The following is a 56,856-nucleotide window of genomic DNA, read 5'->3' as shown; positions in this document are numbered from 1 at the left end:
TGTCCGGAACTGTCCGGATAATGCGACCTTAATCACATCTGGGACAGGATTTCGGCGCGCGGCAGGCCGGATGTTTGTGCAGGTCACGAGGTGGTTCGACGGCGCTGCGGTGCCGCACGGCGCCGGATTGGCCAGTCCAGTCCCGGTTTGCAGGCCGTATAACGAGTTAGTAACGTTGCTGACTGGCCACAGGGCCTGGCCCGAAAATCGGGCACCGGACGCCCGATCGTTGGGGCCGGATGCGACGGGCAGCACGAGGCTGCTCGGGTCCCCTCGGGGGGACTGAACCAATCTTCAGGCATGCGTCAGCACCTCGATGTGTCTGCCGCGTGCGCCTGTCTACGCCCCGGAGGGGTTTTGTTGTTCAACAAGAAACTAGCCGCAGTACTTACCGTTGGCGCGCTGTCCCTGACCGGATGCAGCCTTGCCCCCACAGGGGTCGGCGCGTCGGCCCCTGACACCGCGGACAAGGGCCTGTCCGCCCAGGCTGCACCGGCCGCCACGGGCACGGCAGATGCCCCCGCACCCAAGGCCGCCACACCGGCCGCGCCGGCACCGAAGGCAACCACGAAGGCTGCCGCCGCCAAGGCAACCACCAAGCCTGCCGTGAAGCCCGAACTGTCGGCAGCAAGCGCGCCGAAGCCGGCAGTTGCCCCGGCCGCTGCACCCCAGCAGCCCGCACCCCAGCCCGCACCGGCAAAGGCACCTGTGGCCCCGCAGGCCAAGGCCGTGCCTGCTGCCAACATCGCGGCCGCGCCCACTCCCGACAGCGGCAAGCAAGCGGCGACCACGCTCGGCTGGGGCTCCGTCGTTGCCGGTGACGAGTTCTCCAACACCGGTGCTCCCGACTCCACCAAGTGGGGCGTCTACAGCGGACCGGGCCACGCCGGCAAGGGCAAACGCAGCCCCGACGCCTGGTCTGTGGCCAACGGCGTAGCCACAGTAAAGGGTGATGCGGCCGGCACCACCGGCGGCATGTCCGCAAAGTTCGCACGGCAGAAGTACGGACGCTGGGAAACCCGCATGAAGACCAATGCGCGGGACCCGAAGTACCACCCGGTGCTGATCCTCTGGCCCACCAAGCCGTCCGCCACCTGCGATGAAATCGACTATGCCGAAGGTTCCGGGAAGACCTCCAAGATCAAGTTCTTCCTGCACTACGAGTGCAGCGGCTCAAGCTTCCAGACGCAGTCCAGCTACGCCGTTGACACCACTCAGTGGCACAACTATGCGGTCGAATGGACTCCCGCCGGCATCACCGGCTACGTCGACGGCGTGAAGACCTTCAGCGACACGAACCCGGCGCACCAGCCCTCCGGCGCCATGCAGCAGACGCTGCAGCTGGACTGGTTCCCCAACGGCACTGCAACTGCCCCCTCGCAGATGCAGGTCGACTGGGTACGCGTTTACAAGTAGGCCTGCCCGGACAGTAAAGCCAGCACCGAACGTAAAAAGGATGCCGGCGCCCGTGAGGGCGCCGGCATCCTTTTGTTGTCGGGACGCTAAAGAAATACGACGTCGGCCGTCAGTGGGTCGCAGCCTGCTCCCGCGTATTTGCTTGAGTGCCTGCTTCCGTATCTGCTTCCGTATCTGCCGCCAGGGAAACTCCCTTCGTTTCCTTCACCAAGGTGACTCCGACGAATGAGACCACGCAGAGCCCCATGATGTAGAGGCCAATGGAACCTGACCAGCCGGTCTCCTTGAAGAGTGCTTCGGCGAGGAGCGGGGCGAAGGCACCGCCGAGAATGGAGCCGAGCGCATAGCCGATTCCGATTCCCGAGTAGCGGACGCTGGCAGGAAACATCTCCGCGTACATGGCGGACATCGGCCCGTAGGAGAGGCCCAGTCCGATGGTGAGGACAAAGATCGCCGCGCCGTAGGCCCAGATGTTGCGGGTGTCGATCAGCAGGAACATCGGGATCATCCAGGCGAATATGAGCGCGTAGCCGATCTGGAAGGTCCTGACCCTGCCGATCCTGTCCGAGAGGGCGCCGCCGTAGAGGGTGAATACGAGCCACCCGAAGGAGGCGAGCAGCGTGGCCAGCAGCACCGGGGATGCGTCCATCTTCAGGGTCTTCTGGGCGTAGGAGGACAGGAAGGCGATCACGAGGTATCCGGCAGCGTTGTTGCCGATGAAGATGACCGCGGCGAGGATCACCTGCAGCTTATTCGTCCGGAGCAGCTGGGTTAGCGGCGTGGCCGACTCGCGCTTGCGCTCCACCATCTCCTTAAAGACCGGGCTTTCCGACACGGCGGCCCGGATGAAGTAGCCCAGCACAATGAGGGCGACGGACAGCAGGAACGGTATCCGCCAGCCCCATTCCAGGAATTGCTCCGGGGACATGGAGAGCCGGAGCAGGAACAGCACCAGCGTCGCCAGGATCATCCCCACCGGGACGCCGATCTGCGGATAGGCGCCCCAGAATCCGCGTTTGTTTACCGGCGCATGTTCCACTGCCATCAGGGCGGCGCCACCCCATTCACCACCTGCGGAGAAACCCTGCAGGATACGCAGGACCATAAGCAGGATCGGCGCCCAGATTCCGATCTGGGCGTAGGTGGGCAGCAACCCGATCAGGGCCGTTGACGCCCCCATCATCACCAGGGTGAAAACGAGCATGGCCTTCCGGCCGACCCGGTCGCCCAAGCGCCCGGCGATCACCGCGCCCAAGGGCCGGAAGAAGAAGCTGACACCGATGGTGGCCCAGGAGACGAGCTGGGCAAGTCCGGGGCTGTCGGTGTCCAGCGGTTTGAAGTAGAGGTTGGCGAAGACGATTCCCGCGGCTTGCGCGAAGATGAAGAAGTCGTACCACTCAATCGTGGTGCCGACCATGGTGCCGGCAACGACGCGGCGGTCATCCTGGCTCATGCGCTGGCGGTGCGGGGGCGCACCTGTGGTGTGGGACTGTGTCATTAAAACTCCTTTGTTTTAGCGCTGCCGCTTAGGCGGTCCGCAGCCGGTCCGGGAGGAGGGGCGCAAAGAATGCGGCGAGCTCGGCCGTCGCCGTCAGGGGCAGCACGTTCGCGACGTACTGGTCCGGGCGCACGACGACGACGGCACCGCCGCGGTCGATGCCCCGCAGTTCGAAGATGTCCGCCGCCGGATCGGTGCCGTAGACGTTCTCCAGGTAGGTGAGCTTGAACGGGCCGACTTCCGGTTTGAACACTGCCGGGACTGTGCCGATGTCGATGCCCGTGTGGTCCTGCTGGTAAATGACCTTCACGTCGAACCAGGCGTCGCGGTCGGCGGCCGACGGCGTGGCGGCCAGCGGCGAATCCGGCGCGTTCGCCAGCCACTCGGCGAAGTCAGTGGTCGGCGATGGGGCGCTATTCTGTCCCACGGCGGGCGCTGCCGCGTCCGCGAACACGTAGATACGCCACCGGCCGTCCGCCTTCGCCTGGTGCCCCAGGTGCAGAGGATTGGTGTCGCAGACCCGCACGACGGGCGCGGACTTGAAGCGCTTGCCGATGGTGAACCCGGTGGCCAGGTCCTGATGCGCCGGCTCGCCGATGAGCATGGACGTGGCGTACTGGGTCATGAAGCCTGCCGGGAATTCGGCCGTGCTGACGTAGAAGTCCTCGAGTTCCGAGGGGCTGTCGAATTCCTCGGGCTTCTTCGCCATGAGCGTGGACCACTCCTTGTCGAAGTCGATGAGGTTCTTCGCGACGACCTGGCGCTCGGCCGAGTAGGTGGAGAGCAGGCTCTCCGGGCTGCGGCCCTCGAGCACGTGGCCAAGCTTCCAGCCCAGGTTGAAGCCGTCCTGCATGGAAACGTTCATGCCCTGCCCGGCCTTGGCGCTGTGCGTGTGGCAGGCGTCGCCGGTGATAAACACGCGGGGCGTGCGCGTGCCGAGCTCGTCCGGGAGGACGTCGTCGAACCGGTCGGTGAGCCGGTGGCCCACCTCGTACACGCTGTGCCAGGCGACGTTGCGCACGTCGAGCGTGTAGGGATGGAGGATCGCGTTGGCCTTGGCAATGATCTGTTCGATGGTGGTCTTGCGGACGGCCCCGTGGTCGTCCGCGGCGACCTCACCGAGGTCGACGTACATGCGGAAGAGGTGGCCGCCTTCGCGCGGAATCAGCAGGATGCTGCCGCCCTGGCCGGACTGGATCGCGCATTTCAGGCGGATGTCCGGGAAGTCGGTGGAGGCAAGGACATCCATGACGCCCCAGGCATGGTTGGCCTGGTCGCCGGCGAGCGTGCAGCCGATGGCATCGCGCACCTTGCTCCGGGCGCCGTCCGCACCGACGACGTACTTGGCCCGGACGGTGCGTTCCCGGCCCTCGTCGGGACCCGCCGTGTGGAGCAGCGTCACGGTGACGGGGTACTCCCCCTCCCCGGTGACCTCGAGGCTGCGGAATTCAAAGCCATAGTCCGGTGACATCCGGGCGGGTGAGTTCGCCATGAACTCGGCGAAGTAATCCAGCACGCGGGCCTGGTTGACGATGAGGTGCGGGAACTCGCTGATGCCGGCGGGGTCGTCGACGGCGCGGGCGGCGCGGACGATGCGGGAGTGGTCCGCAGGGTCCGGCTTCCAGAATGCCATCTCGGTGATGCGGTAGGCCTCCGCGATGATCCGCTCGGCGAAGCCGAAGGCCTGGAACGTCTCGACACTCCGGGCCTGGATGCCGTCGGCCTGGCCGATGGCGAGCCGTCCGGGGCGGCGCTCCACGATCCGGGTGGTGACGCCGGGGAACTGGGACAGCTGCGCTGCCGTCAGCATGCCGGCCGGCCCGGTGCCCACAATGAGGACATCCACTTCGTCGGGAAGCTGCGCGGGCCGGTCGATGCCGACGCCGGCGGCCGGCTGGACTCGCGGGTCACCGGATACGTAACCGTGGTGGTGGAACTGCACGGGCTTTCCTCACTTCGCTGTGTGGCTTTTGTCGCCTGAATGGTGATCGATATTAGAACTTTGAGTTCGATAATAGAAATCTGGGATGTGAATCACAACTGTACGGCAGATGTGACCGGGGCGACAAGTGCCGGTTCCGCGCCCGCGCCTTGGGCCTAATCAAGGTGTTGACGGATCCGCGATCCGGGTCCATAGTATTTCGTATACGATTTCGTACTCGATGAGGAGTAACTCTTGGAACAGGTCACCGACCACCTCCTGGCCGCGGCCCGCAAGGTCATCGCGGTGCACATCAACTACCCCAGCCGGGCGGCCCAGCGCGGCCGGACGCCGGAGCAGCCCTCCTACTTCCTGAAGCCGTCGTCATCCTTGGCGCTCGGTTCGGCAGAGGCCCCGTCAACCGTGGAGCGCCCGGCCGGCTGCGAACTGCTCGGCTACGAAGGCGAGATCGCCCTGATCATCGGCAAGCCTGCCCGGCGCGTCGGCCTCGAGGACGCCTGGAGCCACGTCGAATGGGTTACGGCCAGCAACGACCTCGGCGTTTACGACCTCCGTTACGCGGACAAGGGCTCCAATCTCCGGTCCAAGGGCGGCGACGGCTTCACCCCCGTCGGCCCCGGACTGATCCCGGCCGACACGGTGGACCCCGCAACGCTTCGCATCCGCACCTGGCACAACGGCGAAGTGGTCCAGGACGACACCACCGAAGACCTGCTGTTCCCGTTCGCCCGGCTCGTCGCCGACCTGTCCCAGCTGCTCACCCTCGAAGAAGGCGACATCATCCTGACCGGCACACCGGCCGGCGCCTCCGTCGCCAAGCCCGGCGACGTCGTCGAGGTTGAGGTCACCGCCGGTGACTTCAGCACCGGACGCCTCGCCACCAGGGTGACGGAAGGTACGACGCCGTTCGCGGACTTTGGTGCCCGGCCAAGGACTGATGACACACAGCGGGAAGAGGCGTACGGGTCGCGCGAAGCGGCGGGGCTCGCCGCCGTGGAGGCCGCCGCCGTCGGGCCCGTCCTGACCCGCGAGCTGAAGGCGAAGCTGGAAAGTGTCTGCACCGCCACCCTGTCCTCCCAGCTGCGCAAGCGCGGACTGAACAACGTCAGCATCGACGGCCTCAGCTCCACCCGGCCGGAGAAGCGGGTCGTGGGCCTGGCCCGGACGCTGCGCTACGTGCCTAACCGCGAGGACCTCTTCAAGGCCCACGGCGGCGGTTTCAACGCCCAGAAGAGGGCCATCGATTCCGTCAACGAGGGCGAGATCCTGGTGATGGAGGCCCGCGGCGAAAAGGGCACCGGCACCATCGGCGACATCCTGGCCCTGCGTGCCCAGGTCCGCGGCGCCGCAGCCATCATCACCGACGGCGGGGTCCGCGACTTCGCGGCCGTGGCCGCCATGGACATGCCCACCTACTACTCCAACCCACACCCCGCGGTGTTGGGGCGCCGGCACATCCCGTGGGACACGGACATCACCATCGCCTGCGGCGGCACCACCGTCCAGCCGGGGGACATCATCGTGGCGGACTCGGACGGCATCCTGGTGATCCCGCCGGCACTGGCCGAGGAACTTGCCGAGGATTCGATCGCCCAGGAACGCGAGGAAGTCTTCATCGCCGAAATGGTGCAGCAAGGCCACAGCGTGGACGGGCTCTATCCGCTGAACGCTGAATGGCGGGCCAGGTATGAGGAATGGGAAGCAGGCAAGGCCAATGACTGAGACCGCCACAGCCGCGGGTACCGGCACCGGCAGCAAATCCGAGCAGGCCTACACAGCCGTAAAGGGCCGGATCGTCGACGGGACGTACTCCCCCGGCTACCGGCTGGTGCTGGCCAAGATCGCCGAGGACCTGGGCGTCAGCGTGGTCCCGGTCCGCGAAGCAATCCGCAGGCTCGAGGCAGAGGGCCTGGTGAAGTTCGAGCGGAACGTCGGCGCCACGGTGTCCGGCATCGACCCCACAGAGTACCTGTACACGATGCAGACCCTGAGCATCGTCGAGGGCGCAGCCACCGCGCTGTCCGCACCGCTGATCGGCGAAGCGGACATCGCCCGCGCCCGTGCGGTGAACGAGGACATGCGCGAGTGCCTGCAGCACTTCGATCCTGTCCGCTTCACCCGGCTGAACCAGGACTTCCACAGCGTCCTGTTCGAGCACTGCCCCAACCCGCACATCCTGGACCTGGTCCACCGGGGCTGGAACCGGCTGGCGTCCCTGCGCTCTTCCACGTTCCGCTTCGTCCCCGGCCGGGCGCACCAATCCGTGGACGAACACGAAGCCCTCCTCAGGCTCATTGAAACCGGAGCCGACGCCGACACCATCGAAAAGGCAGCACGGCTCCACCGCAGCGCCACCCTCGACGCCTACCTGGCCGCCGCAACCGACCACCAGACCCCACAGCACTAAGGAAGAAAACGATGACGTTCACTGCCGAAGCAACCAAGACGCACTACATCCCCGAGAACCTGCCCTCCCACATCCAGCACTACATCAACGGCGAATTCGTCGACTCCGTGGGCGGCAAGACGTTCGACGTCCTGGACCCGGTCTCCAACACCAACTACGCCACCGCGGCCGCCGGGCAGAAAGAGGACATCGACCTCGCCGTCGCCGCCGCCCGCGAAGCGTTCACTAACGGCCCGTGGCCGAAGATGAAGCCGCGCGAACGCGCCCGCATCCTGAACAAAATCGCGGACGCCGTCGAAGCCCAGGAAGAGCGCCTCGCCGAACTGGAAACCTTCGACACCGGCCTGCCGATCACCCAGGCGAAGGGCCAGGCCCTGCGCGCGGCGGAGAACTTCCGCTTCTTCGCGGACCTGATCGTGGCGCAGTTCGACGACGCCATGAAAGTCCCTGGCTCCCAGATCAACTACGTGAACCGCAAGCCGATCGGCGTCGCCGGGCTCATCACCCCATGGAATACCCCGTTCATGCTGGAGTCCTGGAAGCTCGCTCCGGCCCTGGCCACCGGCAACACCGTAGTCCTCAAGCCCGCCGAATTCACCCCGCTCTCCGCCTCGCTGTGGGCGCAGATCTTCAAGGACGCCGGCCTGCCCGACGGCGTGTTCAACCTGGTCAACGGCCTGGGTGAGGAGGCAGGCGACGCCCTGGTCAAGCATCCGGACGTCCCGCTGATTTCCTTCACCGGCGAGACCACCACCGGCCAGACGATCTTCCGCAACGCCGCCGCCAACCTCAAGGGCCTGTCCATGGAGCTCGGCGGCAAGTCGCCGTGCGTCGTGTTCGCGGACGCCGACCTCGACGCCGCGATCGACTCCGCCCTGTTCGGCGTCTTCTCGCTCAACGGCGAGCGCTGCACAGCCGGCTCCCGGATCCTCGTCGAACGCGCCATCTACGACGAATTCTGTGAGAAGTACGCGGCCCGCGCGAAGAACATCGTGGTCGGTGATCCGCACGACCCCAAGACTCAGGTCGGCGCCCTGGTCCACCCGGAGCACTACGAAAAGGTGGCCTCCTACGTGGAGATCGGCAAGTCCGAGGGCCGGCTGCTGGCCGGCGGCGGCCGGCCGGAGCACCTCCCGGAGGGCAACTACATCGCCCCCACCGTCTTCGCCGACGTCGCGCCCGACGCCCGGATCTTCCAGGAGGAGATCTTCGGCCCGGTCGTCGCGATCACCCCGTTCGAGACCGACGACGAAGCCCTCGCCTTGGCGAACAACACCAAGTATGGCCTGGCGGCCTACATCTGGACCCAGAACCTGACCCGGGCCCACAACTTCTCGCAGAACGTCGAGGCCGGCATGGTGTGGCTGAACAGCCACAACGTCCGCGACCTCCGCACCCCGTTCGGCGGCGTCAAGGCCTCAGGCCTGGGCCACGAAGGCGGCTACCGCTCCATCGATTTCTACACCGACCAGCAGGCCGTGCACATCACGCTCGGCTCCGTCCACACCCCCAAATTCGGCGCCTAGGCTTCCAGGCCAGCGCCAGCCCGAACCCCTTTCAACGAAGAGAGAACATCATGACTAACTTTGTACCCACCCCCTCCGTCCCGGCCCCGGACATCGTCCGCTGCGCCTACCTCGAACTGGTGGTCACTGACCTGGCCAAGTCCCGCGCGTTCTACGTGGACCTGCTGGGCCTGCACGTCACCGAGGAAGACGAGAACGCGATCTACCTCCGCTCCTTCGAGGAGTTCATCCACCACAACCTGGTGCTCCGCAAGGGACCCGTGGCCGCAGCCGCGGCCTTCGCCTACCGCGTGAAGTCACCCGCCGAAGTGGATGCTGCCGAGGCCTACTACAAGGAACTGGGCTGCCGGACTGAGCGCCGCAAGGAAGGCTTCACCAAGGGCGTCGGCGACTCCGTCCGCGTCGAGGACCCGCTGGGCTTCCCCTACGAGTTCTTCTACGACGTGGAGCACGTGGAGCGCCTCACCCAGCGTTACGACCTTTACTCGGCCGGTGAACTGGTCCGGCTGGACCACTTCAACCAGGTCACCCCGGACGTCCCCCGCGGCCGCAAGTACCTCGAGGACCTCGGCTTCCGCGTCTCCGAGGACATCAAGGACTCCGACGGCGTCACGTACGCCGCGTGGATGCACCGCAAGCAGACCGTGCACGACACCGCCCTGACCGGCGGCAACGGCCCGCGCCTGCACCACATCGCGTTCTCCACGCACGAGAAGCACAACATCATCCAGATCTGCGACAAGATGGGTGCCCTGCGCATCTCGGACCGGATCGAGCGCGGCCCCGGCCGGCACGGCGTGTCCAACGCCTTCTACCTCTACATCCTGGACCCGGACGGCCACCGCGTGGAGATCTACACCCAGGACTACTACACGGGCGACCCGGACAACCCCACCGTCACCTGGGACGTGCACGACAACCAGCGCCGCGACTGGTGGGGCAACCCGGTGGTCCCGTCCTGGTACACGGAGGCCTCACTCGTCCTCGACCTCGACGGCAACCCGCAGCCCGTCATCGAGCGCACCGACGCATCCGAGATGGCCGTGACGGTGGGCGCCGATGGATTCTCCTACACCCGCAAGGAAGAGGACGGCTCCGCCAAAGAGACCGGCTTCAAGCTCGGGGCACAGGTCTAAACCATGCTGGACGCGAAGACGATTGAGGCCATTGCCGATGAGCTGGTGGAGGCCGGCCGCAGCCGCACTCCCGTCCCCCGTCTGACTGCCCGCTACCCGGACATGACGGTGGAGGACTCCTATGCGGTGCAGCAGTTGTGGCGGCGCCGCAACGAGGACGCCGGCCGGACCCTGGTGGGGCGCAAGATCGGCCTCACGTCGAAGGCCATGCAGGCAGCCACCGGCATCACGGAACCGGACTACGGCGCCATCTTCGATGACATGGTCCTCGAAACCGGCTGCTCGGTGGAATGGGACCAGTACACCCACCCGCGGGTGGAGGTGGAGCTCGCGTTCGTCCTCAAGGACAGCCTCAAGGGCCCCGGCTGCACCATCTTCGACGTCCTGAACGCCACCGACTATGTGGTTCCGGCGCTCGAGATCCTGGATTCGAGGATCGAGATGGAGGGCCGGACCATCGTGGACACCATCTCCGACAACGCGGCCATGGGCGCCATGGTGGTGGGCGGCCGCCCGGTGAAGCCGGACGCCGTTGACCTCCGCTGGGTCTCCGCCATCCTCTACAAGAACCAGACCGTGGAGGAAACCGGAGTCGCCGCAGGCGTCCTGGACCACCCCGCCAACGGCGTGCACTGGCTGGCCAACAAGATCGCCGCGCACGGGGACAGCATGAAAGCCGGCGACATCATCCTGGCCGGCTCCTTCACCCGGCCCCTCTGGGTGTACAAGGGCGACACCGTGCACGCCGACTACGGACCGCTGGGAGCCGTGACATGCCGCTTCGTCTAGAACCTGACGCCACCTTCCGCGATGCCCTCCGCAATCAAAAAGGTAAAGCAGGCCGGCCGCTGGCCGGGATGTGGGTATGCTCCGGGAGCCCGCTCGTGGCTGAAATTTGTGCGGGGGCGGGCCTGGACTGGCTGCTGATCGACGCCGAACACAGCCCCAACGGGCTCGAATCCATCCTCGCCCAGCTGCAGGCCGTCAACGGCTACCCCGTCCACACCCTGGTCCGTCCGCCCGTTAACGACACGGTGGTGATCAAGCAGTTCCTGGACCTGGGCGTGCAGAACCTGCTAATCCCCATGGTCAACTCGGTGGCCGAGGCCGAGGCTGCAGTGGCCGCCACCCGCTACCCGCCCCACGGTGTGCGTGGGGTGGGCTCGGCCTTGGCCCGGGCCGCCCGCTGGAACCGGGTCCCGGACTACCTCGCCCGGGCTTCTGAAACGATCAGCGTCACCGTGCAGGTTGAATCGACGGCGGCCGTGGACGCGGTGGAGGACATCCTCAAGGTCGACGGCGTGGACGCCATCTTCCTGGGGCCCTCCGACCTTGCCGCCTCCATGGGCCTGCTGGGACAGCAGGAGCACTCCGAGGTACGCGCCGCCGTCGAACACTGCCTCACCGCGGCCAAGGCGGCCGGCAAACCCGCCGGCGTCAACGCCTTCCATGAGGGCACCGCACGGGCGTACGTTGCCCGCGGCGCCTCGTTTGTGCTCGTGGGCGCCGACGTGGCGATCCTCGCCCGGGCCTCGGAAGCCCTCGCGTCCACATACATCGCCAATGACCCGGTGGTTGAGCCCGGCGAAACCCCCGACAGCTACTGACCCGCCCCGGTGGTTGAGCCTGTCGAAACCGAGCACTGCCCGGTGGTTGAGCCTGTCGAAACCAGGATCTCGACAGGCTCGATCACCGGACTGCCCGGTGGTTGAGCCTGTCGAAACCCCGGACTGCCCCCCGCCACATACTTTCCTGAGGAGCCCCCCGCATGACCACGTCCCCCGTAATCTCCCCTGCCGTCACCGCTGAGCGCGAGGCCGCGCTGCTCGCGTCCGTCCCCACCGGCCTGCTCATTGGCGGGCAGTGGCGGGACGCGTCCGACGGCGGCACGTTCGACGTCCACGACCCCGCCACCGGGGAGGTGCTCGCCACGCTCGCCTCGGCCACCAGCGAGGACGCCCTCGCCGCACTGGACGCCGCCGACAGCGTCCAGGCCTCCTGGGCGCGCACCGCACCCCGGGAACGGGCAGAAATCCTGCGCCGGGCTTTCGACCTGGTCACCGAACGGGCCGAGGACTTCGCGCTGCTGATGACCCTGGAGATGGGCAAGCCCCTGGCCGAAGCCCGCGGCGAAGTCACCTACGGCGCCGAGTTCCTGCGCTGGTTCTCCGAGGAAACCGTCCGCGACTACGGCCGCTACCTCACCACCCCCGAGGGCAAGAACAAGATCCTGGTCCAGCACAAACCCGTCGGACCCTGCCTGCTCATCACCCCCTGGAACTTCCCCCTCGCCATGGCCACGCGCAAAGTCGCCCCCGCCATCGCCGCCGGCTACACCATGGTGCTCAAGCCCGCCAGACTCACCCCGCTGACGGCCCAGCTGTTCGCGCAGACCATGCTCGACGCCGGATTGCCCGCGGGCGTGCTCAACGTCGTCTCGTCCTCCAGCGCCTCCGGGATCTCCGGGCCGCTGCTGGCGGACCCGCGGCTGCGCAAGGTCTCCTTCACCGGCTCCACCCCGGTGGGCAAGCGCCTCATGGCCGACGCCGCACAGAACGTGCTGCGGACCTCCATGGAACTGGGCGGGAACGCACCCTTCATCGTCTTCGAGGACGCCGATCTGGATGCCGCCGTCGAAGGCGCGATGGCCGCCAAGATGCGGAACATGGGCGAGGCCTGCACCGCCGCGAACCGCTTCCTGGTGCAGGAGTCCGTCGCGGCCGAGTTCACCGAAAAGTTCGCCGCCGCGATGGGCGCCCTGTCCACCGGACGCGGCACGGACCCCGGCACCCAGGTGGGCCCCCTGATCGACGCCGGCGCCCGCGACGACGTGCACGCGCTGGTGAGCGCCGCCGTCGACGCCGGGGCTACCGCCGTCACCGGCGGTTCACCGGTAGAAGGCGCCGGCTACTTCTACCACCCCACCGTGCTCGCCAACGTCCCGAACGGCGCTGAGATCCTCCGCCAGGAAATCTTCGGACCCGTCGCCCCGGTGACCACCTTCACCACCGAGGACGAGGCCATCCGACTGGCCAACGCCAGCGAGTACGGCCTGGCCTCCTACCTCTACAGCCGGGACTTCAACCGGCTCCTGCGCGTGGCAGAGCAGATCGAATTCGGCATGGTGGGCTTCAACGCCGGCGTCATCTCCAACGCAGCAGCACCCTTCGGAGGCGTCAAACAGTCCGGCCTCGGCCGCGAAGGCGGCTCCGAAGGCATCGCCGAATACACCACCACCCAATACATCGGCATCGCCGACCCCTGGGCCGCCCGGAAATAGGCGACGGCACGGGCCATGACTCACGGTGCAGCGCTGGCTATTCGGTTCAACGAATGCATCAGTGCTCGAGACGTGGAGGGGCTCGCCCATCTCATGTCAGAAGACCACACGTTCGTCGATACTGCCGGCACGGCTGTCACCGGACGGAAAGCATGCCTGGATGCCTGGCGCGGTTTCTTCGACGCTTTCCCGGAATACCGGAACGTCTTCGAAGTCGTTACGACGAAGGGTCATGTGGTCGCTATCGCCGGGCAATCCCTGTGTCCCGGTCATCCCGAACTGGAGGGGCCTGCACTTTGGACAGCTGTCATCCAGGGCGACCAGCTGTCCGAATGGCGCGTCAATGAAGACAGCCCGGAAGTACGTCGCCGTCTGGGCCTGAAAGGCGACTGACGATCGGCCAACTGCGCCAAGCCGCAGAAGAACTAGCCATGGCTCTGGCCTAACTGCGAGTCTGTTGACCACGGTGGTCCGGTGGCAAGGCAGCCGGTCCGCCAGCTCCGACCCGGTCTGCGCCCTGACTGCGTACCTTCGACGTCCCTGTCGGCGGGAGTGCCCGCGCCGCCGCGGCCCCTTGGAAAATCCTCGGCTGCACCGGGCAATAGACTGAAGCCATGGCCCAGACAGGACTCTCCGCAAGCAGACGGTTCCTGCGCGGAAGGATCCGCACAGGCATAGTGCGGAGCCGCAATTCATTGATCCCGGCCATCCAGATGACGGTCTGTGCGGTGGGCGCCTACGCGTTCGCGGAGTACGTCCTGGGGCACTCCGGTCCCCTGTTCGCCGCGACCTCATCCCTGATTGCACTGGGGTTCTCGCGTGATCCGCGGCTGCGGCGCGTGATCGAAGTGGGGCTCGGCTGCACCATCGGCATTGCCGTTGGTGACCTGCTGCTCCACTGGCTGGGCGCCGGAATCTGGCAGGCCGCCGTCGTGCTTCTGTTTTCCATCCTGCTGGCCCGGTTCCTGGACAGCGGCACCATCTTCACCACACAGCTGGGGCTGCAGTCACTCCTCGTGGTGCTGCTGCCGGCACCGCCCGGCGGTCCGTTCACCCGCAGCATCGATGCGGTGGTCGGCGGGATTTTCGCCCTGCTGGTCACCATCCTGATGCCCAAGGACCCGCGGCGGGAACCGCGCAAGGACGTCCGGAATCTGCTCCACGAACTGGCCGAAGTGCTCCGCGAATGCGCCTCGGCGCTGGTGGAGAGCGATTCCACGCAGGCATGGCATGCGCTTGTCCGCGGCCGGAACTGCCAGCCACTCGTGGACGCGATGCGGCAGTCGCTGCGGGCATCCGGCGAGGTGGCCACGCTGGCGCCGGCCTACCGCAGGCACCGCGACGAGCTGGACAGGCTGGAGCAGTCGCTGGACTTCATCGACCTCGCACTGCGCAACAGCCGGGTCTTCGCGCGCCGGCTGACCAGTGCCATCAACCATGCGGCGCTCTCCGATGAAGCCATCGACAACATCGCCGAGGTCCTGCAGGAGACGGCGGCCGCCATCGATGAGCTCTCGCTCGGGCTGGCAGAAGTCCACGACGGCGTCCGCCGCACCCACCTGCGCACGGCCCGGGCGGACCTGAGCGTGATCGCCGCCCGGCTGCATCCGCGGCTGCTGAAGGTGGAGCGGTTGGAGGGAGAAACCGTGGTGATGCTGTTCCGGCCGCTGATGGTGGACCTGCTGGAAGCCACCGGCATCGATTCCCGCGAAGCCCGCGACATCCTTCCGCCGCTGTAGCCTCCCACCGGTTGAGCACGTCGAAACCGGGGAACGCGAATGTCATACCCGGCGGATAGTGTGGAGCAATGGCTACAAAGACGTCCCGGGCCGCCAAGGCGCCGGGCTATAAGTGTGCGGAATGCGGCTGGACCACGGTCAAATGGGTGGGGCGCTGCGGCGAGTGCCAGGCATGGGGCACCGTTGAGGAAACCGGCACCGCTGTAGCACGTACGACGGCGGCCACTTCAGTTCTGGAGCCCGCCCGCCCCATCGCCGAGGTGGACGCCACCACGGCGGCTTTCCTTCCCACGGGTGTGGACGAGCTGGACCGCGTCCTGGGCGGCGGGGTGGTGCCCGGCGCCGTCATCCTGCTGGCAGGGGAACCCGGCGTCGGAAAGTCCACCCTGCTGCTGGACGTTGCCGCGAAATTCGCCCGCACGGGCCAGAGCGTCCTGTACGTCACCGGGGAGGAATCCGCCGCCCAGGTCAAGCTGCGCGCCGAGCGCATCGACGCCATCGCAGACACCCTCTACCTGTCCGCCGAGACGGACCTCGGCCAGGCCCTGGGCCAGGTGGAGAAGGTGGAGCCGAAGCTTCTCGTGGTGGACTCGGTCCAGACGCTGAGCAGCGCGGACGTGGAGGGGAGCTCCGGCGGCGTGTCCCAGGTGCGCGAAGTGGCAGCCTCCATCATCGCCGCCGCCAAGCGCCGCAACATGACCACGCTGCTGGTGGGACACGTGACCAAGGACGGCTCCATTGCCGGCCCGCGGCTGCTCGAGCACCTCGTGGATGTGGTGTGCCAGTTCGAAGGCGAGCGCCATTCCCGGCTCAGGCTGCTCCGGGCGGTGAAGAACCGGTACGGGCCCACTGACGACGTGGGCTGCTTCGACCTCAACGAGGACGGCATCGTGGGCCTGGCCGACCCGAGCGGGCTCTTCGTCACCCGCACCAAGGACCCTGTGTCCGGCACCTGCATCACCGTCACCATGGAGGGCCGGCGGCCGCTGCTCGCCGAGGTGCAGTCCCTGCTGGCCGAAAGCCCCAATTCGCAGCCACGGCGGGCAACCAGCGGCTTGGACAGCTCCCGCGTGGCCATGCTGCTGGCAGTGCTGCAGCAGCGCGCCGGCTGCCTGCTGCACAAGGACGACTCCTACGTGGCCACCGTGGGAGGTGTGAAGCTGAGCGAGCCTGCGACGGACTTGGCGGTTGCCCTTGCCGTCGCGTCCGCCAAGGCCAAGAAGCCGCTGCCGCAGCGGCTGATCGCCTTTGGTGAAGTGGGGCTGGCCGGCGAAGTGCGGCCTGTTCCGGGCATTAACCAGCGCATCCAGGAGGCGCACCGGCTGGGCTTCACGCACGCCGTGGTTCCGTCCAGCCACAACGGCCCGGGCCCCATTCCGCCGGGATTCTCGGTGCGGGAGGTCGGTCACCTTGCCGAGGCGCTGAGCCTGCTGATCAGCTAGTAATTACCAGCGCCACGCTGTGCCCGCCGAAACCGAAGGCGTTGACCATCCCCGCCGCCGCCGTGCTGCCGTGCACGGTCCTGGTGAGAACGTTGAGGTCCACTTCCGGGTCGAGGCCGCCGATGTTGCGGGTTCCGGGCAGGTCACCGGTCCTGAGGGCCCGCAGCGTGGCGATGGCGCCGAGCGCCCCGGCCCCGCCGAGCAGGTGGCCGGTGAGTGACTTGGTGGACGTCACCGGCACGGTGTTGCCGATCACGGCCTTGATGGCCTGCGCTTCCAGTCGGTCGCCCACCGGAGTGGAGGTCGCGTGGGCATGAACGAAGCCGATGTCCGCGCCGCTCAGGCCGGCCGAGGCGAGCGCCTTCTCCATGACGCGGCGCTGCATGTCCGGGTCCGCGGCCACGATGTCGCTGGCGTCCGAGGTCACGGCGCCCCCCGCTATCGCGCCGAGGACCTCCGCCCCGCGGGCCCGCGCGTGTTCCTCGCTTTCGAGCACCAGGATTGCGGCACCCTCCGCGATGACGAAGCCGTCGCGTTCCCGGTCGAAGGGACGGGAGGCCCCCTGCGGATCGTCGTTGCGCGTCGATAGTGCGCGGATCTGCGCGAATCCGCTGATGATGAGGTCGTTCACGCACGCATCAACGCCGCCGGCGATGACGACGTCGGCCGCTCCGGACCGGATCATTTCGGCACCTTGGGCAATGGCTTCCGCGCCGGACGCGCAGGCGCTGACGGGGGTGCGTGCCCCGCCGCGGGCGCCCAGGTCGATGGAAACCCAGGCCGACGGGCCGTTGACCATGATGCGGGTCAGCGTGTGCGGGGAAACCTTGCGCGGGCCGCTGTTGTCCAGTTCCCGGGTCTGGGCAAGCGTGGTGTCCAGTCCCCCGTAGCCGGAGCCGATGACGACGGCGAGCCGGTCGGGGTCGACGTCGGGGGTTCCGGCCTGCACCCAGGCCTCGCGGGCGGCAACGAGCGCGAGTTGCCCGCAGCGGTCCATCCGCTTGAACTCGCGGGTGGTCAGCAGCGCAGCCAGGTCAGCCGTGACCCGGCCCGCGATCCGCACCGGAAGCTGCTGCGCCCAGTCCTCGTCGAGCACGGAGATGCCCGACGTCCCGGCCAGCATGGCATTCCACGTTGCGGCAGCGGTGGAACCGAGCGGGTTCAGCGTGCCCGTTCCGGTAACGACCGCTTTGGGATAAACCGCCCGGGGAACTGCAGACATGACACACCTTGCTTCCTGGAACTGGAGCTGAAGTCCCGTGGGTATTCGGATCAGAACGGCATGCGGATTGCGGGCCGCTACTTGGCGGGGTTGTGCGTCCCGATCGGCACGAGCGTGAGGTCAGGGTGGTTCTTCTCAATGCGGCGCAGCGCCCACACGTCGTTGAAAAGAGCGAGGTACTCGCCGTCGGACCGCAACAGCACCTCGGCGCCGATCACGTTGGCCAGCGCCGGCATGGCGTCCGCCGTCGAAATCCTGGCCATGGAATACGGCAGGCGCTCGAGGCGCATCGGCGCGCTGAAGTCGTGCGCCATGCGATCCTCCACCACCTCGAACTGCATGGGGCCGACGGCGGCAAGCACCGGCGCCTGGTCCCCGCGGACGTCGGAGCGGAGCACCTGGATAACGCCCTCGTGCTCGAGCTGCTCGATGCCGCGGCGGAACTGCTTGAAGCGGCTGGGGTCCTTGGACCTTGCCACCTGGAAGTGCTCCGGCGCAAACAGCGGAATGGCAGGGAACTCCACAGGCTCCTCAAGGAAGAGGCTGTCCCCCACGCGCAGCGAGGAGGCGTTGACCAGGCCCACTACGTCGCCCGGGAAGGCCTCGTCGATGACCTCGCGTTCGCGTCCGAACACCTGCTGGGCGTACTTGGTGGCGAAGGACTTGCCGGTGCGCGTCTGCGTGACCACCATGCCGCGCTCGAAAACCCCCGAGCAGACGCGGATGAAGGCCACGTGGTCCCGGTGGGCCTTGTTCATGCCCGCCTGGACCTTGAAAACGAACCCTGCGAAGGGCGATTCCACCGGACGCGGCTGGCCGTCCACGTCCGGACGCGGCGCAGCGGGCGGGGCGAAGTCCACGAGGGCGTCCAGGATCTCCTTGACGCCGAAGTTCAGCGCGGCGGAGCTGAACAGGATGGGCGTGGCCTTGCCGGCGTGGAAACTCTCCACGTTGAATTCAAGGTTGGATTCAATGACGAGTCCGGCTTCGTCGACAGCGTTGGACCAGTCATCGCCCTGGCTCTCGGCCGCTTCCTCCGGGGTGAAGTACTCGGTCAGCGCGATGTTGGCGCCGGCGTTGTTCCGCTGGAAACGCGCGAACCGGTCGTTGCGCAGGTCCCACACCCCGCGGAAGTCCCCGGAGATACCGACGGCCCAGGTCAGCGGCATGGGCTGCAGGCCGGTGCGTTCGGTGATTTCGTCCATCAGCGCCAGCGCGTCCAGGCCGGGACGGTCCCACTTGTTGATGACCGTGATGATGGGCAGGTTCCGCTGCTTGCACACCTCGAACAGCTTCATGGTCTGGGTTTCCAGGCCCTTGGCGGCATCCACCAGCATCACGGCGCAGTCGACGGCTGCCAGCACGCGGTAGGTGTCTTCGGAGAAGTCGGCGTGGCCGGGGGTGTCCAGCAGGTTGATCACAGTGTCCCGGTAGGAGAACTGGAGCGCGGCGGAGCTGATGGAGATGCCGCGGTCCTTCTCCATCTGCATCCAGTCCGAGACCGTTTCCTTGCGGTTGGATTTGCCGCTGGACGCGCCGGCGGTCCCGATCACCTTGGCATGCAGCGCCAGGGCTTCGGTCAGCGTGGACTTGCCGGCGTCCGGGTGGGAGATGACAGCGAAGGTCCGGCGCCGGGACGCCTGCTTGTGAATCTCGTGGACCCGGGCGGGGCTGAGGACTTCTTGGGACACGGTGCTACTTTCGCTGGGATCCGCGGAGGACCCTGGGTGTGGAAATGGAAAACTTTGGACCGGATTCCTGGAAACAGGGTTCTGGAGTCTGGAAGGCGGGCGGCAGCAGGGCACGCAAGCCAAGGCTTCAAGTTTATCGCAGGGGCGGAAGCCTGACGGAAAGCGGGACAAAATGGCGACTTGCCGGCCGCCGTCGGACGCACTCCGGAAGCCCTCCCCGCGGGCCCCAAACGGGCCACTTTGAGGCTTGCCCCTGCGGTTCTTGGGGTAATGTACGTCTAGGATGGTGCATGCGGGAAACCGAGTACTTTTGATCCTGCCGGCGGACTCGTGAAAACCGGCAAACCTGCAGGCCACGCCTGCACCTTTGAAGGGAATGTCTATGGCTCGCAGCCCTGAAGAATCGCTGAAAGCGACTTTGGGGAGGGTGGCCCCGGGAACCCCGCTGCGGGACGGGCTGGAACGCATTCTCCGCGGCCGCACCGGCGCACTGATCGTCCTGGGTTCGGACCGGACCATCGACTCGATCTGTTCGGGCGGCTTCGACATCGGCATCGACTTTTCCCCCACGAGACTGCGGGAGCTGGCCAAAATGGACGGTGCCATCATCTGCGACAGGGACGCCGGCAACATCCTCCGCGCGGCCGTCCAGCTGGTGCCGGACCCGAGCATCGAAACCCAGGAATCCGGCACCCGCCACCGTACCGCCGAGCGCGTGGCCATCCAGACCGGCGTCCCGGTGATCTCGGTGAGCCAGTCCATGCAGATCATCGCGCTCTACGTGAACGGGCTGCGGCACGTGCTCGAGGGCTCCGAGAAGGTCCTGGCCCGGGCCAACCAGGCCCTTGCAACGCTTGAACGCTACCGCTCCCGGCTCGACCAGGTCACCAGCTCACTGTCTGCACTGGAAATCGAGGCCATGGTCACCGTCAGGGACGTGGCCGTCACCCTGCAGCGGCAGGAGATGGTGCGCCGCATTTCCGAGGAAATCTCCCAGTACGTGCTGGAGCTGGGCGAGGACGGCAGGCTCCTGTCCCTCCAGCTGGACGAGCTCACGGTGGGCCGGGGCCCCGGCAGCGACATCATCATCCGCGACTATGCAGGGCCCAACGCCTCTCCCGAGGACATTGACGGCGCCGTCAATGCCCTCCTCAGCCTGGGCCCGACCGAACTCATCGACCTCAGCAAGATCGCGGGCATCATCGGCTTCGCTGGCGGGGTGGAAACCCTGGACGCTGTCGTACAGCCGCGCGGCTACCGTCTGCTGTCCGGGCTCAAGGCTGTGCCCAAGGCTGTGGCGGACCGCCTCGTGGACCACTTCGGCGGGCTGCAGCACCTGATGGCCGCCACCATCGACGACCTCATGACCGTGGACGGCATCGGCGACCAGCGCGCCCGCACGGTCCGCGAAGGCCTCAGCCGCATGGCCGAAGCCAGCCTGCTAGACCGCTTCCTCTAACCCAGCTGGAAGACCGCCGGCGGGCTCACCTTGGGGCCAAGCTTGGCGATGAACACGTAGTAGCCGGCACCTACGCCGTCCGGGATCTCCCCACAGCCCTGCAGCGAGCGGTTGCGGGGCCAGGGAAAGTTCGCCGTTTCGCTCTTGCCGGGTTCGATCGTCCTGACGAGGTCGTCGCTCTCAGCCTGGCAGTCCTTCGACGAGAAGACGCGGTCAGAGCCACTGGTGACCAGGAACTCCATCTGCGACGTTCCGATGTTCACCTTGCACGGGAGCTTCCCGCCATTGGCCACCTTGAGCGTGAGCACCGGCTTCTCATCGGGACCGTAGGCGGCCTTGTTCGTGCCCGCCGTGACAGTCACGAGTTTCTGGTCGCATGTGGGTGAGGCCGACGGCGTGGCGGAAGGAGTGGCCGACGGTGAGGGCTGGCCACTCGGGCCCGGCGAGCCGTCTGCGCCGGTAGAGGACGTTTGCTCGCTGGAGGGGTTCAGCGCGCCGGACACCGTGGCAATGCCGCCGGCCGTCAGGCCCACCACGAGCAGCAGCGCTCCGCCGGCAAACTGCCGACGGCGGCGGTAGACGGCGGCGCTCGGCTTGCGGACGGCGCCCTGCGGGCGGGCCACCGCCTTCTTCCCTGGCTGCGGTTTGCCCTGCGGCGTTTTGCCTGACGGCGTTTTGCCTGACGGCGTTTTGCCCTGCGGCGGCTTGCCCTGCTGTGTCTTCACTGCTCCGTCGTCCCCATTGTGTTTGCGTTGCTGGCGCGGCCTTTCGATGCGCCGGAGGCCGGGCCCGGCTGGTGCCGGGCTCCCTGCCTGCCTGTCTTTATAGGCTAGGGAATGGCGGGGATTCCCCTGCACCACCACGCCGTGGCCAGGGGTTAACCATGTCCAATTCGTTGTCTGATTTCCCGTGACAACTGTCAGCAAGGCTTACTAAAATTGAATCCCGGTTACCACTTATCGGGGTCGAGTAGGAGAGGACCACTGATGGTAGATCATGTGTCTGGCGGTCACCTTGAACGCGTCGTACTGCCCCTGACGTTTGGAAAGCACCAGAGCCAGGGAGCGGAGTTCACGGTGCTGGCAGTGGAAATCTGGAATACCGGCGTCGTGGTGAACCTGCATTTGGCGTCAACCAACGGAACCGAACCGCAAACCCCGGACATCGTCGTCCAGGACCATTTCGGTACCGAGTACAAGCTGGACGAAGTTGCCACGGTAGGGTCCCGGCAACTGCAGTTCTTCTCGCCGTCGATCCCCGAAGGAACGCGGAGCCTGACCATCCGGTCCGTGGATCCGGACGGGGCCAGCTTCGTGGTTACCCTCGCCGTGCCGGCTCCGAACGGCCGCGGCGGCGAAACCGTCCACGGACATGTGAAACGCCTCCGCCCAAGGGTGGAAACCGGGCCGGACCTGCATCAAGAGGCCAGCTGACCGCAGCCGGCCGGCCCGGCCCGCCGGGATTTCAACTAGAGTATTGGCATCAAAACCACAACCGATGACCTAGCCGCGCCCGCGTGCGCCAGCCCGGAGCTGACCGCAATCCACCAGTCCCTGCTGGACTGGTTCGCGGACGAAGCCCGTGACCTGCCGTGGCGCCTGCCTGACTGCTCGCCGTGGGGCGTCCTCGTCAGCGAAATCATGCTCCAGCAGACCCCCGTGGTGCGTGTTCTTCCCGTCTGGGAGGAATGGCTCCGGCGCTGGCCTGAACCCGCCGATCTTGCCAGCGAACCAGCCGGGCAAGCCGTACGCGCCTGGGGCCGCCTGGGTTATCCCCGGCGCGCCCTCCGGCTCCACGCCGCAGCGGTTGCCATCGGGCAGGACCACAGCGGAAAGGTACCGGCCGACTACACCGAGCTGCTCGCTCTTCCCGGCGTGGGTAGCTACACGGCCGCCGCCGTCGCCGCCTTCGCCTTTGGCCGGCGCGAGACGGTGGTGGACACCAACATCAGGCGCGTCCACGCGCGCCTCTTTTCAGGAGCGGCGCTGCCGTCGCCGGCGCTGACGGCGGCCGAGATGCGCCTTGCTGCGCAGCTGTTGCCGGACGACGCGGGAACGTCGGTCCGGTGGAACGCTGCGGTCATGGAGCTGGGCGCCCTGGTCTGCACGGCGCGCGCGCCGAAATGTTCCGCATGCCCTGTGCGTGAAAGGTGCTCGTGGCGGGCGGCCGGCGAGCCACCGCCGTCGTATGTGCCAAAGGGGCAGGCCTGGCACGGCACGGACCGGCAGGTACGCGGAGCCGTGATGGCCGTTTTGCGGCTGGCGGATTCCCCCGTACCCGCCGAAATGTTGCAGCAGGCTCCCGCCGACCTCGGCTTCGAGCCATCCGGGACGGGGGTACCGCTCGCCGCCCTGCATAGGCTGAACTCGGCGCCGGAACAGCTCGAACGGGCGCTGGCCGGACTTCTGGAAGACGGCCTTGCAGAGCTGCACCAGGGCGGGTACCGGCTGCCGGGATAGTGGACCGAACCCGCGTTCCGCTGAGCCGGGTTTTGATCTCAAATTGGCAGTCGTTGCGGTGCCAGGGGTAACGATGTCTGCACCACTTTCCTCCTACACCTCCGCACACCATTGGGCCGGATCTACCCTGAAGTCATGGGCAGGACAAAGGTACTTTTGGCCACAATTGCGACGACTGTGCTTGTCTCCGGATGCCACGTGTTCGAGGTGGCCTGCCCGGCGATTGCCCAGGCGTCAGGGGTGTCGGTGACGGTGGCGGCCAGCTACGCGCCGGCAGTGAAGGCCCTCCACCTCAAGGCATGCCAGGACGGCGTTTGCCGGGAGGGTTACCTGGAACTGGTGCCGGGCAGCATTTCCGTGGACCAGGGCTGTGAGCCCTACGTTCCGGAGCCGGGCCTTCCGAAGCCCGGCGCTCCAGGGCAAGTCGATCCTGGGCAGGGCGTTCCCGGGTCCACAGGGCAGGGCGTACCCGAGCCGGCCGTCCCGAAGCCTGCAGTTCCAGAGACCGCCGTTCCGGAGTCCGGCGGCGGCGGACCCGACCGCGTGTGCTCGGCCACGGCATCGCCGGACGGGACCAAGCGGGGGATGCTCATGCTGGATGTCCTGACAGAGTCGCCGATGGTCGTCACGACGTCGGGAACCTCCATCGACGGAAGCCCCCTGCCCGTGCGCACGCTGCGCTTCAGTCCACGGGGCGACTACCCGTTCGGCGAGCCGTGCGGGCGGTTTGTCTCCGCTTCCGTAGTGCTGGATGAAGCCAGCCTCCGCCAGGACCGCCCTGCCGGCTAGCTTCCGCCCTGCTGCATCGTGCCGTCAGGGCTCCCCGAACCCCGTCCGGACAAGTCCCCCCACGTACTCGACGGCACGCTCCGCGTCCGGGCCGGATGCCTCGACGTGCAACACCGAGCCCTTGCCTGCACCAAGGGTCATGAGCCCTGTCATCGAGGCTCCGTCCACCCCGTTCACGGTCACCACCACATCCATTCCGGACAGGCCTCCGGCGATCTTGGCCGCCGGCCTGGCGTGCATGCCCGCGAGGTTGATGAGCTCGAAGTCACCGGTTGCGTCCGGTACCAGCTGGCCCTCGGCAGCAGCCGTGCCTGCGTGTTCATCCTTCGGGCCGCCGTGGGCAGCCTCGGCCGCGCGCCGCACATCGTGCACGGTGGCGCCGCCCTGGGCCGCTACGGCCGCCGCCACCAGGCCCTCCACCACCGGCGCGTCCGCCAGTAGGACGGTGGCGGGACCGTCAGCGAACTCCAGGGCCGATTCCGCCGTCATCACAGCCGACCCCAGATCGGTAAGCACCACCACGCCGTCGTCTCCGGATGCCTCTTCGAGCGCGGCCATCACCTTTTCCAGGCTGGTGCCGATGCGTCCGTCCGAGGTGCCGCCGGCCGGCACCATCAGTACGTCCGGCGCCATCTGGGCAGCAAGTTCCACGGCTCCCTGTGCGATCTTGTCGCTGTGGGACACCACAACGATCCGCACCGTCACGCCGCGGCCCCGGCCGCTGCCCGGAGAATGAGTGCGCTGGACGCAGCGCCGGGATCACGGTGCCCGGCGCTCCGCTCGCCGAGGTAGCTTGCGCGTCCCTTGCGGGCCACAAGCGGATCGGTAGCCACAGCGCCCGCCTCGGCAGCCTCTGCCGCCGCGATCAGCACGGACAGTGTATCCCCGCCAGCCGCCGCCGCCAGGGCCGCATCGACGGCCGGAGTCCACGCATCCACCATGGTCTTGTCACCGGACTCGGCCTTCCCCCGGGCGACGATGCCGTCGCGCGCGGCGCCCAGTGCCGCTGCCAGGGTCGGGGCATCGATGTAGGCGGCATCGCCGAGAGCCGTCGCCGCCCGCAGGAACGCGGTGCCGTAGAGGGGGCCGGCGGCGCCGCCCACCTTGGACATCAGGGCCATGGCTGTCAGCTTGAGCGCGGCACCGGGGGTGTCGGGCGGGGTTTCGGCCAGCTTGTCCAGTACAGCCTGGAAGCCGCGGTCCATGTTCTCCCCGTGGTCGGAGTCGCCGATGGCCCGGTCAAGTTCAATGAGCCACACGCGGTGCTCGGCCATTGCCTGTGCGGACAGCGTCAGCCATTTGACGGCCCATGTGACGTCGAGCCCCACGTCATACCCCCCAGCGCAGGGCAGCAGTGTGCACGGGTGCGTCCCACAGGGCAGTCAGTTCGTCGTCAAGCCGCAGCACCGAGATGGAGCAGCCCTGCATTTCGAGCGAGGTGATGTAGTCGCCCACGAGCGAACGCTCCACCGTGGCGCCCCTTTCGCCCAGGACCTGGGCTGCCCGGCGGTACACGATGTAGAGCTCGCTCAGCGGCGTGCCGCCCATGCCGTTGACGAACAGGAGCACCTTGTCCCCGGTGGCGATGCCGAGGTCCCCCAGAATAGGTTCCAGCAGGCGGTCGGTGATGGCATCCGCGGCTTCCATGGCAATCCGGTGCCGGCCGGGCTCGCCATGGATCCCGATGCCGATTTCCATTTCATTGTCCTCGAGGTCGAAACTGGGCGATCCGGCGTGCGGCACCGTGCACGCCGAGAGGGCGACGCCCATGGTCCGGACGTTCTGGTTCACCCGGTTCCCGATGGCCGCAACAGCGTCAAGGTCATCGCCACGCTCGGCAGCGGCGCCGGCAATCTTCTCGACCAGCACCGTGCCGCCCACTCCCCTGCGGCCGGCCGTATAGAGGGAGTCCTCGACGGCGACGTCGTCATTAACGAGCACCGTGCGGATCTCCACGCCTTCCGCCTGGGCCATCTCGGCTGCAGTCTCGAAGTTCAGCACGTCACCGGTGTAGTTCTTGACGATATGGACCACACCCGCGCCCGAGTTGACCGCGAGCGTGGCGGGGATGATCTGATCGGGCGTCGGCGAGGTGAACACGGCGCCGGGCACGGCGGCGTCGAGCATTCCCAGGCCGACAAAGCCTGCGTGGAGCGGTTCATGACCGCTGCCCCCGCCGGAGACCAGGCCTACTTTGCCTGCCACGGGAGCATCCCGGCGCGTCACATACTTTGGTTCCGGATGGACTGTCACGAGGTCGGCGTGGGCAAGCCCAAACCCCTCCACTGATTCGTCCACCACAGCACGCGGGTCATTGATGAGCTTTTTCACGGCCGGGCTCCTGGGGGCTCTCGGTGATTCGTCTTGGACATCCGTCAGGATGTGCTTTGACCCTACTACCGGCACCCGCCCGGCGGTAGTTCCGGCTGCAGGCGGCCGGTGAACCTCCGGGATACCGTGGGGATACCGCCGGGATACCGCCTGGATACCGCCGGGAACAGCGGAAGGGACAGCCCCCAATGACTGTCCCTTCCGTTCCTCGGATAGTTTATCCAGCAACTGTACAAAATGGAAGGCGTGCGTTGCCTCGGCGAAGATGGACTCCTGGCTAGGCCAGGACGAGCAGTCCGGTGGCGAACATCATGGCGATGCCGAGGATGACGCCTGTGGCCGTAAGCGGTGTGAGGGTGCGGCCCGCGCCGTCCTTGAGCATGGGCAAGAGTTTGACGGCGACCTGGCCGACGGCTCCGGCGCCCAGGCCGAGGAGGAACGCGGCGAGGGTGGGCTGGTAGACGGTGGCGCCGATCAGGGTTCCGAGCACAGCCGGCGCCCCGGCGATGAGGCCCAGGACTGCCAGACGGCCCATGCCGGGCCGTTCGCGGGCCAGGGGCGTGACGATGGCCAGGCCTTCGGTGGTGTTGTGGATGGCGAAGCCCACGATTAGTGACGCGCCGAGTGCGAGCGATCCGACGGCGTAGGCCGATCCGATGGCCAGCCCCTCTCCGAGGTTGTGCAGGCCGATGCCGATCGCGATCAGCAGCGCCAGCCGACCCGGAGACAGGGAAGCCTTTGGGCGGACGATGGAGGCGTCCTGGCGGCGGCGCATCCATGCGTCGGTAGCTTCCAGCACCAGGTACGAGATGAGGGCCCCCAGGATGACGACGAGCGGGCCACCGAAGGAGCTGTTGCCCGTGACGAGTTCGAACGCCTCAAGTGTGGCGTCGAAGGTCAGGAAGGCCAGCAGGCCGACGGTGAAGCCGAGCATGGCCCGGATCCAGCCGGCGGAGGAGTGCCGCACGAACGGCATCCAGAGCATTCCCATGGCCACCGGGATAACACCCACATAGATGCCGAGCAGGGCCATGAGTCCGAAGAAGGAGCTGCTGCGCTCCGGGCTGGGGGCCGCGGCGTCGATGGTGGCATTGATTTTTCCCCCGGCCGAGGTGACCAGGGCAATGTCATAGGGATCCCCGTCGACCCACTGGTAGCTGACGGTGATGGTGCTGGCCTCCATCGGTTCGAGCACGTCATCGGTCTGGGTGAAGGCTGCGTAGTAGTCCGAGACGTTCACCTGGGCAATGGCGACCGGATCGGGCCCCTGGTTGCGGACGGTGAGGACGATCTGGCCCGGGGTCAGCCGGATGTCTTCGACCGCCACGTCTTCCTTGGGCGGCACTCCCTCGCCGAGGCGCGACAGTCCGGGCCCGCTCAGGAGCGAAAACAGGCCCAGCAGGACGGCGATCAGCACCAGCGGCCCGAGACCGAGCAGCCAGCGCGGCTTCTGGCGCCGCGGCGCCGCGCCCTCTGCCTGTCCCGCCGTCGTCGGGATGTCTGTGCGGGTCATGATGAGCTCACTTCGAAGAAGCCCATCCAGCCCAGTTCGGCGAATTCTGTCTTGTGGGCGTGGAACATGTACTTGCCCGGGTACGGGAAGCGCAACTCCAGAATGCCTCGCTGGCCCTGCACCTGGGAGATGGTGTCCGTGTATTCGCTGGGCGTCAGCATCGTGCCAGTCGGGTAGTAGTGGAAGAAGTTCCCGTGGATGTGGAAGGAGTTGACCGGGTCATATTCCAGGACGTTGATCAGGTGGATCCGCACGAGCTCGTTCTGCCTGACCTGGACGGGGTAGTCCATGAAATGGAAGGGCAGGCCGTTGACGGAGTAGAACTCGTTGTCGTCCCCGCCGTCGGTGTTGTAGCCGTTCATCACCATGACCATTTCGTTGTCCGCCTTGGACCGGCCCTTTTTGGGTTCGATGATGAAGCCGCCGTAGAGGCCCTTGGCGATGTGCGGGGCCAGCGGTGACTGGTGGCAGTGGTAGAGGTGGGTGCCGAACGGGGTGGCATCGAATTCGTAGCTGAAGCTCTGCCCCGGGGCGATGGATCCGGCGCCGATTCCCGGGGTTCCGTCCATGGTTGCCCGGTGGATGCCGTGGAAGTGGATCGTGTGCGGATGCGCTCCGGCGTTGGTGAAGTGGATCCGCAGCACATCTCCCTCCCTGGCCCAGAGGGTCGGTCCGGGGATCCTGCCGTTGTAGCTCCAGCCCGGGAACGTCACTCCCGGGGCGATCTCGAACTCCCTGTCCACCGCGACGATGTCCCACTCCCGCAGCGTCCGGCCGTCAGGCAACTTGCTGGTCCTGCCGCGGTCGAAGTCGTGCAGGATGGCGGTTGGGTCAATGCCCGCCCGCTCCGGCGGGACGGAACCGCCGGCGAAGCCCGCGTGCCCGGCATGGCTGATCGATGCCTGACCCCCCGCCCCGGGATGCGAGCCGTGCCCGTGGGCGTCCTTTGCCTCTTGCGGCGTCCAGCCGACAAGTGCAGGAACTGCGGCGAATGCTGCCGCCCCGGAGAGCATGCTGCGCCGGCTCGGCAGCACGTCAACGACTGGTTTCGGCAACCCGTGCATCAGATCTCCAATGATCGAACACTCCCGTTAGGCCAGTCTAACATTCATGTTTTGTTGGTAACATCGAAGCATGACAGTCTCCGACCTGACCGCCCCTGCCCAGGACTACCTGAAGATGATCTGGTCGGCCACGGAGTGGTCGGAATCCCCCATTACCGTCGGTGCGATGGCTGAGCGGATGGGGGTGAAGCCCTCTACCGTGTCGGACGGGATCAGGCGGCTCGCCAAACAGGGGCTGGTCACCCATGCCCCGTACGGCAGCATCGAACTGACCGATGCGGGCAGGACGCACGCGGTCGAAATGGTGCGCCGGCACCGCCTTCTGGAGACGTTCCTGGTCCAGATCCTCGGATACGGCTGGGACGAAGTCCACGAGGAAGCCGAAGTCCTCGAACACGCCGTGTCTGCCACCATGATCCGGCGCATCGATGAATTGCTCGAACACCCGACACGTGATCCCCACGGAGACCCCATACCTTCCCCCGAAGGTCTCCCAAACCCTCCTGAAGGAGTCCGCCTTGCCGCGGCCGACCCGGACCGGCCGGTCACGATCACCAGGATTTCCGACGCCGATCCGGACATGCTGCGCTATTTTGCCGAACTCGGGCTAGCACCGGACACCCAGCTCACGGTCCGGGCACACCGGCCCTACGCCGACATCACCACCATTCATCTGGACGGCCGTGAAGTGGACATCGACCTCGGGTCCTCGGCCGCCGAAGCCATCTGGGTGGTCGGGAACTGAACCGCTAAAGGGTCTTGATCATCCGCGTGTTGCCGAGGGTGTTCGGCTTCACCCGGGCGAGGTCGAGGAACTCCGCCACGCCCTCGTCATGGGACCGCAGCAGTTCCGAGTACACCTGCGGATCCAGTGCCGACTGATCGGCCATCACCTCGAAGCCGTGCCGCTTGAAGAAGTCCACTTCGAACGTCAGGCAGAACACGCGCGAGACGCCGAGGGCCGCGGCTTCCGCCAGAAGGCTTTCCACCAGGGCATGGCCCACCCCCCTGCCGCGCCAGGCGTTGGAGGCCGCAAGCGTGCGGACCTCCGCCAGGTCCTCCCACATGACGTGAAGGGCGCCGCAGCCGATCACCTCGCCGTCGTCCGACTCTGCAATCCGGAACTCCTGGAGACTTTCGTAGTACGCCACCGTCTCCTTGGCCATGAGGATCCGCTCCTCGGCGAGCGGCGCCACCAGTCTCTTGATGGCGGCCACATCGCTGGTACGGGCGGGGCGGATGGTGAAGGAGTCAGTCACAGCCCCCATCTTACGGCGGCGGCTCCGGGACCCGCGGCAAGCACCGCCACCGAACCGGGACACGCAGAAGCCCCGCCGGCTCCCTTGCGGGTGCAGGCGGGGCTTCGTTGGCGCTGGAGTGCGACTGTCGGCTTGCTGCCGCTATGCGCTCGGAGCGATCTCCGGGATGCGGGGCTTGGCGTTGCCGGCGAACGTGAACTTGGCGTCGTCTCCTTCGCCGTCCACATCCACCACCACGATGTCGCCCGCGTGGATCTCGCCGAAGAGGATCTTCTCGGAGAGCTGGTCCTCGATCTCGCGCTGGATGGTGCGGCGGAGCGGCCGTGCACCCATGGCGGGATCGTAGCCGCGAGTGGCCAGCAGCACCTTGGCCGCCTTGGTCAGCTCGATGCCCATGTCCTTGTCCTTGAGGCGCTTCTCGAGGCGGCCCACGAACAGGTCCACGATCTCGATGATCTCGTCCTGCGTCAGCTGCGGGAACACCACGACGTCGTCGACACGGTTCAGGAACTCGGGGCGGAAGTGCTGCTTGAGCTCCTCCGTGACCCGGGCACGCATCCGGTTGTAGCCGGTCTGGGTGTCCGTGCCGGACTGGAAGCCGGTGGCGACGCTCTTGGAGATGTCCCGGGTACCCAGGTTGGTGGTCATGATGATCACGGTGTTCTTGAAGTCCACCACCCGGCCCTGGGAGTCGGTCAGGCGGCCGTCTTCCAGGATCTGCAGCAGCGAGTTGAAGAGGTCCGCGTGGGCCTTCTCCACTTCGTCGAACAGGACCACGGAGAACGGACGGCGGCGGACCTTCTCGGTCAGCTGCCCGCCTTCTTCGTACCCGACGTAGCCGGGAGGGGCGCCGAAGAGCCGCGATACCGTGTGCTTCTCGGAGTATTCGGACATGTCCAGCGTGATGAGGGCATCCTCTTCACCGAACAGGAATTCGGCCAGGGCCTTGGCCAGCTCGGTCTTGCCGACGCCGGTGGGGCCGGCGAAGATGAACGAACCGCCGGGGCGCTTCGGGTCCTTCAGCCCCGCACGGGTGCGGCGGATGGCCTGGGACAGCGCCTTGATGGCCTCGTCCTGGCCGACGACCCGCTTGTGCAGCTCGTCTTCCATCTTCAGCAGGCGCGAGGACTCTTCCTCGGTCAGCTTGAACACCGGGATGCCCGTGGAGTTCGCGAGGACTTCAGCAATCAGGTCCTCGTCAACTTCGGAGATGTCATCCATCCCGCCGGTCTTCCAGTGGCGTTCCTTCTCCGAGCGCTCCGTGATGAGCTTCTGCTCCTTGTCACGCAGCGCTGCGGCGCCTTCGAAGTCCTGCGCGTCAATCGCGGACTCCTTCTCCATCTTCAGCTCGGAGATCCGCTCGTCCATTTCCTTGAGCTCCGGCGGAGCGGTCATGCGGCGGATGCGGAGGCGGGCTCCGGCTTCATCGATGAGGTCGATCGCCTTGTCCGGCAGGAAGCGGTCCGAAATGTAGCGTTCGGAGAGGTTCGCTGCCGAGGCGAGGGCGCCGTCGGTAATGGTGACGCGGTGGTGCGCCTCGTAGCGGTCACGCAGGCCCTTGAGGATCTCGATTGCGTGGGCAACCGACGGCTCCTTGACCTGGATCGGCTGGAAGCGGCGCTCAAGCGCGGCGTCCTTCTCAATGTGCTTGCGGTACTCATCCAGCGTGGTGGCACCGATGGTCTGCAGTTCGCCGCGGGCCAGCATCGGCTTCAGGATCGAGGCCGCATCGATGGCGCCTTCGGCGGCACCGGCACCCACGAGCGTGTGGATCTCGTCGATGAAGAGGATGATGTCGCCGCGGGTGCGGATCTCCTTGAGGACCTTCTTCAGGCGCTCTTCGAAGTCACCGCGGTAGCGGGAGCCGGCCACGAGGGACCCGAGGTCCAGCGTGTACAGCTGCTTGTCCTTGATGGTTTCGGGGACATCGCCGCGCACGATCGCCTGGGCGAGGCCTTCGACGACGGCCGTCTTGCCGACGCCGGGCTCACCGATCAGCACGGGGTTGTTCTTGGTACGGCGGGAAAGGACCTGCATGACGCGTTCCATTTCCTGCTCGCGGCCGATGACCGGGTCCAGCTTGTTCTCGCGGGCGGCCTGCGTCAGGTTCCGGCCGAACTGGTCCAGGACCACTGAGCCTGCGGGAGTCCCCTCGGCCTGACCCTGGCCAACGCCGGCGCCGGTGGCCTCTTTGCCCTGGTACCCGGACAGCAGCTGGATCACCTGCTGGCGGACCCGGTTGAGGTCGGCGCCGAGCTTTACCAGCACCTGGGCCGCAACACCCTCACCCTCGCGGATGAGTCCCAGCAGGATGTGCTCCGTGCCGATGTAGTTGTGGCCAAGCTGCAGGGCCTCGCGCAGCGAAAGCTCCAGCACCTTCTTTGCACGCGGGGTGAAGGGGATGTGGCCCGAGGGAGCCTGCTGTCCCTGGCCAATGATCTCCTGCACCTGCTCGCGGACGCCGTCGAGCGAAATGCTCAAGGACTCAAGAGCTTTGGCGGCAACGCCCTCACCCTCGTGGATCAGACCCAAGAGGATGTGTTCGGTACCAATGTAATTGTGGTTCAGCATGCGTGCCTCTTCTTGGGCAAGCACAACTACGCGACGGGCACGGTCCGTAAATCGCTCAAACATTTCGCCACACTCCTAGCTACGACGTACTTTGATGCTACGTGGGCGAGGTGCGACTTGGGGAGCTTGTTCGCCACAGGGGAAACCGCACCGAGTTCGCAGCTTCGCAACCTGCCCGCTGGAAGCGGGCTGAAACCGCCGGTTCCGCGCGCCCGCCACATACGGTGCGACGGATTTATACCGGGCCATTCCGCCGGAAACTTTGACCGCCCGCCCCGATTCCTGCTTCTCAAGAGAATCAAGGGGTCAATGGGATTCGTGGGGGTTACGAGATCTTTTTTGCGCGGGAAGAATCCGCCCCACAAAGCGGGCCACGGAATACGGCTCCCGCGGCAAGATTGCGTGATTAAAGGGCGGCGCCCCCGGTGTAGACCGGGGGCGCCGCCCTTTAATGCTCAGAGCCACAGCAATCTAGGCATTTGCCTTTTGGTACGCTTCCTGGATTTCCGCCTGGATACGGCCGCGGCTATTAACCGTGTAGCCGTGATCCCTGGCCCATTGGCGTATCTGCGCAGAGTCCTGATTGCGTCCGCCGGTTGCCCTGGTACGGGCAGGGCGGCCGCCGGACGTCTTGCGTCCGGCGGAAACAAAGCGTTCCAGTGCCGAGCGCAGTTCTGAAGCATTGGCCGTTGACAAGTCAATTTCATAACTGACGCCATCGAGCCCAAAGCGGACGGTTTCGTCCGCCGATCCCCCATCCAGATCGTCAACGAGGACGATATTTACTTTCTGTGCCATCAAAATTCTCTCTTTTGGAAAGGGACGTGTGATCAGATAAGCAGGATGTTTCCACCTAAAGTATCTCCCCGATTAAGGCAACGCGTCAAAACACGCATTGGTTCCTTGGCGTAGCCGGAGAAGAAATGGCCGCCGCTATTTGTCAGATTCGTCCGGAGATCCCGAAGTGCCTGCCGGCGGAAATGCCTGCGGGCGGTCCTGCGGCGATTTCGGCGGCGTTCCGGGCTGCGACTTATTCTGCTGGGCGGCCTGCGCGGAGCGCGCATCAGCTTCGGCCTGCGCTTTGGCCTCGGCCTGGCGTTCGGCCTTGTCAGCATTGAAGATCGCCTTCATGGCAAACCAGAACAGCAGGCCCACCACTAGTGAGGGCAGCAGGACTGCGACATACTCCACGGTCAGTGGCCTTCTGGCTTCAGGAGCGGGAACAGGATGGTCTCCCGGATTCCGGCGCCGGTGAAGAGCATGACGAGGCGGTCAATACCGAGGCCGATGCCGCCCATGGGAGGCGCACCGTACTCAAGGGCGCGCAGGAAGTCCTCGTCCAGCTGCATGGCTTCAACGTCGCCTGCCGCCGCATGCCGTGACTGTTCGGTGAGGCGTTCGCGCTGGATGACGGGGTCGATGAGCTCGGAGAAGGCGGTGCCGCGCTCCATGCCGCCGATGATGAGGTCCCAGGCCTCGATCAGCCGGCCGTCCTCGCGGTGCGGGCGGGCCAGCGGCTGGGCCGACGGCGGGTAGTTGTAGACGAAGGTCGGGTTCAGCAGGGTGGGCTCAACGATCTCGCCGAAGAGTTCCACGGCGAGCTTCTCGGCGTCCCACTTGGGGTCCACCTTGACCTCGTGCTTTTCCGCGACTGCGCGCAGTTCCTCCAGGGTGGTGTCCGGGGTGATCTCCACTCCGACTGCCTCCGACAGGCCGGGGTACACGGCCAGCCAGGCCCAGTCGCCGTCGAGGTTGATTTCGCCGGCGTCGGTCTGCAGGGTGCGGCCGGCGCCCACGGCGTCCGCGGCGTCGAGGATGATCTCCTTGATCCGGTCCGCCATGACGAACTGGTCCGCCCAGGCCTCGTAGCACTCGAGGGTGGTGAATTCGGGGCTGTGGGTGGAGTCCACGCCCTCGTTGCGGAAAACGCGGCCCATGTCGTAGACACGGTCGATGCCGCCCACCACCGCGCGCTTGAGGTACAGCTCGGTGGCGATGCGCAAGGTCATCTTCTGGTCGAACGCGTTCATGTGCGTCTCGAACGGGCGGGCCAGGGCGCCGCCGTGGACGAGCTGGAGGATGGGGGTTTCCACCTCGACATAGCTGTGGCGGTGCAGGCTCTCGCGGATCGAGCGGGTGATGGCTGCGCGGGTGTAGACCATTTCGCGGGCCTCGTCGCGCACCATCAGGTCCACGTAACGCTGGCGGACGCGGGTTTCCTCGTTCAGCTCGGCGTGCAGCACCGGCAGCGGGCGCAGGGCCTTGGACGCCATGGACCAGGATTCGGCCATGACGGAGAGCTCTCCGCGGCGGGAGGAAATGACCTCGCCCTTGATGAAAACGTGGTCGCCGAGGTCCACCAGGGCTTTCCAGTCCGCGAGCGCTTCTTCACCGACGTTTGCCAGGCTGAGCATGGCCTGGAGGCGGGTGCCCTTGCCGTCAACGCCGCCCTCCTGGAGCGTGGCGAAACACAGCTTGCCGGTGTTGCGGACGAAGACCACGCGGCCGGTCACGCCGACGACGTCCCCGGTGGTGTCGTCGGCTTCCAGGTGTGCGTACTTTTCACGGATTTCGCTGAGCGAATGCGTCCGCTCAACACCCACCGGATACGCCTCGGTGCCGCGTTCGAGCAGCTTGGCGCGCTTTTCCATGCGGATGCGCATCTGCTCGCTGGCGTCGAGCGGCTCGGGGGCATTTTTGGGGGCGGGGGTGTTTTGGGAAGTCACAAGCATCAAGTTTACCGGGACTTCGCCTGCGCGGCTTTCCGGCTTCCGCGGCACCCGTTCCGGCTGCCGTATGCACATCAGGGGCTGGGCATAGACTCGGGCTGTGGAGACCTGGACTGTTGAAACGGACGACGGCGGCCGGCTGGAGGTGCATTCCTTCCGGCCCGGGCTGCTCACCTCCGCTGACGGCGGCCCGGCAGCGTCCCGCACCGCTCCCGGCACCGCCACGGGCTCCGGTGACGCACTCCCGGCGGAGGCTCCCGGCGTCGTAGTTATCCACGGCACCCTGGTGACCGATGCCCTGTACCGGCCGTTCGCCCGCAAACTCAGCCTCCTGCTCAGCCGACCGGTGCACTGCTACAACCGCCGCGGCCGGGCCGGATCCCCGCCGCAGCCGGACGGCTACTCGGCGGCCACCGAGGTGGGCGACCTTGCCGCCGTCATGCGGGCCACCGGGTCCGAGGATGTGGTGGCCCACAGTTACGGCGGCTTCGTGGCACTGCAGGCTGCCCGCAGCGTGCCGATCCGGCGGCTCGTGACGTACGACGCCGCCGTGTCGCTGTCCGGAAACCTGGACCACCGGTGGCGCCCGGAGCTGGAGCAGGCCGTCACCGATGGCCAACTCAACCACGCCTGGGCGCACCTGGTGCAGGGCCTCGCCACGGCGGGACCGGTGTCCTACCTGCCGCTGGGCGCCCTGCGAATGCTGAGCATCCTGTCCGCCCGGACCAACCTCGGCGCGGAGATGCGGCAGCTCCTGCCCACCGCCGTCGCAGAAATGCGGGCGGTGCTCGACGCCAACGCGGAACTCACTGACTTCACCGGGCTGACCACCCCCACGCTGATGCTCAGCGGCGGCTGGAGCCCGGGATACTTCGCCGAAACCGGCCGCCAGCTGGCCGCAGCCGTTCCCGCGATCGAGTTCGCTGTGGTGCCGGGGCAGCTGCATGAAGGTCCCATCCGTCCCGGGAAACGCCTGGCTGTCCGGATGGCACGCTTCCTGAACGGCACCGACGGCAGCATCCAGTCCCTCAGCAGGCGGCGCCGGCGCCGGTAGGCAATCGCCGCCTCGCTGGTGAGCGATATCCCCCAGCGCTTCCGGACGTGACCCGGCTGTCAGAGGACCGCCACCTCCGATAGGCTCAGAGCATGACGCGCGAGATCATCAGCACACCCGACGGCGGCACTCTCGAGTTGTTCAGCACGGGCGCTGAACTCGCCTCCGCTGGCTCCGGCGTGGTTGTGGTGACAGCATCCATGGTCACGGCAGCCGATTACACGCGCTTCGCCCAGAAGCTGAGTGCTTCACTGGGCCGGCCGGTGCACACGTTCAACCGGCGGGGCCGCGGCAGTTCGTCCGAGCAGCCCGGCGACTACACGCTGGACGTCGACATCCGCGACCTCGAAGCCGTGATGAAGCACACCGCCAGCACCGACGTCTTCGGGCACAGCTTCGGCGGTGCTGTGGCGATTCACGCGGCCCGCCACCTGCCCGTGGAGCGGCTCGCCGTCTACGATCCGGCGGTGTCCGTCAACCAGAGTGTCAAGGCCGACTGGACCACGGAATATGAGCGCGCGACGGCGGCGGGAGACGACGACCGTGCCCTCGCCGTCCTGCAGCGGGGGCTGGAGGCGGGCGGCCCCTTCTCGTCGCGGATGCCGCTGTCCATGCTGACCCTCGCCAACAAGCTCACGGCCGGCACGTCTGTGGGAAAGCAGCAGCGCGAGATGATGCGCACTGGCGTCCGCGAGATCAAGGCGATCATCGCGGCGGACATGCCTGCCGAGCCATTCCTGGAGCTGCCGCTCGAAACGCTGATCATCGTGGGCGAAAAGAGCCCGGCTTACTTCGGTGTGGCGTGCGGGCAGATCCACGACGTCCTCTCCGGCTCGAGCTACACCATCCTCCCCGGCTTCGGGCACGACGGCGTCAACCGCGCCCCGGACAGGCTGATCACCGAGCTGAGCGACTTCTTCGCCGGCTGATCCGCCCCCGCGGGAAACCACAGCGCGAACGGACACTTAAGCCCCCGTATCCGCAGGGCCTCAAGTGTCCGTTCGCGCTCAGGGGTGGGGCTTAAGTGTCCGTTCGCGCTTAGTGGTCGGGGGCGGGGGCCGCTTCGGCGCCTGCCGTCTTTCGCATCATGGCGGCGAGGACGACGGCGGCAACGGCTATCACTGTTGCCGTCAGGAACGCGGCGCTCATTCCCGCAACGAGCCCCGAGCCTGCCGCGACCACAGCGAAGATGGACACCAGCAGCGCCGTGCCCGCGGCACCCGCGACCTGCTGCAGTGTGCTCATGATGGCCGAACCGTGCGAGTACAGGTGCGGCGGCAGCGGGTTCAGTCCCGTGGTGAAGGCAGGCGTGAACAGCAGCGCAAGACCGAAACTCAGTCCGACGTGCAGGGTGACGATCCACCACACCGGTGTGCCGGCGTCGAGCATGGAAAACTGCCACAGCGCCAGAACCATCAGGGACGAACCCGTCACGGTGAGGGGAAGCGGCCCCACCTTGTCGAACAGCCGGCCGATCACCGGGCCGAGCAGGCCCATGGCGAGTCCGCCGGGCAGCAGCGCGAGGCCGGTCTCGAGGGATTTCAGGCCGCGGATTTCCTGCAGGTACAGCGGCAGGAGGATCACCGCGCCAAAGAGGGCGATCATGGCCACCACCATCAGCAGCACCGACACCGTGAACATCCGGAAGTTGAAGGCCCTCAGGTCCAGCAGCGGCGCCTCGGACTTCTGCAGCTGCAACTGGCGCAGCACGAACGCCACGAGTCCGGCGACGCCGAGGGCCAGGGCAACCAGCGCGCCCGTGCTGGGGCCGCCGCCGGCACCATGGCCTCCGCCGATCTGGCTGAGTCCGTACACCAGCCCGCCGAATGCGGGGACGGTCAGTACGACGGACAGGAAGTCGAGCTTGGCCTTCTCGGCCTCGCCAACGTTGGTCAGGTAGCGGGCACCGATCGCCAAAGCTGCCAGCGCGATCGGCAGGACGAAGACGAACATGAACCGCCACGAGAAGTGTTCCAGAATCAGGCCGGACACCGTGGGGCCCATCGCAGGCGCCACGGAGATGGCAATGCTGACGTTGCCCATGACGGCGCCGCGGCGGGCCAACGGAACAAGGGTGAGGATGGTTGTCATCAGCAGCGGCAGCATGATCGCGGTACCGCCTGCCTGGATGACCCTTGCCAGCAGGAGGATCCCGAAGCCGGGTGCCAGCGCGGCCAGCGCGGTTCCGCCGGAGAAAAGCCCCATGGCCAGCAAGAACACGGCACGGGTGGACAGCCGCTGCAGAATGAAGCCGGTGGTGGGAATCACGACGGCCATGGTGAGCATGAAGCCGGTGGACAGCCACTGCACCGTAGGGGCGTCCACCCGAAGATCCACCATGAGGCGCTGCAGGGCCACGTTCATGATGGTCTCGTTGAGGATCACCACGAAAGTGGCCACGAGCAGCGTGACGATGACCGTGACGGACTCGCGCGACATTTTGTCGCCGGAGGGAGCAGGCCTGTGGGCCTCCGGCGTCCGGACCGTCGAGGCATCCGTCTGCTGTAGGGCGGCCTGGGTTCCGGAAGGCTCCCGCCCGGGCTCACAGTAGGAATTTGACGTGACTTCGGTAGACATGGAGAGACCCTCAGAGAGTTGGAAAGGATTGCCGGCGGGCAGCGCCGCTGCAGACTCCAACAGTCTAGTGTTCCCGGACATTCCCGTGCACGGGGCGCGGGTTCCAAAGGTCGCCGGAAAGAGCGCCCGGAAGGGCGCCGAAAGTCCCCCCTAGGAGCTCAATGGGAGGTTGTCGATCAGCCGCACCGGACCGACTTTGGCTGCGACGATGGCCAGCGCCTCACCCCGGAACGGCGTCTCCCGGCAGTTCTCTGCCAGCGGTTCCAGGGTCCGGGGGTCCACCACCTCCAGATAGTCCAGCTCCACCAGGGGCTGGGACTCGATCAGGGCCCGGGCAGACTCGACCTCCAGCGGCTTGCGGGCATTGGCCCGCTCCTCGAGCAGCCGCAGCGCACGGGACAGGACCAGCGCAGCGTCGCGCTCCTCGGCCGACAGGAAGCGGTTGCGGCTGGACAGCGCCAGCCCGTCTGCTGACCGGATGGTGGGGACGCCGACGATTTCCACCGGAAAGTTCAGATCCGCGACCATCTGCCTGACCAGGGCCAGCTGCTGCGCGTCCTTTTGCCCGAAGTAGGCGCGGTAGGCGGGGAGGCCTCCCCCGGAGCCGGTGACGAATGCGTTGGCCCCGGGCAGTCCGGTGGCAGGAATCCCGAGGTGCAGCAGTTTGGCCACCACGGTGAGTGCGCCATCGAAATGCCCCGGGCGGGACGCTCCCTCCCATTTTTCACCGAGCCTGCCGGACGTGATCCGGACGGTCGGCTGCCCGTCCGGGTACATTTCCTCCAGCGAGGGGGCGAACACCAGGTCGACCCCCTGCGCCTCGAGCAGCGCCAGGTCATCCTGCAGGGTGCGCGGATAGCGGTCGAGATCCGCCGCATCGCCAAACTGCAGCGGGTTCACAAAGATGGAGGCCACCACCACGTCATTCTGTTCGACGGCGGTGCGCGCCAGCCGCGCGTGGCCCTCATGCAGGGCGCCCATGGTAGGTACGAGTCCCTGGGAGGAACCCTCCTTTTGGGTCAGGAGCAGGCGGCTCTGGGCGCGCAGGGATGCCGCGGTCGTTACGAGTCGGATTGCCATGTCAGTGTCCTCCCTTGGCCCCGGGGCCGTCTTCGTCTGGTCCGTCTTCAGCCGTTGCCATGAGGGCTTCGCGGATGTCCTCCAGCTGGTCAGGCTTCAGCAGCCCCCTGCTTTCGGCCCGCCGCGCCGTTGCCCGCGCCATCGCCAGGTACGCCGCGAGGATGTCGCCGCCGGTACCGGCGTCGTGCTCGCGAAGTGCCCGCGCATGCGCCGCGACGGTCCCCGCGTCCCCCCGGGCCACCGGGCCGGTCAGCGCCGATTCTCCGGAGGCAAGGGCATTCTCGAGCGTAGCCCTCAGCAGCGGTCCGAGCATGCGTTCGGGAGCGTCCACGCCCACTTCGCTGAGCAGCTGGGATGCCTGTGCGACGAGCGTGACCAGGTGGTTCGAGCCGTGCGCCAGGGCGGCGTGGTAAATAATCCGGTCCGCTTCGGCGATCACCACCGGCTCGGCCCCCATTTCCACCACTAATGCCTGCGCGATGGGCAGCATGGCCGCATCCGCCGTGACACCGAACGTGCAGTCCAGGAGCCGGGTCAGGTCAAGGCTCATGCCGGTGAAGGTCATGGCCGGGTGCAGGGCGAGCGGCACGGCACCGGCAGCACGGACGGGATGCAGGACGCCAACGCCGAAGCGGCCCGACGTGTGGGCCACGAGCTGCCCCGGCTGCCAGGCCCCGAGCTTCGCCAGCCCCTCCACCAGCCCGCCCAGGGCGTCGTCCGGCACGGCCAGGACAACCAGCTCCGAGCGCTCCACTATGTCCTGCACCTCCAGGACGGGAACGCCGGGGAGCAGCGTCTCAGCCCGTTCCCGGCTGGCGTCTGACACGGCGGAAACCCCGACGACGGCGTGTTCGGCCGCGCGCAGCGCAGCTCCGAGGACGGCGCCCACCTTGCCGGCCCCAATGATTCCCACGCCAAGGCGTCCGGGCTTAGCCACGTTGCGGGCCTTCCTGTTGGTGTGTTTGGTGTGTCCGTTGGTTGGGCCCGTTGAGATCGGTTTCGCTCCCCAACCGCTCCCTAACCTCGCCAGCTCGGCCAGGGATCCCGGCGGTCGTGGCCCCAGGCTCAACCACCGGCGGCTGCTCAACCACCGGCGGCTGCTCAACCAGCGGGGCCACTTGCGCCAGCCACTGCTCGCTGGTCTGGCGCCGCCGGGCGGCCCGGGCGCGGGCCGCCTGCTGGTCGAAGAGCCCACGCGCCTCGTCCACGCCGGCCTGGATCACGCGCGGGGTGACCGGGCCGGCGGTGGTGTGAAGCACAAGATCCGCAAGTCCGAACCGGCGCGCCAGCGGACCCTGGTGCAGCGCCATCGACTGCGTGCGCTGATGCGGCACCACAACAAGCTGCCGCCACCAACGGCCGGACCGCATCAGCAAGGCAGTGTCCGTGGCGGCGAAGCCGTTCCGCCGCCACCCCAGCGGGGCGAGGAAACGGCCGCGGCGCGGCGTGGTCACAAAGCCTCCGTCGGAGTCCAGGCCGTTCAGCCCGCCCTGGAAAACCCCCACGGGGTCGGCGGTTCCCGGGTCCGGCAGGACCAGGGCCAGCATGTTCAGCACGTCGCCGACACCGCCGACGGGCAGCAGCGTGGTCCGCGATCCCCCCTCGCCGTTGTTCCCGACGGCCCCGTACCCGGCCACGTTGACCTGCATCCGGTACCAGTCGAAGATGCGCCACAAAGGCGGCTGCACCACCCGCAGCGCCTGGACCCTGCCCGGCGGCAGGGTCTGCGCCTGGGTGTCCAGCAGGCCGTAGCGGAGGCGGATGCCGTCCGGAGAGATGGCAGCCGTGAAGTTGTAGCCCTTATGGAACGATGCCCAGTAGGCGGCGAACAGGCCCAGCGCCGCGGGAATCAGGTAGAGGAAAAATCCCCGGTTCTCGGTGATTGCGGACAGCACCACGGACGCCACGCCGCCAAGGATGATGAAGACACTCTGCTCGCTCAGCAGCAGGGATCCGATGAGGCGCGACGGCGGGACACGCAGCACCTGGTGCTCCGGCGCCTCCGGTGCGGCTGCTTCGGCCTGCCCGGGCTCCAGCTGCACGCCCGAGGCGCGCGCCAGGATGGTGGCGCGCAGCTGCCGGGCGTCGTCCAGGCGGAGATAGGAAAGCCGCACCGCGGATTCGCCGGCGTCCGCCACCTCGAACTTCAGTTCCGCGAGCCCGAAGATCCTCGCCAGCAGCGGCTGCACAATGTCGATCGCCTGGACCCGGTCCAAGCGGGCCTGGCGCTGCTGCTTGAACAGGAAGCCCGTATTGACGCGGACGTAGCCTTCGGCCACCTGGTACCGGGTGAAGTACCACGACAGGATGAACCCGGAAACCGCCAGCAGCAGCATGACGGCACCGCCGGCGAGGAGCCACGGGGCGCGGCCGGCTATCCGGTCGTCAACGAGCGGCCCGCCCTGCAGCATCCTCTCGAACGAATCACGCCCGAAGAAGTACGCGATGGCCACGAGCGCCAGCCAGCCCCGCACGAAGGGTGACGCCGGATGTACCCGGAGCCACGCGCCGTCGGGCGTTCCTGGAGGGTGCCCGGCCGCGGTCACAGTCCGGCCAGCCTGGCTTCACCGCGCGCCGAGAGCTGTTCCCGCAGCCGCGCACCTTCCGCGGTGGGCAGCCCCGGGATCGTGGCGTTCGTCCCGGCGGACGCCGTGTGAAGCTTGACCGTGCACAGCCCCAGGCTCCGTTCGACCGGGCCCGCGCTGATGTCCACGTATTGCATCCGGCCGTACGGGACCACCATGACGCGCTGGAAGAAGATGCCACCGCGGATCAGCAGGTCGTCGTCGCGCTCGGCGTAGCCGATGGCCCGGACCTGCCGCGGGATCAGGACCAGACGCCACAGCGCGAGGACAACTATGAACGCAGGCACCGAGATGGCGAACCACAACGGCGGCCAGCGCCACCAGCCCAGCAGGACGAACGCCAGGGGCAGGCTCAGGACAGCCACCGTGATCAGGTTGCCCACGGCCCATTCCACCAGGCGGACCGTGACATATTTGGGCGAAACGCGCAGCCACACGACCCCGGGGGGATCAATCGCCGCGGTAGGCATATTCGCCTTCCCCCTTGGCCTTGCCGGGACGCGGCCGGCCCGGTAGCCCGTTCCCAGTCTCGGAGTCACCGTCTTCCGGCGGAATCTTGCAGAAGCGTTCGACGACGAGCCCCACCACGATCATGACCAGGCCGCCGCCGGCCATGCCGAGAGCGAGCCACGTGAGCTCCTGGCTGTTGCGCAGGCTCCAGATCTGCAGCAGCTCAACGAAGATCCCCGCATGCCAGCCGAGCAGCATGGCGCCCGTGTAGGCACAGGCCTGCGCAAGGACCAGGGTCCAGGCGGCCAGGATCGGGTTGAGCATTTTCTTCTTCTTGCCGTTCCGCCAGCGCAACACACGGATGCCCAACACCAGGGTGAGGACCACGATCACGCCCATCGTCACCAGGCCGGTGGGCGGCAGCACCGGGGTGGCCAGTCCGTACCGGCCACCCAGCACGGCGGCGGACCAGCCAGCAATGGCCAGAGCCAGGCCGACCACCGCGAGCAGCAGCGGGTTCAGGGGCTTCACCGCTATTCCACCGCCCCCGCCGTGGGAATTCCGTTGAAGTCGCCGAAGCCGTCAAACGGGGTGAGGCCCGCGAAATCGGCGGCCCGGGCTGCCAGCGCGCCGATCCGCTCCCCGTTCAGGATTGCGGTGGGCTCGATGAGCGACCACGGGTAGAGCACGAAGGCCCGTTCAGCCGCGCGCGGGTGCGGCAGGGTCAGCTCGGGATCTGAGCTTTGCAGGTCCCCGTAGACGATGATGTCCACGTCAAGGGTCCGCGGTCCCCAGTGCACCTCGCGGACCCGGTGGTGCTTGTTTTCGACCGCCTGGCAGTGCCTGAGGAGCTCGAGGGGTTCCAGGGAGGTTTCCACCGAAATCACCATGTTGAGGAAATCAGGCTGGCCTTCCGGTCCGCCCACCGCCTTGGTCTGCACCACCGGCGAGACCGCGAGAAGACGCACTTCGGGCCGGTCCACGAGGTCCGCAACGGCCCCGGACAGCGTGTCGTTGCGCTCCCCCAGGTTGCTGCCCAGGGCCAGGACCGCGCGTGCATAGCGGCCGTTCGTGGGGGCCGTGTTCATGTGCGCTCCCGGTAGACGGTGACGGCGACGTCGCCGAAAGGAACCTCGATGGGCGCCTGGGGCTTGTGCACAGTGATCTCCACGGCTTCGATGTTGAATTCCTTGAGCAGGCCTTCGGCCATTCTCACAGCCAGGGCTTCGATCAGGTTCAGGGGCTCACCGGTGATCCAGTCTTTGATCCGCCCTGCCACTTCCCCATAGTGGGCGGTATCCCTGACGTCGTCCGATGCCGCGGCCCGGCCGAAGTCCAGGTGAAGCACGGCGTCCACCACAAACGGCTGGCCCTCGCGGCGCTCAAAGTCGAACACCCCGTGATAGCCGGTCGCGGTGACACCCCGCAGTGAGATCCTGTCCATCGTTTTCCTGCTCAGCCTCTCCTAGTCAGCGGCCGGAATTCGGTGCGCCCAGGCGGGCGGCGACCTTGACGGCGTCCAGGCTGGGACCGACGTCGTGCACGCGCACGGCCCAGGCGCCGCGGGCGGCGGTGATCGCAGTGATGGCGGCGGTGGCGGCGTCACGCTCCTCCGGGAGCGCCGCCTTGCCGGCCACGGTCAGCAGTGTGCCCAGGAAGCGCTTGCGCGAGACCCCGACGAGGACTTTGTGGCCCATCGCCTCAAGCCGGTCAAGGTTCCTCAGGAGCTCCCAGTTCTGCTCGTCCGTCTTGGAGAAGCCGATGCCTGGGTCAATGATGATCTGCTCAGGCTGCACGCCTGCGGCATACAGCTTGTCCCGCACGCCGCTGAGTTCGGCGACAACGTCATCCGCCACATCCTGGTAGTCGGTCAGGGATGTCATGGTCTTCGCATCGCCGCGGCGGTGGGTCAGAACGTACGGAGCTTTGCTCCTGGCCACGAGTTCGGCCATGCCCGGCTCGATGGTGAGGCCGGAGACATCGTTGATGATCGCCGCTCCCGCTTCAAGGGCGGCTTCCGCCGTGGAGGCGTGGGTGGTGTCGATGCTGACCAGGGCGCCGGCCTTGGCCAGCGCAGCAACGACGGGCAGGACGCGCCGCTGCTCCTCTTCGGGGCTGACGTCCTCCGCGCCCGGGCGCGTGGACTCGCCCCCGACGTCGATGATGTCCGCTCCGGCGTAGAACATCCGGAGGCCGGCAGCAATGGCGGTGTCCGCCGTCGCGTGCTTGCCGCCGTCGCTGAACGAATCCGGGGTGACGTTCAGGATGCCCATGACGAGCGATCGGCCGGTGGGCAGGTCTTCAAATTTGGCAGCCGGCCGCGGTTTGCGCAGAACGGGCAGCGGGGATGTTGCGGGTCCGGTTCCAGGTGCTGCAGCTAGGGAATCCATAGTCTGTTGTTTACCTTCCGAGTATGAGGCTCATGGCTTCGGCACGGGTGGCCGGGTCATGAAGTTGCCCGCGGACCGCGCTTGTGACGGTCTTGGCCCCGGGCTTGCGGATGCCGCGCATGGACATGCACATGTGTTCGCATTCCACCACCACAATGGCACCGCGCGGCTTGAGGAATGTGACGAGCGCTTCGACGATCTCCGTGGTGAGCCGTTCCTGCACCTGCGGACGGCGGGCGTAGATGTCCACCAGCCGTGCCAGCTTGCTCAGGCCCGTCACCTTGCCGTCGTGCGACGGGATGTAGCCGACATGCGCCACACCGTGGAACGGCACGAGGTGGTGCTCGCACGTTGAGTAGAACGGGATGTCCTTTACCAGCACCAGTTCCTCGTGGTCGAGGTCGAAGGTGGTGGACAGCACGGCGCCCGGGTCCTGGTGCAGGCCGGCGAAGACCTCGGCGTAGGCCTTTGCGACACGCTTGGGCGTGTCCTGCAGGCCGCCGCGGTCCGGGTCCTCCCCGATGGCCAGCAGGATTTCCCGCACAGCCGCTTCAATCCGTGGCCTGTCCACCTTGTGGTGCTTGCCGGAACCGCCGTGCGCCGAGTGGTCGGTGGAGGCGGAAAAGTCGTCGTCGTCGAAGTGAGTCACAGCAAAGAGCTTAGCCGTGGTGGCCGTCCGGGCCCGCTTCCGTGACTCCGCCCTGGAAGGTGGCATCCTCGGGAACACCCTGCGGATGCGGCGGCAGGGCGTCCAGCGGCTCCTCCAGCCGGGCCTCCTTGGCCTCTTCCTGGGCCTCGCGTTCGGCCTTCTCCAGCCGCGACTCCACCGGGCCGGCCTTCTGGACCGGGCGGGTTTCCTTGGACAGCCACACTTCCCGGAAGTCGCGCTTGCGGATGTCGCGGAAGACGTCGGCGATCTCGGCCTGGTTCAGGGTTTCGCGTTCCAGCAGTTCCAGGGCCAGACGGTCCAGGACATCGCGGTTTTCGGTGAGAATGGCGTAGGCCTCGTCGTGCGCCTGGTCGATCAGGCGGCGGACCTCCTCATCGACGATGTAGGCGATCTGGTCCGAGTAGTTGCGCTCGTGGCTGGCGTCGCGGCCGAGGAACGGCTCGCCGCCGCCCTGCCCGAGGCGTACCGCTCCGACGCGTTCGCTCATGCCGTACTGCGTGACCATCTGACGGGCCGTGGCGGTGGCTTTTTCGATGTCGTTCGAGGCGCCGGTGGAGGGATCGTGGAAGACGATCTCTTCGGCGACGCGGCCGCCCATGGCGTAGGCCATCTGGTCGAGGAGCTCGTTGCGGGTGACGGAGTACTTGTCGTTCTCCGGAACCACCATGGTGTAGCCGAGGGCGCGGCCGCGGGGCAGGATGGTGATCTTGGTGACCGGCGCGGAGTTGCGCAGTGCCGCCGCCACCAGGGCGTGGCCGCCTTCGTGGTAGGCCGTGATCTTGCGCTCGTGTTCCTTCATGACGCGGCTGCGCTTCTGCGGGCCGGCCATGACTCGGTCAATGGCCTCATCCAGGGCGCGGTCATCGATCAGGTTGGCGTTGGAGCGGGCGGTCAGCAGCGCGGCCTCGTTGAGCACGTTGGCAAGGTCCGCGCCGGTGTAACCCGGGGTCTTCTTGGCAACCGCCTTGAGGTCCACGCCCTGTGCGATCGGCTTGCCCTTGGCGTGTACGTGGAGGATCTGGTCGCGGCCTACGAGGTCCGGGGCTTCGACCGAAATCTGCCGGTCGAAACGGCCGGGGCGCAGCAGCGCGGGGTCCAGCACGTCGGGCCGGTTGGTGGCGGCGATCAGGATGACGTTGGTCTTGACGTCGAAGCCGTCCATTTCGACGAGCAGCTGGTTGAGTGTCTGCTCGCGTTCGTCGTTTCCGCCGCCGATGCCGGCACCGCGGTGGCGGCCGACGGCGTCGATCTCGTCGACGAAGATGATGGCGGGCGAGTTGGACTTGGCCTGTTCGAAGAGGTCGCGAACACGGGAGGCACCCACACCGACGAACATTTCGACGAAGTCCGAACCCGAGATCGAGAAGAACGGCACACCGGCCTCGCCTGCGACAGCGCGGGCCAGCAGGGTCTTGCCGGTGCCCGGAGGGCCGTACAGCAGCACACCCTTGGGGATCTTGGCGCCCACAGCCTGGAACTTGGCCGGCTCGGCGAGGAATTCCTTGATTTCCTGAAGCTCTTCAACGGCTTCATCCGCACCGGCGACGTCCGCGAAGGTCACCTGCGGCATGTCCTTGTTGACCATCTTGGCCTTGGACTTGCCGAACTGCATGACCTTGGACCCGCCGCCCTGCATCCGCGACAGCAGGAACCAGAACAGGACACCGAGCAGCAGCACAGGGATCAGCAGGGAGAACAGCCCGGAGAGCCAGTTGCTCTCGACCGGCTGGTCCGTGTATCCCTTGGAGGGGTTGGAGTCGGTGACGGCCTTAACCACATCAGGCCCGCGGTCGTTGACGAAGAAGAACTGGACGTTTTTGCCCTTGTCTTGCCCGTCGATGACCAGGTTGTCCTTCAGGACCAGATCAACGCGGTTCTCGCCGTCGAAGATCTTTGCCTGTTCAACCTTGCCGCTCTCGGCAAGCAACTCGAGGCCCGGCTGGGTGTCGATCCGCGTCGCACCGCCCGGAGCCAACGTTGCAAAGGCCAGCAGGAGCATACCGACAACAACGATGATCCAGATGCCCGGGCCCTTGAAGAAACTCTTAGCTTTCATCTGTTCGGGGGCTGGCCCCGTCCCTCCTGGTAGTGCTGCACGGCGCGTGGTCTGCGCGCGTGTGGTGCTGCTTCAGCTTCTAGCATTACACCGCCGCCCTAATTCACGCACGGTGTACGGCAAAAGTTCCCTATGGGCGTAGTCTCCGCACGCTGGAGCCCGCAGCCGGAGGTGCCCGGTGCCGCCATGTCATTTTTGCACCACTTTGGCGCCGCGCCGGATCCTGCTCCCGCGTAACACCTGAGTCCGTCCTGTCCGCGGTCCGCCAAAGTGGTGCAGAAGTGCGTCATGACCGTTGCCCGGCAGGTTCTCCACATAGCGCGCTGTCCATGTTCCGGTTGGCCGTGCGGCCGGGCACGCTGGACGCTATGCAGCCTTCGGATTTCCTCACCCGGCAGGGCGGCGTGGCCAGGCTAGCGCACCTCCGGAGGGCTGGCTTCACCCGGAGCCAAATAGGCCAGGCAGTGAACTCAGGGCTGGTGCTGAAACCCCGGCACGGCGTCTACCGCTCGCCCGGAGCCAGCGATGACTTCGTGCGCGCCTTCGAACTCAACGCAGCCGTTACCTGCGTGTCGGCGGCGGGCCACTATTCGCTCTGGACGCTGAGGAATCCTGGCCGGCCACACCTGGCGGCCAACCACCGGCGCCTCTCCTCCCAAGTCGTGGCCCATCGGTTCAACGGAAATATCTCGACGCTGCTGCCTCCGGTGCTTCCGTTGAAGGACGTCCTGGTCCATGCACTCCAGTGCCTCCCCGAACTGGAAGCCCTCGTGATGGTCGAATGTGCCTACACCCGCGGCGAGACCGATCCCGGTTTCCTTCGGCGGCTGCTGCCCGGCAGCCGGAACGGCCGCGCCAGGGCTGTTCTGAATCTTGCCGAGCGCGGTGCGGATTCGCTGCTGGAAACGGTGGCCCGCGTCCTCTTTCGACGCCACGGATTCGAGGTCCGGACGCAGGTATTCCTTGAGGGCATCGGCTATGTGGACTTCCTGATCAACGGATGCCTGATTGTTGAGATTGACGGGGTGGGCTTCCACTTCAACAAGGCCCAGTTCAAGAAGGACATCCGGCGGAACAATGTCGGCGCAGCAGCCGGCTACCGGGTGCTGCGGTACCTTTACGAGGACGTGCTGCACCGCCCCGAGCAGATGCTGGAACAGATCCGGCTGACTCTGGCCACTCCCCCGCGGACAACCCGGTGACGCCGCGCGCCCTCTTGCGCCGCGCTGACTGCCTGGCACCGCCCACGCGCCTGCCCCGAGGCCGCATTTTTGCTCCTCTTTAAGCCCGCCTTAAAGCAGTCGCGCCGCTGGCGGGCCCTCAAACAGAGGGTTCGACGGCGGCGCGGTTACCGAAAGCGGTGCAGAAATGCAGAGCCCCGGCGAATTGCGGAGCTTATTCGTAGACGTGCGGCGCGAGGGTGCCCACGAAGTCGAGGTTGCGGTACTTTTCGGCGTAGTCCAGGCCATAGCCCACCACGAACTCGTTGGGGATGTCGTAGCCGACGTACTTGACGTCGATCTCCACCTTGGCGGCCGTCGGCTTGCGGAATGCCGTGCAGACCTCGACGGACGCGGTGCCGCGGGACTCCAGATTGGTCTTGAGCCAGGAGAGCGTGAGCCCGGAATCGATGATGTCCTCCACGATGAGCACGTCCTTGCCCATGAGGTCGGTGTCGAGGTCCTTGAGGATGCGGACCACGCCGGAGGACTGCGTGCCGGAGCCGTAGGAGGAAACGGCCATCCAGTCCATGGACACGTGGCTGTGGAGGGCGCGCGCGAGGTCGGCCATGACCATGACCGCGCCCTTCAGCACGCCCACGATAAGGAGTTCGCGGCCTTCATAGTCCTTGTCGATCTCCGCCGCGAGTTCAGTGATGCGCTGCTGGATCTGTTCCTTGGTGTAGAGAACGTGCTTGAGGTCTGCCTGGACGTCGGATGAATCCACCAAATGCTCCTGTGTAGATGCGGGTGCCGAGATGCTGGTGCGGCTATGAACGGGTCGGTTTATGAAGCCGGAATACTAGCTTCCCACAGCGGGCGCCCCCTCGGGGAACCCCAGCCCCTTCGGCGCCCGCCCCGTCCGCCAGCAACTGCGCCAGCGACAGGCGGTAGACGCTCACTCCACCGGGTAGTTCCACCGGGCCCGCGGAGCCCTTCCGCCGCAGCAGGGCTTCGGCCGCGAGGAGCCGCTGGTAGCTGGGCTGTTGGCCGCCGACGTCGGCCGCTGCCTTAGCGATCACCCGGAACCTGATGGCCGGTGACAGTCCGTTCAGGGCTTCTTCGGGCAGGCTGACGTCGTGGCCGGACCGCTCCGCGAGCGCAGCGAACGTGCTGTTGGCCACCTCCTCCAGATAGTCCGCGTCCAGCTGGAGAATGGCGGCCGTCCTAGCCAGGGATTCCGCGACTCCCGGGCCGAGCTTTTCCTCCAGCAGGGGCATCACCTCCACCCGGGTCCGCGTGCGTGCAAAGGACGGGTCCGCGTTGGTGGGATCGTGCCAGGGATCGAGTTCCTCTGCCCGGCAGATTTCCAGGGTGTCCGCCCTGCGCAGCCCGAGGAAGGGCCGCATCAGCTTCCCGCGCACGGGCCTCATGCCGGCCAGGGACCTGGTCCCGGAACCGCGGGCCAGCCCCAGCAGAACCTGCTCGGCCTGGTCGTCGAGGGTGTGCCCGAGGAGGACCGCATCCGCGTCCCATTCCGCTGCGGCCTCGTCCAGCGCCGCGTGCCTCGCGTCCCTGGCCGCCGCTTCCGGCCCGAATCCGCTGGCGGCAACGTCCACCGCGCGCACGAGCACGGGGTCGAGGCCGAGTTCCTTGAGTGTTTCCGCCGTGCGGGCTGCCACGTCTGCGGATCCCTGCTGCAGCTGGTGGTCCACCACCACCGCGCCCACGGCCACCGGATGCCCGTCCACATGGCCGCGGCGCGCGAAGTAGGCGGCCACGGCGGCCAGCGCCAGCGAATCGGGCCCGCCACTGCAGGCCACGAGGATCCTGTCCGGGTAGCCCGCCTGGGCCAGCGCCTCCTGGAGCATTTTCCGCGCGGTGCCAACCACCGGCGCCAGGCGGCCGGGCCGCCGTCGTCCGCTTTTGAGCGGTTCTCCGCTTTTGAGCGGTTCTCTGGTTTTGAGCGGTTCTCCGCCAGGGCGTGGCTCGCCGCCGGGGGCCGGTCCGCCGGAAACGTCCTGCACGGAAATTAGAAGCCCATCCTGTCGAGCCAGATCTTCGCGTCGTGGATTTCCGGCTCGGTGGGGAGGTTCCCGGCTGCGTCCCAAACGCGGTTGAAGCCTTCCATGCCGGCAACTTCCACCACGGCGCGGACGAACTTGGCCCCGTCGCTGTACTGGCGCATCTTGGCATCCAGGCCCAGCAGGTTGCGGATGAACTTCTCGATGACGCCGCGGTCCTTCCCACGGTCGTTGAAGCGCTGCCGGATGGTCTTCACGGACGGAACGATGCTGGCGTCCACCGCATCCATCACCACGTTGGCGTGCCCTTCGAGCAGGCTCATCACGGCCGTGAGGTGCGAGAGCGCAGCTTTTTCCTCGGGTTTCTGCAGGAGATCGAGGATAGCGCCCCTGCCGGGGGTGTCACCGGACACCGTGCGGTCCTTCAGGGAACGGGCGGCCGCGGACGCCCGTTCCATCAGCGAGTCGACGTTGCCGAGCAGATGGCTGCTGAGGTTGTCGATTTCGTTGAGCATGTGGTGCCGGAGCCAGGGCGCCGCCGCAAACTGCACCCGGTGCGTCTGTTCGTGCAGGCAGACCCAGAGCCGGAAGTCCTCCGGCGTCACGTTGAGTTCCCGCTCCACGGCAATGATGTTCGGCGCAACGAGCAGCAGCCGGCCGCCCGACGGCGCAGTGGAACCCTCGGCAAGCGCGGCAAAGGGATCGTATTGGCCAAGGACCTTGCTGGAAAGGAACGCCAGCACCGCGCCCAGCTGGCTGCCGGTGATCGCGCCGCTGACGCTGGCGGCCCCGGGACTGATGGTGCCTTTGCGGTTCTCCAGCATCCGTTCGATGGCGGGTTTGAGCATGACGGCGAAGCTCTGCGTGTTCGCCCTGGCCCAGGACGCACGGTCAACGACGAGGACCGAGGAATCCCTGAGATCCCGTGCGGCGTCCAATCCGGTGATGTGGTGCACGTGGGCAACCGACGCATCGGCGGCCCAGCGCAGCTGGTCGACGGCTTCACCGATCTCCCGGGCGCTGAGGGGCGGCCCGGCGGGAGCCAGCCGGGCGGCAGCCGATGCGGCCAGCTCCCAGTTGATCAGGGCCTGGGCCGGTTCTGAGGTCTGGGCTGAGCTCTGGCCTGCTGTGGACTCCATACGCTCCATCACACCACACGCTTCCGGCTCGGCGCCTTAAGTTCGCCGACTGGCGAACAGCTGCGGGCTCCCCTTCGGCGCACGCCCCCGACCGGGGCTAGCTGCAGCCGCAGGCCGCGAGCACGGTGGCCGAGGCGTCCAGCGCCGGCTTGTTGCCCGCCGCCCCGGGTCTCAGTTCATTGCCGATGAAGGAGAACACCAGCAGCCTTCCGTCGGCATCCACCACATAGCCGCTCAGCGCGATGACGGTATTCAGGGTGCCGGTTTTGGCACGGACCAGCCCTGCGCCCTCTGCGCTGGAATCGTCGACGTACCTGTCGCCCAATGTCCCCGTGAGGCCGGCAACGGGGAATCCGCCCAGCGCTGCCCGCAGCCGGGTGTCCGGCCCGGAGGTGATGGCACGGACCACTTCGGCAAACTGGCGGGCGGAAACCTGGTTCGCGAGCGCCAGCCCGGAGACGTCGGCCACCGTCATGCCGCCGGTGGGGATGCCGAGGTCCGTGAGCTGCTGGAGCACGGCGGCCGTCGCCCCCTCGCTGCTCGCAGGCCCCCCGGCGGCCACCGCAGCCATCCGCCCCAGGGTTTCGGCGAGGTAGTTGTCCGAGGTCTGGAGCATCAGGTCCACCTGCTGGCTGACCGTTGCCGACTCCGCCCGGCCCAGCACCGCGGCGTCCGCCGCCGGTTTCCCTTCAAGGCGTCCGACGCCGGTGGCCACCGTGAGGCCCGCGGCGGCACCGGCCGCTTTGAGCTGGGCAGCGAACGCCTCACCCGCGGTGATGGCCGAGTCCTGCGGCCGGTGCCCGGTGGTAATGGCGGGGTCGAAGCGCGCCGCATTCAGCGCCAGCGGGAACAGCGGAGCCACTTCCCCTGCTGCGACATCATCCGGACTCCACGCCGGGCTGAGGGCAGGGCCGGTGAAGAGGGAGTCGTCCACGAGCACCTGCACCGGTCCGGCGAAGCCGTCCTTGCGCAGCGATTCCGCGGTCTGTCTGGCAAGCGTGGCAAGCCCGGCATGGCCGAGGACCTTGTCCTCGGCAGATTCGCCCGGGCCAAGGAGGACGTCCCCGCCGCCCACCAGCACCACGGTCCGTGACGCGGCGCCTGCCGCCCCTGTTGCCGGTCCCGCAACGGCTTTGGTGGTGAAGCGCGCGTCCGGACCGATCGCCCGCAGCGCCGCGGCGGCCGTCAACAGCTTCATGTTCGAGGCGGGGACCCTGTTGGCCGCGCCGTCCCGGTCGAACAGCACCTTGCCGGTGGCGGCGTCCTGGACAACCCCGGTAAAGGTGCCGCCGCCGTCGGTCCTGAGAACCGGGTCCAGCCGGGCGGCCACCTCGGCAGGGTCGGGAACAGGCGCCGTCGTGCTCAGCGGGCCGATGCCCTGGGGAACGGACAACCGCTCCGGCACGAGCTGCCATGCGGGGGTCTCCACAGGTCCCGGCGCCGACTGGGCCGTCCCGGTCAGGCCCGGGGCGACCAGCATCCCGGCCGGAAGGGCAAGGGCGGCAAGAAGCACCGTGAGGAGCAGGGTGGGCCACGCCCGGACCAGCGCATGAAACTGCGCTGTGAGCCTTTCGCGGCTGGTTGCCATGCCCGTCGTGCCCCTCATGCCGCTGATCCTCAAAGTCCTGAAATTACCCCATTAGTTCCTGAAACCTGGGCCTCTCGCTATATCCTCAATAGTAGTCGGCGGCAGCGACTGTCCTTTTTTGTTGAACGTCAGTGTGCCGCGAACACCAATCGTCAAGGAGCATTTCCATGAAGCATGACGTGACCATCGAGATCCCCAAGGGATCGCGCGTCAAGTACGAAGTCGACCACGAGACCGGCCGGGTCCGCCTGGACCGCGTCCTCTTCACGTCCATGCAGTACCCCACCCACTACGGCTTCTTCGAGAACACCCTCGGCGAAGACGGCGACCCGCTGGACGCGCTGGTGCTCCTGCAGGACTTCGACCTGATCCCGGGCGTCATCGTTGAAGCCCGTCCGATCGGCGTCTTCAACATGACCGACGACGGCGGCGGCGACGCCAAGGTCCTGTGCGTTCCGGCCGACCCGCGGTTCGACCACATCCAGGAAGTCAGCGACGTCAACGAGTTCCTGATCAAGGAGATCGAGCACTTCTTCACGCGCTACAAGGACCTGGAGCCGGGCAAGTGGGTCAAGGCCGAGGGCTGGGCCGACCGCGCCGCAGCCGAGGCCGAGCTCGAGGCGTCCATCAAGCGTTACGTACCCGCGGCACACTGACCCCACCGTCTCCCTAACCTCGCTCCGCTCGGTCAGGGAACCCTGACGGCGTGGGCCCACCCACCACCGCTTTAACAACGACGGCGGCGGCAGCGGTTTCCCTTGGGAACCGCAGCCGCCGCTGTCGCTTTTCCGGACCGCGGCGGCACCGGGGCCGTCCGCCCGGGCGCGATATCGCACCCACGCACCGGCTGGCGTGAGATCCGTAACGTCCCCGGACCGGAGATCTTGCCTCCGAGCTACCACCGGGTAGTCTGATTTGCACCATGTTCACGCTGACTATCAACCAAACAGACAGCCGGCGCGACGGCGACCGGGTCCCGCACCTCCTGAAGGACCTCCGGCATATCCCGGCGCGCCTGGACTTCGACCGCTCCGTGGAGGACGAGGTACAGGGGATCCTGGAGTGCCCGCACCAGACGGTGGAAGCCGCCATGATCGCACTGCGGTGCGGCAGCTGGTACGTGGGAATCGGGGTCGGGCCCGTGAACGAGCCGCTGCCCAACCAGATCAAGGACGCCTCCGGGCACGGGCTGATCTACGCGCGCCGGGCAGTGGACCGGCTCCACAACAGCAAGGAGCGCGTTCCTGTGGCCGTCGAGGGGCCGCTGTCGGACCTGGCCGCCGAAGCCGAATCGGTGCTCCGGCTGCTGGGCCACATCGTCAACGACAGGAGCGAGGCCGAATGGCGCGTCCTGGACCTGCTGACCCCCGGCGTCCGCGGCCAGCAGAAAGCGGTGGCTGAGGAACTGGGCATCACCTCGCAGGCCGTCAGCAAGGCCGTGGCACGCGCGCAGTGGAACGAGGAACACGCCGCCCGGCCCGCAGCGGCACGGCTGCTCTCCCTCATACTCGAGGTGCACTAGTCCCCGAGGGTGCACTAGCGCTTTCGCACCAGCACCCCGGCGTTACAGCAGGCCGCGCAGAACCAGCGCCGCGCCGTCGTCGTACACGGATTTGGTGACCTCATCCGCGACGGCGACCACTTCTTCCGGCGCCTGGCCCATTGCCACGCCCCGGCCGGCCCAGGTGAGCATCTCAATGTCGTTGCGGCCGTCTCCGATGGCCAGCGTGCTGGACGCCTCGACACCCAGCCGGCTGCGCAGATTCTCAAGGGCGCTGGCCTTGGTAACCCCCGCCGCGGCGATGTCCAGCCACGCAGTCCAGCCCACCGAATAGGTGACACCCGCGAGGCCGATGTGCTCAATGGCTTCGTTGAACTCCTCCGGCGTGTTCTCGGCGCTGAACACGACAACGCGCACGGCCGTGGCCTCCAGCATGGTCTGGAAGTCGACGCCGATGGCCTCGACGCCGAAGCTCGCGTCCTGGAAGCGCTCCGTGGACAGGAAGTTGCCGTCCTCGTCCTCCAGCGCGTATTTGGCGCTCGGAAGGCGCTTGCGGAGGGCACGGAGTGCGGGGCCGGGATCGAACGTGGCCTTGTGGATGATTTCGTAGCCGTCCGGCAGTTCGGGGTGCAGGCGCAGGGTGACGCCGCCATTGCAGCAGACGGCATATCCGCGGTCGATGCCGATCTGCTCAATCACCGGCAGGGTGGCGTTGAGCGAACGGCCCGTGGCGATCATGACCTCGTGGCCTGCCGCCACCACGGCCTGGGCGGCCTCGCGGACGGGGGCGGACATGTGGCCGTCGTGGTCCACGAGGGTGCCGTCCACGTCCAGGGCAATCATGAGCTTCTGTGCGGCTTCTCGCTGGTCTGCGGCTTCTCGCTGGTCTGCGGCTTCTCGCTGGTCTTCGATGCCAGCGGCTGAGGATTCAGTCAGTGTAGTCATGCTCCCTAGTAGACCAGACACCCCTGACACCCGCTAGGACGCAGGCCACAGCAGCAAATGAACACCCGGTAAATACTCACAGGTCTTTCCCCAGTGTGAGTGTTTACCTCAGCGCGTGGTGCTGCCGCTTCCCGGCTACAAAACGGGCAGGACCTGGAGCCCGC

General features: G+C 67.0%; 53 protein-coding genes (1 of these 53 cut by a window edge). 21 read left to right on the top strand and 32 right to left on the bottom strand.

Annotated features, from left to right (window positions below; genetic code table 11):
• Positions 1-360 precede the first annotated feature (360 nt).
• Entirely contained in the window at positions 361-1,416 is a 1,056-nt protein-coding gene (locus tag AC3A3W_RS18760; protein ID WP_487444519.1) for a glycoside hydrolase family 16 protein, read from the top strand.
• Positions 1,417-1,525: 109 nt separating this feature from the next.
• Here the strand turns inward: AC3A3W_RS18760 and AC3A3W_RS18755 are convergent, their stop codons facing one another.
• Entirely contained in the window at positions 1,526-2,914 is a 1,389-nt protein-coding gene (locus AC3A3W_RS18755) for an MFS transporter (RefSeq protein WP_487444517.1), read from the bottom strand.
• A gap of 28 nt (positions 2,915-2,942) precedes the next feature.
• The gene (locus tag AC3A3W_RS18750) at positions 2,943-4,856 is read right to left on the bottom strand and encodes an FAD-binding monooxygenase (protein ID WP_487444516.1); all 1,914 of its coding nucleotides are present in this window, start codon (positions 4,854-4,856) and stop codon (positions 2,943-2,945) included.
• Positions 4,857-5,090: 234 nt separating this feature from the next.
• Between AC3A3W_RS18750 and AC3A3W_RS18745 the strand changes: the two genes are divergently transcribed.
• From AC3A3W_RS18745 to radA, 10 genes are all read left to right on the top strand, one after another.
• The gene (locus AC3A3W_RS18745) at positions 5,091-6,578 is read left to right on the top strand and encodes a fumarylacetoacetate hydrolase family protein (RefSeq protein WP_487444515.1); all 1,488 of its coding nucleotides are present in this window, start codon (positions 5,091-5,093) and stop codon (positions 6,576-6,578) included.
• On the top strand, positions 6,571-7,263 hold the full coding sequence (locus AC3A3W_RS18740) for a GntR family transcriptional regulator (protein ID WP_487444513.1): 693 nt from the start codon (positions 6,571-6,573) through the stop codon (positions 7,261-7,263). Before AC3A3W_RS18745 ends, AC3A3W_RS18740 begins: the two co-directional genes overlap by 8 nt.
• An 11-nt stretch (positions 7,264-7,274) precedes the next feature.
• On the top strand, positions 7,275-8,789 hold the full coding sequence (gene hpaE / locus AC3A3W_RS18735; RefSeq protein ID WP_487444512.1) for a 5-carboxymethyl-2-hydroxymuconate semialdehyde dehydrogenase: 1,515 nt from the start codon (positions 7,275-7,277) through the stop codon (positions 8,787-8,789).
• A 50-nt stretch (positions 8,790-8,839) separates the two neighbouring features.
• Complete coding sequence (hpaD, locus tag AC3A3W_RS18730; RefSeq protein WP_487444511.1) at positions 8,840-9,925, top strand: 3,4-dihydroxyphenylacetate 2,3-dioxygenase; 1,086 nt, start codon at positions 8,840-8,842, stop codon at positions 9,923-9,925.
• A gap of 3 nt (positions 9,926-9,928) precedes the next feature.
• Positions 9,929-10,714 carry a 2-oxo-hept-4-ene-1,7-dioate hydratase gene (gene hpaH / locus AC3A3W_RS18725; protein WP_487444510.1) on the top strand — a complete coding sequence of 262 codons (786 nt, stop codon included), beginning with the start codon at positions 9,929-9,931 and terminating at the stop codon, positions 10,712-10,714.
• Positions 10,699-11,532 (top strand): HpcH/HpaI aldolase family protein, encoded by an 834-nt coding sequence (locus AC3A3W_RS18720; protein WP_487444509.1) that lies wholly within the window; start codon positions 10,699-10,701, stop codon positions 11,530-11,532. The genes hpaH and AC3A3W_RS18720 overlap by 16 nt, the downstream gene beginning before the upstream one ends.
• Positions 11,533-11,693: 161 nt before the next feature.
• A complete protein-coding gene (locus tag AC3A3W_RS18715) occupies positions 11,694-13,205 on the top strand; it encodes an NAD-dependent succinate-semialdehyde dehydrogenase (RefSeq protein ID WP_487444507.1) in 1,512 nt (503 codons plus the stop codon).
• A 15-nt stretch (positions 13,206-13,220) separates the two neighbouring features.
• Positions 13,221-13,598 carry a nuclear transport factor 2 family protein gene (locus AC3A3W_RS18710; protein ID WP_487444505.1) on the top strand — a complete coding sequence of 126 codons (378 nt, stop codon included), beginning with the start codon at positions 13,221-13,223 and terminating at the stop codon, positions 13,596-13,598.
• A gap of 221 nt (positions 13,599-13,819) precedes the next feature.
• Positions 13,820-14,944, top strand: a complete 1,125-nt coding sequence (locus AC3A3W_RS18705; protein WP_487444503.1) for an FUSC family protein — start codon at positions 13,820-13,822, stop codon at positions 14,942-14,944.
• 68 nt (positions 14,945-15,012) lie between these two features.
• Positions 15,013-16,386: a DNA repair protein RadA gene (gene radA, locus AC3A3W_RS18700; RefSeq protein WP_205655169.1), complete on the top strand. Its 1,374-nt coding sequence runs from the start codon at positions 15,013-15,015 to the stop codon at positions 16,384-16,386.
• On the opposite strand, the gene AC3A3W_RS18695 is transcribed toward radA, so the two are convergent.
• Both AC3A3W_RS18695 and AC3A3W_RS18690 read right to left on the bottom strand, forming a co-directional pair.
• Positions 16,379-17,608, bottom strand: a complete 1,230-nt coding sequence (locus AC3A3W_RS18695) for a beta-ketoacyl-[acyl-carrier-protein] synthase family protein (RefSeq protein WP_487444500.1) — start codon at positions 17,606-17,608, stop codon at positions 16,379-16,381. The two genes, radA and AC3A3W_RS18695, sit on opposite strands and share 8 nt — an antisense overlap.
• Before the next feature lie 77 nt (positions 17,609-17,685).
• Positions 17,686-19,299, bottom strand: a complete 1,614-nt coding sequence (locus AC3A3W_RS18690; protein WP_487444499.1) for a peptide chain release factor 3 — start codon at positions 19,297-19,299, stop codon at positions 17,686-17,688.
• A gap of 382 nt (positions 19,300-19,681) precedes the next feature.
• Here AC3A3W_RS18690 and disA point away from each other — a divergent pair, with 382 nt between their 5' ends.
• On the top strand, positions 19,682-20,758 hold the full coding sequence (gene disA, locus AC3A3W_RS18685; RefSeq protein WP_205655154.1) for a DNA integrity scanning diadenylate cyclase DisA: 1,077 nt from the start codon (positions 19,682-19,684) through the stop codon (positions 20,756-20,758).
• On the opposite strand, the gene AC3A3W_RS18680 is transcribed toward disA, so the two are convergent.
• Positions 20,755-21,483 (bottom strand): hypothetical protein, encoded by a 729-nt coding sequence (locus AC3A3W_RS18680; protein ID WP_487444498.1) that lies wholly within the window; start codon positions 21,481-21,483, stop codon positions 20,755-20,757. The two genes, disA and AC3A3W_RS18680, sit on opposite strands and share 4 nt — an antisense overlap.
• 261 nt (positions 21,484-21,744) lie before the next feature.
• On the opposite strand from AC3A3W_RS18680, the gene AC3A3W_RS18675 reads away from it, so the two are divergent.
• From AC3A3W_RS18675 to AC3A3W_RS18665, 3 genes are all read left to right on the top strand, one after another.
• Entirely contained in the window at positions 21,745-22,191 is a 447-nt protein-coding gene (locus tag AC3A3W_RS18675) for a hypothetical protein (RefSeq protein WP_487444497.1), read from the top strand.
• A 207-nt stretch (positions 22,192-22,398) separates the two neighbouring features.
• A complete protein-coding gene (locus tag AC3A3W_RS18670; RefSeq protein WP_487444495.1) occupies positions 22,399-23,217 on the top strand; it encodes an HhH-GPD family protein in 819 nt (272 codons plus the stop codon).
• Between the two features lie 135 nt (positions 23,218-23,352).
• Positions 23,353-24,006: a hypothetical protein gene (locus AC3A3W_RS18665; RefSeq protein ID WP_487444494.1), complete on the top strand. Its 654-nt coding sequence runs from the start codon at positions 23,353-23,355 to the stop codon at positions 24,004-24,006.
• A gap of 24 nt (positions 24,007-24,030) precedes the next feature.
• Here AC3A3W_RS18665 and dhaM read toward each other — a convergent pair whose 3' ends face one another.
• The 5 genes from dhaM to AC3A3W_RS18640 form a co-directional block, all read right to left on the bottom strand.
• Positions 24,031-24,711 (bottom strand): dihydroxyacetone kinase phosphoryl donor subunit DhaM, encoded by a 681-nt coding sequence (gene dhaM, locus AC3A3W_RS18660; RefSeq protein ID WP_487444492.1) that lies wholly within the window; start codon positions 24,709-24,711, stop codon positions 24,031-24,033.
• Positions 24,708-25,334: a dihydroxyacetone kinase subunit DhaL gene (gene dhaL / locus AC3A3W_RS18655; RefSeq protein WP_487444491.1), complete on the bottom strand. Its 627-nt coding sequence runs from the start codon at positions 25,332-25,334 to the stop codon at positions 24,708-24,710. Before dhaL ends, dhaM begins: the two co-directional genes overlap by 4 nt.
• 1 nt (position 25,335) lies before the next feature.
• The gene (gene dhaK, locus AC3A3W_RS18650) at positions 25,336-26,337 is read right to left on the bottom strand and encodes a dihydroxyacetone kinase subunit DhaK (protein ID WP_487444489.1); all 1,002 of its coding nucleotides are present in this window, start codon (positions 26,335-26,337) and stop codon (positions 25,336-25,338) included.
• 277 nt (positions 26,338-26,614) lie between these two features.
• Positions 26,615-27,850 carry a ZIP family metal transporter gene (locus tag AC3A3W_RS18645; protein ID WP_487444487.1) on the bottom strand — a complete coding sequence of 412 codons (1,236 nt, stop codon included), beginning with the start codon at positions 27,848-27,850 and terminating at the stop codon, positions 26,615-26,617.
• Positions 27,847-28,914, bottom strand: a complete 1,068-nt coding sequence (locus tag AC3A3W_RS18640) for a multicopper oxidase domain-containing protein (protein ID WP_487444485.1) — start codon at positions 28,912-28,914, stop codon at positions 27,847-27,849. The genes AC3A3W_RS18645 and AC3A3W_RS18640 overlap by 4 nt, the downstream gene beginning before the upstream one ends.
• Positions 28,915-28,984: 70 nt before the next feature.
• Here AC3A3W_RS18640 and AC3A3W_RS18635 point away from each other — a divergent pair, with 70 nt between their 5' ends.
• Positions 28,985-29,659: a metal-dependent transcriptional regulator gene (locus tag AC3A3W_RS18635; protein WP_487444483.1), complete on the top strand. Its 675-nt coding sequence runs from the start codon at positions 28,985-28,987 to the stop codon at positions 29,657-29,659.
• 4 nt (positions 29,660-29,663) lie between these two features.
• Here AC3A3W_RS18635 and AC3A3W_RS18630 read toward each other — a convergent pair whose 3' ends face one another.
• From AC3A3W_RS18630 to lysS, 5 genes are all read right to left on the bottom strand, one after another.
• Positions 29,664-30,182: an amino-acid N-acetyltransferase gene (locus AC3A3W_RS18630; RefSeq protein ID WP_487444482.1), complete on the bottom strand. Its 519-nt coding sequence runs from the start codon at positions 30,180-30,182 to the stop codon at positions 29,664-29,666.
• Positions 30,183-30,314: 132 nt separating this feature from the next.
• The gene (locus AC3A3W_RS18625; RefSeq protein WP_205655145.1) at positions 30,315-32,807 is read right to left on the bottom strand and encodes an ATP-dependent Clp protease ATP-binding subunit; all 2,493 of its coding nucleotides are present in this window, start codon (positions 32,805-32,807) and stop codon (positions 30,315-30,317) included.
• A 408-nt stretch (positions 32,808-33,215) separates the two neighbouring features.
• Complete coding sequence (locus AC3A3W_RS18620; RefSeq protein WP_487444618.1) at positions 33,216-33,542, bottom strand: histone-like nucleoid-structuring protein Lsr2; 327 nt, start codon at positions 33,540-33,542, stop codon at positions 33,216-33,218.
• A 135-nt stretch (positions 33,543-33,677) separates the two neighbouring features.
• On the bottom strand, positions 33,678-33,935 hold the full coding sequence (locus tag AC3A3W_RS18615; protein ID WP_487444480.1) for a hypothetical protein: 258 nt from the start codon (positions 33,933-33,935) through the stop codon (positions 33,678-33,680).
• Positions 33,936-33,937: 2 nt separating this feature from the next.
• Entirely contained in the window at positions 33,938-35,476 is a 1,539-nt protein-coding gene (gene lysS, locus AC3A3W_RS18610; RefSeq protein WP_487444479.1) for a lysine--tRNA ligase, read from the bottom strand.
• Between the two features lie 97 nt (positions 35,477-35,573).
• Here lysS and AC3A3W_RS18605 point away from each other — a divergent pair, with 97 nt between their 5' ends.
• Together AC3A3W_RS18605 and AC3A3W_RS18600 are read left to right on the top strand one after the other, a co-directional pair.
• Positions 35,574-36,527, top strand: a complete 954-nt coding sequence (locus AC3A3W_RS18605) for an alpha/beta fold hydrolase (RefSeq protein WP_487444478.1) — start codon at positions 35,574-35,576, stop codon at positions 36,525-36,527.
• A 92-nt stretch (positions 36,528-36,619) separates the two neighbouring features.
• Entirely contained in the window at positions 36,620-37,456 is an 837-nt protein-coding gene (locus tag AC3A3W_RS18600) for an alpha/beta fold hydrolase (RefSeq protein ID WP_205655141.1), read from the top strand.
• Between the two features lie 109 nt (positions 37,457-37,565).
• On the opposite strand, the gene AC3A3W_RS18595 is transcribed toward AC3A3W_RS18600, so the two are convergent.
• The 11 genes from AC3A3W_RS18595 to ftsH all read right to left on the bottom strand — a co-directional run bounded on the left by AC3A3W_RS18595 (position 37,566) and on the right by ftsH (position 48,335).
• On the bottom strand, positions 37,566-39,104 hold the full coding sequence (locus AC3A3W_RS18595) for an MDR family MFS transporter (protein ID WP_487444476.1): 1,539 nt from the start codon (positions 39,102-39,104) through the stop codon (positions 37,566-37,568).
• 150 nt (positions 39,105-39,254) lie between these two features.
• Complete coding sequence (locus AC3A3W_RS18590) at positions 39,255-40,184, bottom strand: 4-phosphopantoate--beta-alanine ligase (RefSeq protein WP_487444475.1); 930 nt, start codon at positions 40,182-40,184, stop codon at positions 39,255-39,257.
• Between the two features lies 1 nt (position 40,185).
• Positions 40,186-41,121 carry a Rossmann-like and DUF2520 domain-containing protein gene (locus AC3A3W_RS18585; RefSeq protein ID WP_487444473.1) on the bottom strand — a complete coding sequence of 312 codons (936 nt, stop codon included), beginning with the start codon at positions 41,119-41,121 and terminating at the stop codon, positions 40,186-40,188.
• Positions 41,114-42,730, bottom strand: a complete 1,617-nt coding sequence (locus AC3A3W_RS18580; protein ID WP_487444471.1) for a PH domain-containing protein — start codon at positions 42,728-42,730, stop codon at positions 41,114-41,116. Before AC3A3W_RS18580 ends, AC3A3W_RS18585 begins: the two co-directional genes overlap by 8 nt.
• The gene (locus AC3A3W_RS18575; RefSeq protein ID WP_487444470.1) at positions 42,727-43,239 is read right to left on the bottom strand and encodes a PH domain-containing protein; all 513 of its coding nucleotides are present in this window, start codon (positions 43,237-43,239) and stop codon (positions 42,727-42,729) included. The genes AC3A3W_RS18580 and AC3A3W_RS18575 overlap by 4 nt, the downstream gene beginning before the upstream one ends.
• Entirely contained in the window at positions 43,220-43,750 is a 531-nt protein-coding gene (locus AC3A3W_RS18570) for a DUF3180 domain-containing protein (RefSeq protein ID WP_487444469.1), read from the bottom strand. The genes AC3A3W_RS18575 and AC3A3W_RS18570 overlap by 20 nt, the downstream gene beginning before the upstream one ends.
• A 2-nt stretch (positions 43,751-43,752) precedes the next feature.
• Positions 43,753-44,307 carry a 2-amino-4-hydroxy-6-hydroxymethyldihydropteridine diphosphokinase gene (gene folK / locus AC3A3W_RS18565; protein WP_487444468.1) on the bottom strand — a complete coding sequence of 185 codons (555 nt, stop codon included), beginning with the start codon at positions 44,305-44,307 and terminating at the stop codon, positions 43,753-43,755.
• Entirely contained in the window at positions 44,304-44,663 is a 360-nt protein-coding gene (folB, locus tag AC3A3W_RS18560; protein WP_487444466.1) for a dihydroneopterin aldolase, read from the bottom strand. The genes folK and folB overlap by 4 nt, the downstream gene beginning before the upstream one ends.
• A gap of 25 nt (positions 44,664-44,688) precedes the next feature.
• Entirely contained in the window at positions 44,689-45,609 is a 921-nt protein-coding gene (folP, locus tag AC3A3W_RS18555) for a dihydropteroate synthase (RefSeq protein ID WP_487444465.1), read from the bottom strand.
• A gap of 10 nt (positions 45,610-45,619) precedes the next feature.
• Entirely contained in the window at positions 45,620-46,258 is a 639-nt protein-coding gene (gene folE, locus AC3A3W_RS18550) for a GTP cyclohydrolase I FolE (protein ID WP_487444463.1), read from the bottom strand.
• Between the two features lie 10 nt (positions 46,259-46,268).
• A complete protein-coding gene (gene ftsH, locus AC3A3W_RS18545; protein ID WP_205655130.1) occupies positions 46,269-48,335 on the bottom strand; it encodes an ATP-dependent zinc metalloprotease FtsH in 2,067 nt (688 codons plus the stop codon).
• Positions 48,336-48,703: 368 nt separating this feature from the next.
• Here ftsH and AC3A3W_RS18540 point away from each other — a divergent pair, with 368 nt between their 5' ends.
• On the top strand, positions 48,704-49,537 hold the full coding sequence (locus tag AC3A3W_RS18540; RefSeq protein ID WP_487444461.1) for a DUF559 domain-containing protein: 834 nt from the start codon (positions 48,704-48,706) through the stop codon (positions 49,535-49,537).
• Between the two features lie 193 nt (positions 49,538-49,730).
• On the opposite strand, the gene hpt is transcribed toward AC3A3W_RS18540, so the two are convergent.
• From hpt to dacB, 4 genes are all read right to left on the bottom strand, one after another.
• Positions 49,731-50,282 (bottom strand): hypoxanthine phosphoribosyltransferase, encoded by a 552-nt coding sequence (hpt, locus tag AC3A3W_RS18535; protein ID WP_205655128.1) that lies wholly within the window; start codon positions 50,280-50,282, stop codon positions 49,731-49,733.
• 43 nt (positions 50,283-50,325) lie between these two features.
• Entirely contained in the window at positions 50,326-51,366 is a 1,041-nt protein-coding gene (gene tilS, locus AC3A3W_RS18530) for a tRNA lysidine(34) synthetase TilS (protein WP_487444460.1), read from the bottom strand.
• A gap of 161 nt (positions 51,367-51,527) precedes the next feature.
• Positions 51,528-52,658, bottom strand: coding sequence for a zinc-dependent metalloprotease (locus AC3A3W_RS18525; protein WP_487444458.1), 1,131 nt, complete (start codon positions 52,656-52,658; stop codon positions 51,528-51,530).
• Positions 52,659-52,755: 97 nt separating this feature from the next.
• Complete coding sequence (gene dacB, locus AC3A3W_RS18520; protein WP_487444616.1) at positions 52,756-54,246, bottom strand: D-alanyl-D-alanine carboxypeptidase/D-alanyl-D-alanine endopeptidase; 1,491 nt, start codon at positions 54,244-54,246, stop codon at positions 52,756-52,758.
• 167 nt (positions 54,247-54,413) lie between these two features.
• Here dacB and AC3A3W_RS18515 point away from each other — a divergent pair, with 167 nt between their 5' ends.
• Together AC3A3W_RS18515 and AC3A3W_RS18510 are read left to right on the top strand one after the other, a co-directional pair.
• Positions 54,414-54,902, top strand: coding sequence for an inorganic diphosphatase (locus AC3A3W_RS18515; RefSeq protein WP_307099078.1), 489 nt, complete (start codon positions 54,414-54,416; stop codon positions 54,900-54,902).
• A gap of 266 nt (positions 54,903-55,168) precedes the next feature.
• Positions 55,169-55,768 (top strand): hypothetical protein, encoded by a 600-nt coding sequence (locus AC3A3W_RS18510; protein ID WP_487444456.1) that lies wholly within the window; start codon positions 55,169-55,171, stop codon positions 55,766-55,768.
• Between the two features lie 42 nt (positions 55,769-55,810).
• Here the strand turns inward: AC3A3W_RS18510 and AC3A3W_RS18505 are convergent, their stop codons facing one another.
• Positions 55,811-56,692, bottom strand: coding sequence for an HAD family hydrolase (locus AC3A3W_RS18505; RefSeq protein ID WP_487444454.1), 882 nt, complete (start codon positions 56,690-56,692; stop codon positions 55,811-55,813).
• Positions 56,693-56,827: 135 nt separating this feature from the next.
• Positions 56,828-56,856: the final stretch of a serine--tRNA ligase gene (serS, locus tag AC3A3W_RS18500; protein ID WP_487444452.1), read on the bottom strand. It continues 1,252 nt past the right edge of the window; only the last 29 of its 1,281 coding nucleotides appear in the window; its start codon lies beyond the right edge, outside the window; the stop codon is at positions 56,828-56,830.

This window comes from Arthrobacter sp. Soil_N43, assembly GCF_057655195.1.
Note: the sequence above shows the minus strand (reverse complement) of the source record. Positions and strands in the feature narration are given on the sequence as shown.

What these genes read in the sequence shown, in the direction of transcription:
- AC3A3W_RS18755 (WP_487444517.1), bottom strand. Translation starts at nt 2,914, where the DNA reads ATGACACAGTCCCACACCACAGGTGCGCCCCCGCACCGCCAGCGCATG.
- AC3A3W_RS18740 (WP_487444513.1), top strand. Translation starts at nt 6,571, where the DNA reads ATGACTGAGACCGCCACAGCCGCGGGTACCGGCACCGGCAGCAAATCC.
- hpaE (WP_487444512.1), top strand. Translation starts at nt 7,275, where the DNA reads ATGACGTTCACTGCCGAAGCAACCAAGACGCACTACATCCCCGAGAAC.
- hpaD (WP_487444511.1), top strand. Translation starts at nt 8,840, where the DNA reads ATGACTAACTTTGTACCCACCCCCTCCGTCCCGGCCCCGGACATCGTC.
- hpaH (WP_487444510.1), top strand. Translation starts at nt 9,929, where the DNA reads ATGCTGGACGCGAAGACGATTGAGGCCATTGCCGATGAGCTGGTGGAG.
- AC3A3W_RS18720 (WP_487444509.1), top strand. Translation starts at nt 10,699, where the DNA reads ATGCCGCTTCGTCTAGAACCTGACGCCACCTTCCGCGATGCCCTCCGC.
- AC3A3W_RS18715 (WP_487444507.1), top strand. Translation starts at nt 11,694, where the DNA reads ATGACCACGTCCCCCGTAATCTCCCCTGCCGTCACCGCTGAGCGCGAG.
- AC3A3W_RS18710 (WP_487444505.1), top strand. Translation starts at nt 13,221, where the DNA reads ATGACTCACGGTGCAGCGCTGGCTATTCGGTTCAACGAATGCATCAGT.
- AC3A3W_RS18705 (WP_487444503.1), top strand. Translation starts at nt 13,820, where the DNA reads ATGGCCCAGACAGGACTCTCCGCAAGCAGACGGTTCCTGCGCGGAAGG.
- radA (WP_205655169.1), top strand. Translation starts at nt 15,013, where the DNA reads ATGGCTACAAAGACGTCCCGGGCCGCCAAGGCGCCGGGCTATAAGTGT.
- AC3A3W_RS18695 (WP_487444500.1), bottom strand. Translation starts at nt 17,608, where the DNA reads ATGTCTGCAGTTCCCCGGGCGGTTTATCCCAAAGCGGTCGTTACCGGA.
- disA (WP_205655154.1), top strand. Translation starts at nt 19,682, where the DNA reads ATGGCTCGCAGCCCTGAAGAATCGCTGAAAGCGACTTTGGGGAGGGTG.
- AC3A3W_RS18675 (WP_487444497.1), top strand. Translation starts at nt 21,745, where the DNA reads ATGGTAGATCATGTGTCTGGCGGTCACCTTGAACGCGTCGTACTGCCC.
- AC3A3W_RS18670 (WP_487444495.1), top strand. Translation starts at nt 22,399, where the DNA reads ATGCTCCAGCAGACCCCCGTGGTGCGTGTTCTTCCCGTCTGGGAGGAA.
- AC3A3W_RS18665 (WP_487444494.1), top strand. Translation starts at nt 23,353, where the DNA reads ATGGGCAGGACAAAGGTACTTTTGGCCACAATTGCGACGACTGTGCTT.
- AC3A3W_RS18645 (WP_487444487.1), bottom strand. Translation starts at nt 27,850, where the DNA reads ATGACCCGCACAGACATCCCGACGACGGCGGGACAGGCAGAGGGCGCG.
- AC3A3W_RS18640 (WP_487444485.1), bottom strand. Translation starts at nt 28,914, where the DNA reads ATGCACGGGTTGCCGAAACCAGTCGTTGACGTGCTGCCGAGCCGGCGC.
- AC3A3W_RS18635 (WP_487444483.1), top strand. Translation starts at nt 28,985, where the DNA reads ATGACAGTCTCCGACCTGACCGCCCCTGCCCAGGACTACCTGAAGATG.
- AC3A3W_RS18630 (WP_487444482.1), bottom strand. Translation starts at nt 30,182, where the DNA reads ATGGGGGCTGTGACTGACTCCTTCACCATCCGCCCCGCCCGTACCAGC.
- AC3A3W_RS18625 (WP_205655145.1), bottom strand. Translation starts at nt 32,807, where the DNA reads ATGTTTGAGCGATTTACGGACCGTGCCCGTCGCGTAGTTGTGCTTGCC.
- AC3A3W_RS18620 (WP_487444618.1), bottom strand. Translation starts at nt 33,542, where the DNA reads ATGGCACAGAAAGTAAATATCGTCCTCGTTGACGATCTGGATGGGGGA.
- lysS (WP_487444479.1), bottom strand. Translation starts at nt 35,476, where the DNA reads ATGCTTGTGACTTCCCAAAACACCCCCGCCCCCAAAAATGCCCCCGAG.
- AC3A3W_RS18600 (WP_205655141.1), top strand. Translation starts at nt 36,620, where the DNA reads ATGACGCGCGAGATCATCAGCACACCCGACGGCGGCACTCTCGAGTTG.
- AC3A3W_RS18595 (WP_487444476.1), bottom strand. Translation starts at nt 39,104, where the DNA reads ATGTCTACCGAAGTCACGTCAAATTCCTACTGTGAGCCCGGGCGGGAG.
- AC3A3W_RS18590 (WP_487444475.1), bottom strand. Translation starts at nt 40,184, where the DNA reads ATGGCAATCCGACTCGTAACGACCGCGGCATCCCTGCGCGCCCAGAGC.
- AC3A3W_RS18575 (WP_487444470.1), bottom strand. Translation starts at nt 43,239, where the DNA reads ATGCCTACCGCGGCGATTGATCCCCCCGGGGTCGTGTGGCTGCGCGTT.
- folK (WP_487444468.1), bottom strand. Translation starts at nt 44,307, where the DNA reads ATGAACACGGCCCCCACGAACGGCCGCTATGCACGCGCGGTCCTGGCC.
- folB (WP_487444466.1), bottom strand. Translation starts at nt 44,663, where the DNA reads ATGGACAGGATCTCACTGCGGGGTGTCACCGCGACCGGCTATCACGGG.
- folP (WP_487444465.1), bottom strand. Translation starts at nt 45,609, where the DNA reads ATGGATTCCCTAGCTGCAGCACCTGGAACCGGACCCGCAACATCCCCG.
- ftsH (WP_205655130.1), bottom strand. Translation starts at nt 48,335, where the DNA reads ATGAAAGCTAAGAGTTTCTTCAAGGGCCCGGGCATCTGGATCATCGTT.
- AC3A3W_RS18540 (WP_487444461.1), top strand. Translation starts at nt 48,704, where the DNA reads ATGCAGCCTTCGGATTTCCTCACCCGGCAGGGCGGCGTGGCCAGGCTA.
- tilS (WP_487444460.1), bottom strand. Translation starts at nt 51,366, where the DNA reads ATGCTCCAGGAGGCGCTGGCCCAGGCGGGCTACCCGGACAGGATCCTC.
- AC3A3W_RS18525 (WP_487444458.1), bottom strand. Translation starts at nt 52,658, where the DNA reads ATGGAGTCCACAGCAGGCCAGAGCTCAGCCCAGACCTCAGAACCGGCC.
- dacB (WP_487444616.1), bottom strand. Translation starts at nt 54,246, where the DNA reads ATGGCAACCAGCCGCGAAAGGCTCACAGCGCAGTTTCATGCGCTGGTC.
- AC3A3W_RS18515 (WP_307099078.1), top strand. Translation starts at nt 54,414, where the DNA reads ATGAAGCATGACGTGACCATCGAGATCCCCAAGGGATCGCGCGTCAAG.
- AC3A3W_RS18510 (WP_487444456.1), top strand. Translation starts at nt 55,169, where the DNA reads ATGTTCACGCTGACTATCAACCAAACAGACAGCCGGCGCGACGGCGAC.
- AC3A3W_RS18505 (WP_487444454.1), bottom strand. Translation starts at nt 56,692, where the DNA reads ATGACTACACTGACTGAATCCTCAGCCGCTGGCATCGAAGACCAGCGA.